The organism is Enterococcus sp. MMGLQ5-1 (assembly GCF_013155265.1).
GTDB lineage: Bacteria > Bacillota > Bacilli > Lactobacillales > Streptococcaceae > MMGLQ5-1.
The window spans coordinates 603,496-661,166 of sequence record NZ_JABJXU010000001.1; the positions used below are offsets into that span (position 1 = coordinate 603,496).

General features: G+C 36.2%; 54 protein-coding genes (2 of these 54 only partly in view). 50 read left to right on the forward strand and 4 right to left on the reverse strand.

The genetic code is table 11. From position 1 onward, the window contains the following. From HOY35_RS02635 to HOY35_RS02765, 28 genes are all read left to right on the forward strand, one after another. Window positions 1–686 carry the final stretch of an ABC transporter ATP-binding protein gene (locus tag HOY35_RS02635; protein ID WP_172210459.1) on the forward strand. Its footprint begins 1,468 nt before the window's first position, so 686 of the gene's 2,154 nt are visible here — the last part of the coding sequence; its start codon lies beyond the left edge, outside the window; it ends in the stop codon at window positions 684–686. A gap of 9 nt (window positions 687–695) precedes the next feature. Next, complete coding sequence (locus HOY35_RS02640; RefSeq protein WP_172210460.1) at window positions 696–2,573, forward strand: ABC transporter ATP-binding protein; 1,878 nt, start codon at window positions 696–698, stop codon at window positions 2,571–2,573. Window positions 2,574–3,073: 500 nt separating this feature from the next. After that, on the forward strand, window positions 3,074–3,202 hold the full coding sequence (locus HOY35_RS13580; protein WP_283770033.1) for a hypothetical protein: 129 nt from the start codon (window positions 3,074–3,076) through the stop codon (window positions 3,200–3,202). 67 nt (window positions 3,203–3,269) lie between these two features. After that, window positions 3,270–3,902, forward strand: a complete 633-nt coding sequence (locus tag HOY35_RS02645; RefSeq protein ID WP_172210461.1) for a uracil-DNA glycosylase — start codon at window positions 3,270–3,272, stop codon at window positions 3,900–3,902. Window positions 3,903–3,986: 84 nt separating this feature from the next. After that, window positions 3,987–4,967: a phosphate acetyltransferase gene (gene pta / locus HOY35_RS02650; RefSeq protein ID WP_172210462.1), complete on the forward strand. Its 981-nt coding sequence runs from the start codon at window positions 3,987–3,989 to the stop codon at window positions 4,965–4,967. A gap of 460 nt (window positions 4,968–5,427) precedes the next feature. Beyond that, a complete protein-coding gene (locus tag HOY35_RS02655; RefSeq protein ID WP_172210463.1) occupies window positions 5,428–5,898 on the forward strand; it encodes a hypothetical protein in 471 nt (156 codons plus the stop codon). 47 nt (window positions 5,899–5,945) lie between these two features. Further along, window positions 5,946–8,582, forward strand: a complete 2,637-nt coding sequence (locus HOY35_RS02660; protein WP_172210464.1) for a valine--tRNA ligase — start codon at window positions 5,946–5,948, stop codon at window positions 8,580–8,582. A gap of 110 nt (window positions 8,583–8,692) precedes the next feature. After that, window positions 8,693–9,238, forward strand: a complete 546-nt coding sequence (gene rsmD / locus HOY35_RS02665) for a 16S rRNA (guanine(966)-N(2))-methyltransferase RsmD (RefSeq protein WP_172210465.1) — start codon at window positions 8,693–8,695, stop codon at window positions 9,236–9,238. Between the two features lie 83 nt (window positions 9,239–9,321). Further along, window positions 9,322–9,810: a pantetheine-phosphate adenylyltransferase gene (gene coaD / locus HOY35_RS02670; RefSeq protein ID WP_216656310.1), complete on the forward strand. Its 489-nt coding sequence runs from the start codon at window positions 9,322–9,324 to the stop codon at window positions 9,808–9,810. After that, complete coding sequence (locus tag HOY35_RS02675) at window positions 9,797–10,831, forward strand: SepM family pheromone-processing serine protease (protein WP_249641450.1); 1,035 nt, start codon at window positions 9,797–9,799, stop codon at window positions 10,829–10,831. The genes coaD and HOY35_RS02675 overlap by 14 nt, the downstream gene beginning before the upstream one ends. Before the next feature lie 594 nt (window positions 10,832–11,425). After that, window positions 11,426–12,193, forward strand: a complete 768-nt coding sequence (locus tag HOY35_RS02680) for an amino acid ABC transporter permease (protein WP_172210466.1) — start codon at window positions 11,426–11,428, stop codon at window positions 12,191–12,193. Window positions 12,194–12,256: 63 nt separating this feature from the next. After that, complete coding sequence (locus HOY35_RS02685) at window positions 12,257–13,075, forward strand: transporter substrate-binding domain-containing protein (protein ID WP_172210467.1); 819 nt, start codon at window positions 12,257–12,259, stop codon at window positions 13,073–13,075. A gap of 37 nt (window positions 13,076–13,112) precedes the next feature. After that, complete coding sequence (locus HOY35_RS02690; protein ID WP_172210468.1) at window positions 13,113–13,823, forward strand: ABC transporter permease subunit; 711 nt, start codon at window positions 13,113–13,115, stop codon at window positions 13,821–13,823. Beyond that, window positions 13,820–14,560: an amino acid ABC transporter ATP-binding protein gene (locus HOY35_RS02695; RefSeq protein ID WP_172210469.1), complete on the forward strand. Its 741-nt coding sequence runs from the start codon at window positions 13,820–13,822 to the stop codon at window positions 14,558–14,560. The genes HOY35_RS02690 and HOY35_RS02695 overlap by 4 nt, the downstream gene beginning before the upstream one ends. A gap of 17 nt (window positions 14,561–14,577) precedes the next feature. Beyond that, entirely contained in the window at window positions 14,578–15,807 is a 1,230-nt protein-coding gene (locus HOY35_RS02700; RefSeq protein ID WP_172210470.1) for a PLP-dependent aminotransferase family protein, read from the forward strand. Window positions 15,808–15,862: 55 nt separating this feature from the next. Next, the gene (locus HOY35_RS02705) at window positions 15,863–16,849 is read left to right on the forward strand and encodes an NAD(P)-dependent oxidoreductase (RefSeq protein WP_172210471.1); all 987 of its coding nucleotides are present in this window, start codon (window positions 15,863–15,865) and stop codon (window positions 16,847–16,849) included. Window positions 16,850–16,926: 77 nt separating this feature from the next. Beyond that, window positions 16,927–17,676, forward strand: coding sequence for an amino acid ABC transporter ATP-binding protein (locus HOY35_RS02710; RefSeq protein WP_172210472.1), 750 nt, complete (start codon window positions 16,927–16,929; stop codon window positions 17,674–17,676). Window positions 17,677–17,691: 15 nt separating this feature from the next. Then, window positions 17,692–18,915 (forward strand): MFS transporter, encoded by a 1,224-nt coding sequence (locus tag HOY35_RS02715; protein ID WP_172210473.1) that lies wholly within the window; start codon window positions 17,692–17,694, stop codon window positions 18,913–18,915. 50 nt (window positions 18,916–18,965) lie between these two features. Continuing rightward, window positions 18,966–19,910, forward strand: a complete 945-nt coding sequence (locus HOY35_RS02720; protein WP_172210474.1) for a D-2-hydroxyacid dehydrogenase — start codon at window positions 18,966–18,968, stop codon at window positions 19,908–19,910. 659 nt (window positions 19,911–20,569) lie between these two features. Beyond that, the gene (locus HOY35_RS02725) at window positions 20,570–21,838 is read left to right on the forward strand and encodes an ABC transporter substrate-binding protein (protein ID WP_172210475.1); all 1,269 of its coding nucleotides are present in this window, start codon (window positions 20,570–20,572) and stop codon (window positions 21,836–21,838) included. A gap of 61 nt (window positions 21,839–21,899) precedes the next feature. Beyond that, window positions 21,900–22,802, forward strand: a complete 903-nt coding sequence (locus HOY35_RS02730; protein WP_172210476.1) for a carbohydrate ABC transporter permease — start codon at window positions 21,900–21,902, stop codon at window positions 22,800–22,802. Next, on the forward strand, window positions 22,803–23,627 hold the full coding sequence (locus HOY35_RS02735; protein WP_172210477.1) for a carbohydrate ABC transporter permease: 825 nt from the start codon (window positions 22,803–22,805) through the stop codon (window positions 23,625–23,627). Next, entirely contained in the window at window positions 23,611–25,383 is a 1,773-nt protein-coding gene (locus tag HOY35_RS02740) for a glycoside hydrolase family 36 protein (protein WP_172210478.1), read from the forward strand. The genes HOY35_RS02735 and HOY35_RS02740 overlap by 17 nt, the downstream gene beginning before the upstream one ends. Next, window positions 25,373–27,655, forward strand: a complete 2,283-nt coding sequence (locus HOY35_RS02745; protein WP_172210479.1) for a glycoside hydrolase family 65 protein — start codon at window positions 25,373–25,375, stop codon at window positions 27,653–27,655. The genes HOY35_RS02740 and HOY35_RS02745 overlap by 11 nt, the downstream gene beginning before the upstream one ends. A gap of 20 nt (window positions 27,656–27,675) precedes the next feature. Next, window positions 27,676–28,695: a LacI family DNA-binding transcriptional regulator gene (locus HOY35_RS02750; protein WP_172210480.1), complete on the forward strand. Its 1,020-nt coding sequence runs from the start codon at window positions 27,676–27,678 to the stop codon at window positions 28,693–28,695. Beyond that, window positions 28,688–29,401, forward strand: coding sequence for a DUF1189 family protein (locus HOY35_RS02755; protein WP_172210481.1), 714 nt, complete (start codon window positions 28,688–28,690; stop codon window positions 29,399–29,401). The genes HOY35_RS02750 and HOY35_RS02755 overlap by 8 nt, the downstream gene beginning before the upstream one ends. Before the next feature lie 25 nt (window positions 29,402–29,426). Continuing rightward, a complete protein-coding gene (pgmB, locus tag HOY35_RS02760; protein WP_172210482.1) occupies window positions 29,427–30,068 on the forward strand; it encodes a beta-phosphoglucomutase in 642 nt (213 codons plus the stop codon). Between the two features lie 154 nt (window positions 30,069–30,222). Next, window positions 30,223–31,173 (forward strand): rhodanese-related sulfurtransferase, encoded by a 951-nt coding sequence (locus HOY35_RS02765; protein ID WP_172210483.1) that lies wholly within the window; start codon window positions 30,223–30,225, stop codon window positions 31,171–31,173. A gap of 235 nt (window positions 31,174–31,408) precedes the next feature. Here HOY35_RS02765 and HOY35_RS02770 read toward each other — a convergent pair whose 3' ends face one another. After that, a complete protein-coding gene (locus HOY35_RS02770) occupies window positions 31,409–32,152 on the reverse strand; it encodes a MarR family winged helix-turn-helix transcriptional regulator (RefSeq protein ID WP_172210484.1) in 744 nt (247 codons plus the stop codon). A 321-nt stretch (window positions 32,153–32,473) separates the two neighbouring features. Between HOY35_RS02770 and HOY35_RS02775 the strand changes: the two genes are divergently transcribed. The 7 genes from HOY35_RS02775 (at window position 32,474) to HOY35_RS02800 (ending at window position 40,302) form a co-directional block, all read left to right on the forward strand. Beyond that, on the forward strand, window positions 32,474–32,815 hold the full coding sequence (locus tag HOY35_RS02775; protein WP_172210485.1) for an iron chaperone: 342 nt from the start codon (window positions 32,474–32,476) through the stop codon (window positions 32,813–32,815). 15 nt (window positions 32,816–32,830) lie between these two features. Continuing rightward, window positions 32,831–32,962, forward strand: a complete 132-nt coding sequence (locus HOY35_RS13585) for a hypothetical protein (protein WP_283770037.1) — start codon at window positions 32,831–32,833, stop codon at window positions 32,960–32,962. A 127-nt stretch (window positions 32,963–33,089) separates the two neighbouring features. After that, window positions 33,090–36,908, forward strand: a complete 3,819-nt coding sequence (essC, locus tag HOY35_RS02780) for a type VII secretion protein EssC (RefSeq protein WP_172210486.1) — start codon at window positions 33,090–33,092, stop codon at window positions 36,906–36,908. A gap of 257 nt (window positions 36,909–37,165) precedes the next feature. Further along, complete coding sequence (locus tag HOY35_RS02785; RefSeq protein WP_172210487.1) at window positions 37,166–37,414, forward strand: hypothetical protein; 249 nt, start codon at window positions 37,166–37,168, stop codon at window positions 37,412–37,414. 31 nt (window positions 37,415–37,445) lie between these two features. Next, on the forward strand, window positions 37,446–38,198 hold the full coding sequence (locus HOY35_RS02790) for a hypothetical protein (RefSeq protein WP_172210488.1): 753 nt from the start codon (window positions 37,446–37,448) through the stop codon (window positions 38,196–38,198). A 4-nt stretch (window positions 38,199–38,202) separates the two neighbouring features. Continuing rightward, a complete protein-coding gene (locus HOY35_RS02795; protein WP_172210489.1) occupies window positions 38,203–39,843 on the forward strand; it encodes a serine/threonine-protein kinase in 1,641 nt (546 codons plus the stop codon). Between the two features lie 15 nt (window positions 39,844–39,858). Continuing rightward, entirely contained in the window at window positions 39,859–40,302 is a 444-nt protein-coding gene (locus tag HOY35_RS02800; RefSeq protein ID WP_172210490.1) for a hypothetical protein, read from the forward strand. Window positions 40,303–40,445: 143 nt separating this feature from the next. On the opposite strand, the gene HOY35_RS02805 is transcribed toward HOY35_RS02800, so the two are convergent. Beyond that, window positions 40,446–41,243, reverse strand: a complete 798-nt coding sequence (locus tag HOY35_RS02805; RefSeq protein WP_172210491.1) for an alpha/beta fold hydrolase — start codon at window positions 41,241–41,243, stop codon at window positions 40,446–40,448. 184 nt (window positions 41,244–41,427) lie between these two features. On the opposite strand from HOY35_RS02805, the gene HOY35_RS02810 reads away from it, so the two are divergent. The 15 genes from HOY35_RS02810 (at window position 41,428) to HOY35_RS02880 (ending at window position 56,734) form a co-directional block, all read left to right on the forward strand. Then, window positions 41,428–42,411 (forward strand): lipoate--protein ligase, encoded by a 984-nt coding sequence (locus tag HOY35_RS02810; RefSeq protein ID WP_172210492.1) that lies wholly within the window; start codon window positions 41,428–41,430, stop codon window positions 42,409–42,411. Between the two features lie 121 nt (window positions 42,412–42,532). Next, on the forward strand, window positions 42,533–43,648 hold the full coding sequence (locus tag HOY35_RS02815) for a thiamine pyrophosphate-dependent dehydrogenase E1 component subunit alpha (protein WP_172210493.1): 1,116 nt from the start codon (window positions 42,533–42,535) through the stop codon (window positions 43,646–43,648). Beyond that, window positions 43,649–44,629, forward strand: coding sequence for an alpha-ketoacid dehydrogenase subunit beta (locus tag HOY35_RS02820; RefSeq protein ID WP_172210494.1), 981 nt, complete (start codon window positions 43,649–43,651; stop codon window positions 44,627–44,629). Window positions 44,630–44,641: 12 nt separating this feature from the next. Then, the gene (locus HOY35_RS02825; RefSeq protein ID WP_172210495.1) at window positions 44,642–45,961 is read left to right on the forward strand and encodes a dihydrolipoamide acetyltransferase family protein; all 1,320 of its coding nucleotides are present in this window, start codon (window positions 44,642–44,644) and stop codon (window positions 45,959–45,961) included. A gap of 4 nt (window positions 45,962–45,965) precedes the next feature. Next, complete coding sequence (lpdA, locus tag HOY35_RS02830) at window positions 45,966–47,378, forward strand: dihydrolipoyl dehydrogenase (RefSeq protein ID WP_172210496.1); 1,413 nt, start codon at window positions 45,966–45,968, stop codon at window positions 47,376–47,378. A gap of 1,209 nt (window positions 47,379–48,587) precedes the next feature. Beyond that, window positions 48,588–49,064 carry a DUF1456 family protein gene (locus HOY35_RS02835; RefSeq protein WP_172210497.1) on the forward strand — a complete coding sequence of 159 codons (477 nt, stop codon included), beginning with the start codon at window positions 48,588–48,590 and terminating at the stop codon, window positions 49,062–49,064. Between the two features lie 74 nt (window positions 49,065–49,138). Continuing rightward, window positions 49,139–49,783: a helix-hairpin-helix domain-containing protein gene (locus tag HOY35_RS02840; RefSeq protein WP_172210498.1), complete on the forward strand. Its 645-nt coding sequence runs from the start codon at window positions 49,139–49,141 to the stop codon at window positions 49,781–49,783. Window positions 49,784–49,861: 78 nt separating this feature from the next. Further along, window positions 49,862–50,338: a ComE operon protein 2 gene (locus tag HOY35_RS02845; protein WP_172210556.1), complete on the forward strand. Its 477-nt coding sequence runs from the start codon at window positions 49,862–49,864 to the stop codon at window positions 50,336–50,338. Beyond that, window positions 50,331–52,586: a DNA internalization-related competence protein ComEC/Rec2 gene (locus HOY35_RS02850; protein ID WP_172210499.1), complete on the forward strand. Its 2,256-nt coding sequence runs from the start codon at window positions 50,331–50,333 to the stop codon at window positions 52,584–52,586. The genes HOY35_RS02845 and HOY35_RS02850 overlap by 8 nt, the downstream gene beginning before the upstream one ends. Beyond that, the gene (gene holA, locus HOY35_RS02855) at window positions 52,583–53,620 is read left to right on the forward strand and encodes a DNA polymerase III subunit delta (protein ID WP_172210500.1); all 1,038 of its coding nucleotides are present in this window, start codon (window positions 52,583–52,585) and stop codon (window positions 53,618–53,620) included. The genes HOY35_RS02850 and holA overlap by 4 nt, the downstream gene beginning before the upstream one ends. A gap of 103 nt (window positions 53,621–53,723) precedes the next feature. After that, window positions 53,724–53,930 (forward strand): hypothetical protein, encoded by a 207-nt coding sequence (locus tag HOY35_RS02860; protein WP_249641451.1) that lies wholly within the window; start codon window positions 53,724–53,726, stop codon window positions 53,928–53,930. A gap of 167 nt (window positions 53,931–54,097) precedes the next feature. After that, window positions 54,098–54,487, forward strand: coding sequence for a VOC family protein (locus HOY35_RS02865; protein ID WP_172210501.1), 390 nt, complete (start codon window positions 54,098–54,100; stop codon window positions 54,485–54,487). Next, entirely contained in the window at window positions 54,480–55,226 is a 747-nt protein-coding gene (locus HOY35_RS02870) for an RNA methyltransferase (RefSeq protein ID WP_172210502.1), read from the forward strand. The genes HOY35_RS02865 and HOY35_RS02870 overlap by 8 nt, the downstream gene beginning before the upstream one ends. An 84-nt stretch (window positions 55,227–55,310) precedes the next feature. After that, on the forward strand, window positions 55,311–55,805 hold the full coding sequence (locus HOY35_RS02875) for an HD domain-containing protein (RefSeq protein WP_172210503.1): 495 nt from the start codon (window positions 55,311–55,313) through the stop codon (window positions 55,803–55,805). Window positions 55,806–56,428: 623 nt separating this feature from the next. Beyond that, window positions 56,429–56,734 (forward strand): hypothetical protein, encoded by a 306-nt coding sequence (locus tag HOY35_RS02880; RefSeq protein WP_172210504.1) that lies wholly within the window; start codon window positions 56,429–56,431, stop codon window positions 56,732–56,734. 108 nt (window positions 56,735–56,842) lie between these two features. Here HOY35_RS02880 and HOY35_RS02885 read toward each other — a convergent pair whose 3' ends face one another. Next, complete coding sequence (locus tag HOY35_RS02885; RefSeq protein WP_172210505.1) at window positions 56,843–57,310, reverse strand: GNAT family N-acetyltransferase; 468 nt, start codon at window positions 57,308–57,310, stop codon at window positions 56,843–56,845. A gap of 60 nt (window positions 57,311–57,370) precedes the next feature. After that, window positions 57,371–57,671: the 3' portion of a zinc-binding dehydrogenase gene (locus HOY35_RS02890; protein ID WP_172210506.1), read on the reverse strand. It continues 656 nt past the right edge of the window; 301 of the gene's 957 nt are visible here — the last part of the coding sequence; the start codon falls outside the window, past its right edge — the gene reads right to left on this strand; the stop codon is at window positions 57,371–57,373.

Sequence of the window (57,671 nt, forward strand, 5' to 3'; positions counted from 1 at the left end):
GCTTTACGGCTCGTCCAGGCGAAACAACAGCGATTATTGGCTCAACCGGTTCAGGTAAATCGACAATTGTCAATTTAATCCCACGCTTTTACGATGTGACCTCAGGTAAAATTAAGATTGACGATGTAGATATTCGCGAGATGACTTTGTTTGATTTACATAATCAGCTTGGATTTGTGCCACAAAAGGGAACATTATTCTCAGGTGATATCGAATCAAATATCAAATTTGGCGCAGGTGAAGTTAGTGATGAGGCGATGAAAAGAGCTGCCGATATTGCTCAGGCAAGCGAGTTTATTAGTCAAAATGAAGCTGGCTTTACACGACCAATTTCGCAAGGCGGGAATAATGTTTCTGGAGGACAAAAGCAACGTCTATCGATTGCAAGAGCGATTGCAAAACAGCCTCAAATTTTAATTTTTGACGATAGTTTCTCTGCATTAGATAACCAGACGGATATTGCCTTAAGAAAAGCCTTAGAAAAGGCAATGAATTCTGTTACAACAATCATTGTCGCTCAAAAAATTTCTACAATTATGCATGCTGAACAAATTGTCGTATTAAATGAAGGTAAGGTTTCAGCAATTGGCACACATGAAACATTAATGAAGACTTCGGAGATTTATCAGGAAATTGCCAAAAGCCAACTTAATAATCAAGAGCTTGGCATAGAAGAAGCAGACTAGGAGGACAAAATGGCAGAAAAGAATCAAGGAAAACAAAATGTGCCTAGTCCAAAAGGCTTTGGACCAAGAGGTGGTGGCCCTGTGGGTGCGCCAGTTGAAAAAGCGAAAGATTTTAAAGGCACGTTAAAACAGTTTTTTAATTATCTTGGTGGTTACAAAATTGCCTTAGCTATAGTATTAATTGCGGCTGTAGCCTCAACTATTTTTACCATTTGGGGTCCTAAGATTTTATCAAAGGCGATTACCGAATTATTTAATGGCTTAGTAGAAAAATATCAAGGAACTGGTTCAATCAACTTTGATAAAATTGGTAGCATTTTACTATTTATGTTGGGAATTTATGCGATTAGTTCAATCTTTTCATTTATTCAAGGTTGGATTATGTCAACAATTACTCAAAAAATTTCGTATAGAATGCGCCGAGATATTAGTGAAAAAATTGATCGAATGCCAATGAGCTATTTTGAGTCACGTCCGATTGGGGATGTGCTTTCAAGAATTACCAACGATGTTGATACATTAGGTCAAAGCTTAAATCAATCTGTTACACAGCTGATTACCTCAATTTGTACAATTGTTGGTGTTTTGATTATGATGTTGACGATCAGTCCATTGATGACATTAATTGCGATGGCAATTTTACCAATTTCAGCTGGCTTAATTGCGATAGTGGTCAAGCTCTCACAAAAATATTTCAGAACACAACAGGAATATCTCGGTGTTATTAATGGTCAAGTTGAAGAAACAATTTCAGGACATAATATTGTTCGTCTCTTTAATGATGAAGCTAATTCATCAAAGGTATTTAGAGAAAAAAATGAAATTTTATTTGATTCAGCTTGGAAATCACAATTTCTTTCTGGTTTAATGCAGCCATTGATGAATTTTGTGGGGAATTTGGGTTATGTTGGTGTGGCGATTAGCGGTGGTATATTGGCATTTAACGGTACCATTACAGTAGGTGATATTCAGGCCTTTATTCAATATGTCCGTTCGTTTACTCAGCCAATTTCACAATTGGCACAGGTATCAAATTTATTACAATCAATGGTCGCAGCAGCAGAGCGTGTCTTTGAGTTTTTAAATGAAAGCGAAGAAGCACAAAATGTTGAAAATGCAGTAAAGCTAGATCATGTAGAGGGTGTTGTAGACTTTGAACATGTTGCCTTTGGCTATAGTGAGGATAAAATTGTGATTCATGATTTTAATTCTCATGTAGAGGCAGGGCAAACTGTTGCAATTGTTGGTCCAACTGGAGCTGGAAAGACAACGATGGTCAAATTATTAATGCGTTTTTATGATGTTAATAATGGTGCAATCAAGGTTGACGGTCATGATATTAGAGAATTTAACCGTGCAGATTTACGTCAAAATATTGGTATGGTTTTACAGGATACCTGGTTATTTAAAGGTACCATTATGGAGAATATCCGATATGGCCGTTTAGAAGCAACTGACGAAGAGGTTTATGCAGCAGCTAAAGCAGCGCATGTTCACCACTTCATTCAAACCTTACCGGGTGGTTACCAAATGGCCTTGAATGAGGATTCAAGTAATATTTCGCAAGGACAAAAACAGCTTCTTACAATTGCTCGTGCTATTTTAGCGGATAAACCAATTCTGATTTTAGATGAAGCAACCTCAAGTGTTGATACAAGAACAGAAGGCTTGATTCAAGAAGCGATGAATAATTTGATGAAGGGTCGAACGAGCTTTGTGATTGCACACCGTCTATCAACGATTAAAGATGCGGATAAAATATTGGTGATGAACCATGGTGATATTATCGAGCAGGGTACTCATCAAGAATTACTTAAAAAAGCTGGCTTTTATGCTAATCTTTACAATAGCCAGTTTGAAGAAGTGGGCGACGATTCAGTTGCTTAGTCATGAATTTTCTAAGTAGCTAATCTAAAGAACTTTAACAATATTGATAAATGGGCATCAGCTCAAAGCAACAGTGTCACAGCTTGCTTTGGTTGATGTCATTTTTGTATTGTTATTATGAAATACAAGTATTAGATATCGGATCAATGTCAAATCGGACTGATTTTACTAAAATGATCAATGAGGCCGTTAAACAGTTATCTTCGGACGACTGTTTTTTGATGTTGCTCAAACGACATGGAATCCTTCTAAATTAAGCTTCATGGTGTGCATATTGCCTTATCTTTCTTGGAAATAAATCCAAATTCACGCCTTTAGAAAGTTCTCTCTTTTTATTATTTCAAGATAAATAAAAATTGAACTAAAATATTTATCAATTCAATTTATGATAGAGTCTAAATATCAAAGCTGCTATTTGTTAAACAATCCTTTAAAAAGTATTTAGCTGATTTTAAGAATGAATGGGCAAAATGTTGATAAATAATAAATGAGGTGATTGAATGTTAAAAAGAATAGCGAAGTATTTTTACCAATGGAAAACTAAAATCAGAGCTTTAATTAAAGATGTTGCTTGGGAATTAGTCGTGCTTTCAATTGCCCACACAATCGTTGTTTATTTAAGTCATTAGCTCGTTTTGCTTGACTTTATTTCTCGTGATAAAATATTCAATAATGGTTGAATTTAAGGAGAATATAATGAACAATTGGCAAAGCTTTTTTGAAATGGAAGCTAAGAAATCTTATTATCAAGCTTTAATGAAGCATGTAAAGCATGCATATCAAGTAAAAACTGTTTATCCCGCTTGTCAGGCTATATTTAGAGCATTTGAACTGACGCCCTTTGAAGAAGTCAAGGTTGTGATTTTTGGGCAAGATCCCTATCACAATGGTCAAGCTACAGGGCTAGCATTTTCAGTTAACGAATCAGAAAAATTACCAGCAAGCCTAAGGAATATTTTTCAGGAGCTTGAAGCTGACACGCAGCTTAAAAGAACAAATGGTGATTTGAGCGACTGGGCAGCGCAGGGTGTGCTCCTATTAAATACGGTTTTAACAGTAGAAGCACACCAAGCGAATAGTCATCAAGCTATTGGTTGGGACACCTTTATTCAAAATGTGATTCACTACTTAAATCAAAAGGATGACTTAATCTATGTTTTGTGGGGGAAACAGGCACAAAAGCTTAAACCGCTGATTAGCAATGGTCGTTTTATTGAATCAGCTCATCCTAGTCCATTATCAGCATATCGAGGTTTTTTAGGTAGTAAGCCCTTTTCTAAAATTAATCAGTTATTAGCTGAAAAAAATGAGCAAATCATAAATTGGTAAGCGTTTACTATTGTATGTTATCAGACTTTGGATTAAAATATAGATTGTGAACAAATTTTATGCTAATTCAATGAGGAGGATATTTTGGAATTATTTGATAGTTTGAGATTTAAGATTGTAAGACGAGGCATTCGGATTGTTTTCCCAGAAGCAACTGATCCGCGAGTATTGGGAGCTGCGGCAAGGCTTCGCGCAGAGGATTTGGTTATTCCTGTATTGATAGGTGATCATGATGAGGTCGTTGATTCGATTCGCAAACGTGGCTTACAATCATCAGCATTTGAAATTATCGATCCAAATAACTATGATGGTCTCGCTGAAATGATTGACAGCTTAGTCGAGCGTCGTAAAGGTAAGCTCAGTCGAGAGCAGGCTGCAGAGCTAGTAAAGGATGGCAATTATTTTGGTACAATGCTTGTTTATATGGATAAGGCAGATGGCTTAGTGAGCGGTGCGATTCATTCGACAGCAGAGACAGTGAGGCCAGCGCTCCAAATTATCAAAACTAAGCCGGGCATTTCAAGAACCTCAGGTGCCTTTTTAATGATACGTGGTCGTGACGAGGAGAAGTATCTATTTAGTGATTGTGCAATAAATGTTAAACCAGGTGCACAAGAGCTCGCTGAAATTGCGATTGCATCTGCGGAAACTGCACGCATTTTTGATATTGATCCAAAAGTGGCGATGCTAAGCTTTTCAACTAAAGGCTCAGGGACATCTGAGGATGTTGATAAAGTGGTTGAAGCAACAGAAATTGCCAAAAACTTGGCACCTGATTTAGCCTTAGATGGCGAGCTGCAATTTGATGCGGCATATGCCCAATCTGTTGCTGCAATTAAAGCACCTGAATCAGACGTGGCTGGTGCGGCGAATGTCTTTATTTTCCCTGATTTGCAAGCGGGGAATATTGGCTATAAAATTGCCCAACGCCTAGGTAATTTTGAAGCGATTGGTCCAATTTTACAAGGCTTAAATAAACCAGTTTCTGATTTATCACGTGGTGCAAGTGAAGAGGATGTTTATAAGCTTTCAATTATTACAGCAGCACAGACCTTGAATTGCTAATTATCATTAGTTTTGATAGATAATTAACATTGACAAATGATTGATTAATGATAAACTTAATTTCATTAAGAGGAGTATGCCACAAGGTTTTTAAGAGAGAAAACATTTGCTGAAAGTTTTCATTCCAACTGGCTGAAGGTAGCTTAGTGTTAGTTTAATAGGATTAATGAGATAGATATTATTATCTATAAATTTAGGTGGTACCGTGGAGAAATTCGCCCTAATCAACATTGGTTGATTAGGGCTTTTTGCCATGACGGCTTACTCTCCGAAAATTTCAGAATGAAATTTGAGGCAGTTAGTCGACAAGGTATGTCTTTGAACTAAGTTTTTACAAGTAACTTAAGGGCGCTTTAAAAACTTGGTTCAAAGGCTCAAATAACACTTATCTTACGAAAATTGAACTTTTGATAGGGCATGAATGTTTAAATGACGGAAATCAGTTTAAGGATGTGATGTTATGGATAAAGAAGAACTTTTAAAGATTATTGAAGAAATTGAAGCAATTGCCGATGATCAAATTTTAGTGAAATTAGAACGTCTGAAGACCTTGATTAATAAGGTACCTAAAGGTAAAGCAGTCCATCGTTTTAATAAGCGGTTTTCAGAAATGCCGTTATATATCGATTATCAAGGTGTTAAGGCAACTGTCTTCTGGGAAAAAAATCATCAAATACGCATTTTAAAAGGTGCAAATTTAAAAAAAGACTTTATATTGACTGCTAAAGGTGAAAAATCATTTTCTGATAAATTTGGCGAAACCCTGCGGATTGAGAATCAACAAGCGATTCAAGATTATATCTTGATTGAAGACGTCATCTTAAAGTCAGTCAATGAAGTTGGCTTATTCTTATATTTTGGTGGCGTTAATTCTTGGGAAGTATTGATGAATGAGCAGGGTGAGACATTAGATGAGTTGAGCAAGAAATAGATAGCAATTAACAATTAACAATTAATAATTAAGCATAAGGAGCTATAATGACAGAAAATTTATCAACCAAATACCAACCGAATGAGGTTGAAGCTGGCAAGTACCAATGGTGGTTAGAGCAGAACTTTTTTAAGCCAAGCGGTGATAAAAAAGCGAAGCCTTATTCAATCGTGATTCCACCACCGAATGTCACAGGGAAACTGCATTTAGGGCATGCTTGGGATACGACCTTACAGGATATTTTGATTCGTCAAAAGCGGATGCAAGGCTATGATACACTTTGGCTACCGGGGATGGATCATGCAGGTATTGCAACGCAGGCAAAGGTTGAGGCACGTTTAGCGGAAGCGGGTATTTCTCGTTATGATTTAGGTCGAGAAAAGTTCTTAGAAAAGGCGTGGGAATGGAAGGATGAATATGCCGGGACAATTAAGTCGCAGTGGGGCAAATTAGGGTTATCACTCGATTATTCTCGTGAACGTTTTACCTTGGATGAGGGCTTATCAGAAGCCGTTAAAACGGTCTTTGTCACACTCTATGAAAAAGGTTGGATTTATCGTGGTGAAAAGCTGATTAACTGGGATCCCAAGGCAAGAACAGCACTATCTGATATTGAGGTGATTCATAAGGATATTAATGGTGCTTTTTACCATATTAATTATGAGCTAACGGACGGTTCTGGCTATGTTGAGATTGCGACCACTCGTCCAGAAACCTATCTTGGGGATACGGCAGTCATTGTCAATCCAGAGGATGAACGCTATCAGCATTTAATCGGTAAATCGGTTAAGCTGCCGATTATTGACCGTGAAATTCCAATCCTAGCTGACGAACACGCCGATATGGAAAAAGGGACAGGGGTCGTTAAAATCACCCCAGCACATGATCCAAATGACTTTGAAGTTGCCCTGCGTCATGATTTACCAATGATTAACATGATGAACGATGATGGCACGATTAATCATGAGGGTGGCAAATACGAGGGATTGGACCGTTTTGAAGCACGTAAGCAAATTGTGGCAGACTTAAAAGCGCTTGGCTTATTGGTGGCGATTAAAGAAACGGTTCACCAGGTCGGACATTCAGAGCGTAGTGGGGCGATTGTTGAGCCTCGTCTTTCAACGCAATGGTTTGTTAAAATGGATGAATTGGCGAAACAAGCGATTGAAAATCAGTCTACAGAACAGGCGGTTGAATTTTTCCCACCACGCTTTAATCAAACCTTTACGCGTTGGATGGAAAATGTCCATGACTGGGTGATTTCTCGTCAATTATGGTGGGGACATCAAATTCCAGCTTGGTATCATAAAACGACTGGCGAAACGTATGTTGGCATGGAAGCACCAGCTGATATTGAAAATTGGGCGCAAGACCCAGATGTTTTGGATACTTGGTTTTCATCAGCACTCTGGCCTTTTTCAACGATGGGCTGGCCGAATACGAATGCAGAGGATTTCAAACGTTATTTTCCGACTTCAACTCTAGTCACTGGCTATGATATCATCTTTTTCTGGGTGAGTCGGATGATTTTCCAAAGCCTTGAGTTTACAGGGGAACGACCTTTTAAAAATGTGCTGATTCACGGTTTAATTCGTGATGAGGAAGGTCGTAAGATGAGTAAATCGCTCGGTAATGGGATTGACCCAATGGATGTGATTGAAAAATACGGTGCAGATTCGTTGCGCTGGTTCTTGATTAATGGCTCAGCTCCCGGGCAAGACATTCGCTTTAGCTATGAAAAGATGGATGCCTCATGGAACTTTATTAATAAAATCTGGAATGTATCACGTTATATTATGATGAATGTTGAGGACTTATCTTACGAAGATTTAGATATTTCTCAAAATCGTAATGCAACAGACGATTGGATTTTAACGCGTTTGAATGAAACGATTGAATCGGTTACGCACCTTTTTGATAAATTTGAATTTAGTGAAGCGGGTCGTGTCCTTTATAATTTCATTTGGGATGAATTTGCCGATTGGTATATTGAATTAACCAAAGAAGTCTTATATGGCGAAGATGAAGCAGCAAAATTAACCACTAAATCGGTTTTGGTTTACGTACTAGATAACGTCTTGCGCTTGTTGCATCCAATCATGCCGTTTGTAACCGAAGAGATTTGGCAAAAAATACCACATTCAGGTGAAAGTATTGTCATTGCTGAGTATCCAACGGTTAATGCGCAACTTAATCATCCAGAAGCGACCGTTGGTGTTGAAGCACTTAAAGAGCTGATACGAGCAGTTCGTAATATCCGTAGTGAAGTGAATACGCCACTTTCTAAGAAAATAAAATTATTAATACAAACAAAAGATAATCAATTAAAAGATTTCTTGATTAATAATAAAAATTATATTGCTCGCTTTACCAATCCAGAAGTATTGGAGATTAGTGATACAATCGAAGTACCTAAATTAGCGATGAGTGCAGTTTTGACAGGTGCTGAAATCTTCTTACCACTTGCTGATTTAATTAATGTTGAGGAAGAAATTGCGCGCTTGACTAAGGAGCTTGATAAATGGACAAAAGAGGTTGAACGGGTTAATCAAAAGCTTTCTAATGAAAAATTTGTCAATTCAGCACCTGAAATGGTGGTCCAAGGTGAGCGAGAAAAACAAGCTGATTATTTAGAAAAACAAGCAGCCGTTCAAATACGGATTGAGGAGCTGAAAGCACTTTAATCAATCTAGTTTGTTTATTATTCACAAATAATATCTAGCTTTGAGGAATAGACAGATTTGTCTGGGCTCATCTGTCTATTCCTCGTCGCTTTTATAAGGAGAGATGAATTTTGCGTATTATTTCAGGTGAATATGGCGGTCGAAGATTAAAAGCATTAGATGGCGATAATACTCGACCAACAACTGATAAGGTCAAAGAGAGTATGTTTAACATGATTGGTCCTTATTTTGATGGTGGTATTTGCTTAGATTTATTTGCCGGCAGTGGTGGTTTAGCGATTGAGGCAGTTTCTAGAGGTATGGATCAGGCAATTCTAATTGAAAAGCATCCTAAAGCGATTCAAGTCATTCAGCAAAATGTTGAAGTTACTAAAGCACCTGAAAAGTTTCAGATCATTCGCACGACGGCAAATCAATATATTGATTGTTTTGCTGAAAATTTTCAATTTGATTTAGTGTTTTTTGATCCACCCTATAAGCTACAGGAGATTGAAAAGCAAATTGCTAAATTAGCAAGTAAGTCAATGCTTTCGTCGAATTGTGAGATTATCTGTGAAACTGATGCTAAAATTGTTTTGGGTGATATTTCAGGGTTTACAATTAGAAAACGTCAGGTTTATGGCACGATTGCGGTTGTGATTTATACTAAACAGTAGCTTTCATTTTGAATCAATATAAAAGTGAAAAATGACCTTCAATAAATTGACTACCAATCAGTTGGCTAGTAAAAGGAGACATTATGAAAAAAGCACTCTATGCAGGCAGCTTTGATATTTTAACAAACGGGCATTTAGATATGATTCACCGTGGTGTTGCACTTTTCGATCAATTATATATCGGTATCTTTTATAATATTACAAAAACGGGTTTTTTTGAGATTGAAGAGCGCTATCAGATTCTCGAAAATCTAACCCAAGAGCTGCCTAATCTTAAAATTATCCAGAGCAGTGGTGAGTTGACGGTCGATGTCGCAAAAAGACTAGATACTCAGTATTTACTCAGAGGTATTCGTAATATGTCAGATTATCAATATGAAACAGAAATGGCACGATTTAATCATGAAATTAATCCTAAGATTGAAACGGTTTTTTTACAAAGTCGTCCAGAATTTGAGCATATTAGCTCTTCCAGAATGAAGGAATTAATTCACTTTGGTGGTGATATTAGTAATTATGTGCCACCACTCGTTGTACAAAAATTGGAGGAAAAAAGGATTGAAAAAGCATAGAGGTAAAATTATATATGGTTTCTTGACGATCGTTGTTATTTTAGGCTTTTTTCTACCGCTCCCTTATTACATTGAGGGACCGGGGACAACAGAGGATTTAAAGAATTTTGTAACTGTAGATGGTAAAAAAGACCAAGCTACAGGCTCATTCTCGCTGACCTCAGTTTCTGTCAGTCAAGCGAGGCCGTTTACCCTTTTACTTTCCAAGTTCAATGATTTTGAAGCAGTATTGACTAAAAAAGAGCTAATGGGCGATCAAACTGATTCTGAATATGAAAGTATTCAACGCTTCTATATGGAAACTTCACAGAACATGGCAAAGCTCAATGCGCTTGAGCTTGCTGGTAAAGCTTATGATTTTAAGTATCTTGGCGTTTATGTGATGGCAACAAGTAAAAATTCTACTTTTAAGGATATCCTACAGGTTGGAGATACTGTTAGTAAAATTGATGGTAGAGCCTTTAAAAATACTGAGGATTTGATGGCTTATGCACAGAGTAAAACGATTGGTGATAAAGTAACAATTACTTATCAACAAAATGGTGAAACTAAAGAAGCAGACGGCAAGGTAATAAAGCTTGAAAATGGTAAAGCTGGTATTGGTATTACTTTGATTGACCACACTGAAATTACAAGTGATCCAACGATTACAATTGATGCAGGCTCAATCGGTGGTCCATCCGCTGGTTTAATGTTCACACTAGAGACTTATCAAACTTTAACTGGTAAAGATTTAAGAAATGGCAAAAAAATTGCAGGTACTGGCACAATTGATTCAGAAGGTGTTGTTGGTCGAATTGGCGGTATAGACAAAAAAATTGCGACAGCGGTTAACAATAAGGTCGATATTTTCTTTGCGCCAGACGATGAAATTACAGCTGAAATGAAAGCAGCCGATCCAGATATTAAGACTAACTATCAAGAAGCGCTAGCTGCGAAAAAGAAATTAGGTGCAACTATTAAAATTGTACCTGTTAAAAAGCTAAGCGATGCTGTCGATTATTTGGAAAAGATGAATTAAAGCAGTAATAAGGTAAAAAATGCAAAGGCTATCTAAAAGCAAACTATTTCAGAAATCGAATATTTATCAATGAGTTCTATGTACTTGCAATTGTATATTTAATCAAAGCAACCGTTATTTGTTAAGCAAAAAGTGAATCTATTTTATTAAATAGAAACACTTTTTGCTTTTTTATGTCTAAAAATTTCCTACAAATCTAGGGATAGATAATTAATCAACCACTTGAATTTAAAATAATTTAGCAAAGTACAAAATATAGGCTATGAATTAATAATTACAAATTGGCCATTTTATTTTATCATTTCTTTTTTTAGTTAAAGATATATTTTCAAGTTTATCGAATAAAAAAATTATTTTTATTGTAATCTGAATTTTTTTTATTAAGTAAAATGAATAAAATTTGTATTTTAATTAGTTAAAAGTTTCATTTTCAGAATATTTCTAAGGTTTTCATGAAAATACATTGTAATTATCGTGAAAAACCTCTAATATCTAATTTATCTGAATTATCAGAAAATTCAGATTATTGATAACAATAATTTTTAGAAAGGAAAAAGGATAGGGGATAATTTTAAACTAAAGAAAGGATACTAAATGAATAAGCTATTTAATGTTGAATTAGCAGAAAAATACTTTCCAAAGATTTTAAGTGCCTTACCAGTTACATTGCAAATTGTTTTTGTCGCTACTGTGATCGGTTTGATTATCGGTGCCGTAATTGCGCTAATTAGAATTGAAAAAATTCCAATTTTAAATCAGTTTTCAATTGTTTTTGTTTCGTTTATCAGAGGGACACCAATATTGGTTCAGCTTTTCATCGTCTATTACGGTTTACCAGAATTATTAACTAACTTCGGTCTTGATGTCTCTCAATTGAATAAAATGTACTTTCTTTATGTGACTTACGGCTTAAATACGGCAGCCTTTCAGTCAGAAACAATTCGAGCTGCTATCTTGAGTGTACCTGAAACACAGATAGAGGCCGCCTTGGCTTGTGGATTAACAAAAAGACAAGCTTATTTGAAGGTTATTTTTCCACAGGCTGTAAGGATTGCAATACCAAGTTTTGGAACGGCAACAATTAGTCTATTACAGGAGACCTCGTTAGCATTTACTATTGGCGTATTAGATGTCGTCGGCAGGGCTAAGGCACTTGGCGCAGTATCCTTCCATTTATTTGAGGGCTATGTTGATGCCGCAATTATATTTATCATTTGTAGCTTACTTTTAGAACAATTATTTAAAATAATTGAAAGACGAATGACATTTGACAATAAGATATCACCTCTTGAAAAGAAAAGTGGGTACGGGCGTTTTTCGTTCATAAAGCAATTCTTTATTAAAACCAAAGAAGCTGCTTAAAAAATAATAATGACTTGATATGATTAAATTTTGATAATAATAACAATAAATGGAGGCGGATTTATGAAAAATTCAAAAAAATTAGGGGTATTTATTGCTGGGATTTCATTTTTGGGCTTGTTTGCATTATCAGGCTGCTCTGATAAGGAAGCTGCATCAGAAGATAACGGTGCTGAGAAAATCATTGTATCAACAGGTAATGATGGTACACCGTATGCCTATTTAAATGAGGATGATGAATTTGATGGCTATGATGTTCAGGTTGTTAAAGCAATTGATGAAAAACTGGATGACTATACCTTTGACTTTATTGGTAGTGATTTTCCAACAGCCTTATCAAACTTAGAGAGTGGTAAGTCTACGATGGGAGCTTATGAGTATGAGGAAAACGATGAGCGTAAGGAAAAATTTATCTATGGTGATGTCGGTTATATTATCTGGGATACCTATATTGTTACAGATGGTGATCAAGGTGCTGCAATTCAAAGCTTTGATGATTTAAAGGGAAAAAGTGTTTATGTGACGACGGGGACTAATCAGGCAGCAATGGCAGAAAATTATTTAAAAGATAATCCAGCTGCTTTTGAGCTAGTTTATGGCGAATATACCAATGAGCAAGTCGTTGAAGCAATTTTATCAGGCAAGGTCGATGCAACTTTAGCACCAAAATATCAGGTCGATCTTTATAATAAGAACTTTGGCGTAAACTTTATTGTTGGTGATGAGCCAGTACATCAGTCGGATGCCTATCTATTATTTAATAAAAAAGCAGATCAAGGATTTATTGATCAAGTCAATACCGCATTACAAGAGTTAAAGGATGAAGGTAAGCTTAAGGAACTATCTGAGGAATACTTGGGTGGCGATTATGTAACCAAATGAGCAATTTAGCTAAGATTTGTGATGAATGGAGGCGTCGATGAGTTTTAAATTAGAAGTGATGTTAAATAGTTTAAAGGTAGCAAGTCAGTATATCGGGACAACATTAGCAGTTTCCATTGCTTCACTATTAATCGGTAGTTTACTGGGTTTATTGATTGCTTTAGTTAGATTTTATAAAATTAAGGTTTTTTCGCAAATTTTTTCTGTTCTAATTACTGTGCTTAAGGGTGTGCCAATTGTACTGATTTTGTTAGCAATTTACTTAATTTTAGCTAAAAAAATGGACGGATTTGCTGAATCGCTTGGTTGGTCGTTACGCTTTAAAAATTTAAATTCAATTTATATTGCTATTGCTGCCTTATCGGTTATGGCAACAATTAATTCAAGTGAGATTTTTAGAGGGACCTTGAATTCGATTGGTAAAGGGCAACAGGATGCTGCTAAATCAATTGGTATGAGTAGCTTGCAAATTATTCGTCGAATTTTAATTCCTCAATCGGTACCTGTTGCATTGCCAATGATGAGCAATCTATTAATTGGCTTGATTAAGGCTTCGGCTCTTGTTTCTATGGTTGGGGCGGTGGATGTTTTTGCGGCTGCCAAAATATCGGTTCAACAAAATTATCGATTTTTAGAAGCCTATATAGCAGTTGCCATTATATACTGGGGCATCAACATTATTATTGAGCAATCTTCTAATTTAATTGAGAAAAATCTTAATCGAAGACTTCGGAGGGATGTAGCATGATATCAATAAAAAATGTGCATAAGCGCTTTGGTAAAAATGAAGTGCTAAAGGGTGTTGGACTAGAGATTAATGATGGTGAGGTTATCTGTATTTTGGGTCCAAGCGGCTCGGGAAAAACAACATTTTTGCGCTGTTTAAACTTTTTAGAGCTTGCTGATGAAGGTCAGCTCACCATTGGTAGTCAAACTGTTGATTTTAAGAAGGCGAGTAAAAGGGATATTTTAGCCATCCGACGTAAAACTGCAATGGTTTTTCAAAATTACGCCCTATTTTTAAATAAGACTGCCAAAGAAAATATCATGATTCCTTTAATGCTTGCCCAAGGGCTAGCCAAAAATCAGGCTGAACAGGTAGCAACTGAAATGCTAGAGCGTGTTTCCCTGCTAGAGCGTCAGGATTTTTACCCCTCGCAAATGTCTGGCGGTCAGCAGCAGCGTGTAGGAATTGCAAGAGCTTTGGCCATCAATCCCGAAGCTATTCTATTTGATGAGCCTACCTCTGCACTAGATCCAGAGCTTGTTGGGCAAACCTTAGAGGTTATGAAAAAAATTGCAGAGAGTGGTTCAACAATGGTGGTAGTCACACACGAAATGAAATTTGCTTACGAGGTTTCAGATAAGGTAGTTTTCATGGAGGGTGGCGTAGTAGTTGAAGCAGGGACTCCTGACCAGATTTTCAATCAGCCTCAAAATGAGCGAACGAAACAGTTTTTATCACGATATACAGCTAATGCTTAAAGAAAGTAGGATTATGAATGAATTATAAATTTGCAAATAGACTCTCATTTCTTCAGCCAAATCCGTTGAGAGAGAATGCTCGAAAAAATATGGTGCATCCTGAAGTAATCTCCTTTGCTTTTGGTTTTCCACCAGAGGCAGCCTTTCCAATTGACAAAATGGCAAAAATATCAAAGGAATTGTATGAGCTTGACGATCATGAAATATTTTTGCAGTATGGGGATACAAAAGGTCATCCGATGCTTTTGGAGCCGCTTGCGAACCGTTTGAAAACTGTTTATGATGTCTATGATGATGAGACTGATGATTTAATGATCGTCTCAGGCTCTACGCAGGGGATGGATTTAACAGTAAAAGCTTTTTGTAATGAGGGAGATATTGTTCTAATGGAGGCCCAGACATTTTCAGGGGCGGTCAATGCAGTTTTGAGTTATGGTGCTATCGCCAAACCAATCGAAATGAAGGGTGAAACGATTGATTTAGAGCAGGTTGAAATGGCCTTGGCAAATGATTCAGAAGGTAAAATTAAATTGATTTATTTAATTCCAACTTTTCAAAATCCACTAGGAACCTCAATGCCGCTAGAGGCTCGATATGCACTCTATGAAATTGCTAAAAAATATGGCGTTGTCATTTATGAGGATGATCCATATGGTGATTTACTTTATGAAGGTGAACCGATTCCAAGGATTAAATCCTTTGATACAGAGGGTTTGGTAATTTATTCAGGCTCATTTTCAAAAATTTTAGCACCAAGCACCAGGCTAGGTTTTATTACTGCGCCTAAGCCAATCATTGACAAATTGATTTTAGGTAAGCAAAGTGTTGATTCACATACAAATCAGTACTGGCAATTAGTTGCTGCTAAGCTAATGACTGATTATGACTTTGAAGCGCATATTGAATCGTTAAGAGATTTATATCGAGAAAAATTTAATTTAATGCTTGAAGGGCTAGAGAAAATAGATTCTTCTTTATTAACATATATTCGGCCGACAGGTGGCTATTTTTTATGTGCCAAGCTGGGAGAAGGGGTTTGCCCTGTTAAGTTTAATGATTATTTAATCGAGCATCATGTGGCTATTATTCCAGGTAATGTCATGAGTGTTGAAAAAACAGGCTTTGAACAATTTTTTAGGTTAAACTTTACGAAACCAACGCTTGAGGAGATTGAAAAGGGAATGGCTATTATTAATGAGGCACTTAGGTTTGCAGCTGAATCATCGAAGACGACTAAAGCGAGCTAGGCTGATATTTTAAGAACTCACAAAATGAATTAACCTTTAGGAAGAGTGATATTGATTGAAATTATTATTTATTGGCGTAAACGAGCTTGAACAAGGCTATATAAAAAGATGGTCAATTGAAAATCAGATTGATGTTGATGTGATTCAAGAAAACATTAATGAAGATAACATCAATCGAATTAAAGGTTACTCGGCTATTTGCCTGTATCCTTCAAAGGAAATGCGTGACAATGAAAATATTTATCGAAAATTACATGAAAATGGCGTGAAAATGCTATCAATCAAATCGACAGGTGTAGATGGTGTAAATTTTGATTATGCTAGAAAATATGATTTAAGCGTCACAAATGTACCTGCTTATAGTCCAACCTCAGTAGGACATTATACAATTATGCTGATTTTAATGTTGCTGAGAAATCTCCCGTCCTATTTGGCCTTAGAAGCTGTTGGCGGAAAAGAACGAAAAAGCTTAATCGGAAGAGAATTAGCAGATGTGACGGTCGGTATTCTAGGGACAGGTCGCATTGGTGCCTTAGTTGCAGAAAATTTGTTGGCAATGGGCGCCACGGTGATTGCAACAAGTAATAGTCAAAATAGTAGGCTCTTGGGAAAAGTAAAATATGTTTCTTTTAATGAGCTAATCAAAAAATCGGATGTCTTATCTATTCATATTCCAGCGAAAGAAAATACTTATCACCTATTTTCTGAAGCGGTTATCAAGCAAATGAAACAGGAGGCTATTATTATCAATTGTGCTAGAGGGCAGATTATTGATACAGAAGCGCTCATTCAATCTATGTCAGCTGGAAAATTTGCTGGACTTGGACTTGATACATTGGAAAATGAAGAGCAGTATTTTGAGATTGGTTGGGAAAAGAATCCTTATTATCAAAGACTTTCAAAATTTGCTAATGTTGTGATGACACCTCATATTGCCTTTTTCACCGATATTGCAGTAAAGGAAATTACAGAAACTGCTTTAAGTAACGCACTGGATTTTATTTTATCAGGCGCTTCCTCAAATTTGGTGACAGCATCATAAATGCCTAGAATTAATTGAGACGAATTTTAGCTATGATTTACGATAATTATGGTTATTTAGAAAGGTGGCGACAATTTATGACAGCAATCGAAATTACAGATGTTCATAAGAGCTTTGGTAATCATGAAATTCTTAAGGGTGTTAATTTGATTATTGAAGAAGGTGAAGTAGTTGTAATATTAGGTGCAAGTGGTTCTGGGAAAACAACTTTTTTACGTTGCATTAATTTTCTTGAACGGGCAAGCAACGGTCGGATTTTGCTTGGTGATACAATGGTTCGTTTTTCACTAGCAACTAAAAAGCATATTAGAAGTATTAGAATGCAGACAGCAATGGTCTTTCAGGGCTACGAACTATTTAAGCATATGACAATTTTACAAAATGTAATTGAAGGTTTAGTGACTCCTAGAAGGATGGGCAAAAAGGAAGCCGAGGTAATTGGCATGGCACAGCTAGAGAAGGTTGGCTTGGCCGATAAGGCACGCTCTTATCCAAGTCAGCTTTCTGGTGGTCAGCAGCAGCGCGTTGGTATTGCAAGAGCGATGGCCTTAGAGCCCAAGCTGATGTTATTTGATGAGCCTACCTCAGCATTGGATCCAGAGCTTGTCGGTGAGGTATTAGATATTATGAAGCAATTGGCACGTGAAGGTCGTACAATGATTGTCGTCACCCATGAGATGCAATTTGCTTATGAGGTAGCTGACAGGGTTGTCTTTATGGACGGTGGAGTGGTTGTTGAGACTGGTACCCCCGATGAGATTTTTAATCATCCTAAGGCGGAACGAACCAAGGAATTTTTATCTAGTCTGTCTTTTAATAAAGCTTAGAAAGAATATATAATTATGATTAATGAAGGACAAGAAATTGTCGAGTGCACTTCTTTGCAGACAGAAAAAAATGAAGTGAAAATATTTTCAAAGGATTTATTACTTGTGATGCTAGTTGGCTTTTTAGCGGGAACTGCAATCACTACTCAAATGGGAACCCTGCCTTTATATATTGATTATTTAGGAGGCTCAAAGGGTCAGTCAGGAATGGTTGTTGGTATTTTAGGTATTTCGTCATTATTTTGTCGAATTCCTGTCGGCCGTTTGCTTGATAGATATGGTCGTAAGCTGATTCTTTGCATGGGCTTAATAATATTAGTAATTGATTTTATGTTTTTGAATTTATTTCATGAAATCATGTTACTTTTTATTTTAAGATTTATTCAAGGCTTAGGTATGGGAATTGAATCAACTGCAACAAGTACCTTGGCAAGTGATTTAATTCCTAAATCACGTCTTACTGTGGGATTAGGTTATTTTAGCATTGCCCTAACGCTACCAAGTGCGATTGGCCCACTGATTGGGCTATTTCTAGTTCAAAACTATGGCTTTAATGCGCTATTTTTTGCTGGATTACTCTTGACTATTTTAGCGGCAATAGCAAGCCTTTTTATTTCTGATCAGTATAAAAAACAGCTCAAATCAACCTCAGAAAAAGTATCAGCTGCTAAAAATTTTCAATCTAAATCATTGCTATTGAAGATTGAAGTGATTATTCCGAGCTTAATTATGTTTTTGGTTTGCCTGACCAATTCGGCGGTTACCGCCTTTATTTCTCAGTTTGCGATTGAAAAGTCAGTGAACAATATTGGTTATTATTTTACCGTTAATGCGATTACGACTGTTGTGGTTCGGATTATTTATCCCAGAATATTTAGAAATATTAAGAATGGCATTCTAGTATCAGGTAGTATTATTGTCATGATTGCTTCGTTTTGGTTGATTTCTGTAAGCCAAACATTGTTTCATTTTTTGCTGGCCGCAATTTTATTTGGTATTGGCTTTGCGTCAATTTTGCCAATTATGAATGCGATCGTGTTAAATAATGTCTCGAAATTTCAACGTGGCAATGCGACCGCTATTTTTTCTGCCGCGATGGATGTGGCGTATGGTGGTGGCGCAATGATTTGGGGATTTATCGCTATGCTTAGTGGCTTCTCCTTGATGTATCAGCTATGTGGAGCTTTAGTAGCTTTAACGCTTCTAATCGCCTTTAAGTTTAAAAAATTTCTATTTTAGCGCAGATAACAATATAAAATAATAATGAATTATTGAGTAGGAGTTAGAGAATGATTGGTACAATGAATAAAATTCCTGAAAAATTAATGAGTAAATATAGTGAAATCTTAAAAGAAGAAATTGTGGCAATTGATGCTATTCAAGCCTCAAATCAGGTTTTTTCAGATATTGATATTTTAATCGGTGGTTTTGAATTAACAGAGAAAGCGATTAAAAATTTCCCCAATTTAAAATTAATCTTTACCTTTAGCTCCGGTGTAAATTTTTTACCCTTCGATTATCTAAAGCAAAGAAAAATAAAAGTTGTCAATTCAAGAGGTCTTCATGCAGAGCAAATGTCTGAGCATGCTATCGGCTTAATGCTGAGCCTAACTCGAGGATTGAAGCAAGCAGCAATTGCTCAAGGTCAAAAGAAGTGGCTTTCTGAAGCTAGCTATCCGTTTTCGAGTGTAAACGGCAAAGAGATTTGCATTGTAGGCGCAGGTACAATTGGGCAGGCTGTAGCTAGAAAAGCTAAGGCCTTTGATATGCGGGTCACTGGGGTAAAGCGAAAGCTTGAGAGACTTGAGAATTTTGACAATGTCTATCCAATTTCAGAGTTGACTGCAGCAGTTGCTTCGGCAGATTTTATTATTCTATTAACACCTCTTACTGAAGCCACACGGCATTTATTTAATCAAGCCATTTTTGGAAATATGAAGGCTAGTAGCTACTTTATTAATCTTTCACGAGGTGGAACGGTCGATGAGTCTGCGTTACATAAGGCATTGATACAGGGTCAAATTGCTGGAGCCGCCCTGGATGTCTTTGAACAGGAACCACTTAACTCGGATTCACCCTTTTGGGAATTGGATAATGTCATCATTACACCACATACAGCAGGTGTGATTTCAAATTATGCAGAACGTGCATTGTCTATTTTTTCAGATAATTTGCAGCTATATAGAGCAGAAAAGAAGATGACTAATCAAGTAAATTTAGATTTGCAATACTAAATCTGTTACGGCCAGCAGCTGCTTAGCAGCATAGAAAATGGTGCTAAATTACCCTGTAATTATAAACGCTAAGTGTGATTGCTTACCAAGCTTTAATTTTATCTAAAAGAAATAGAAAGCTGCACATAGGTATATTATGTGCTCAGACCTTAAGTGCCTGAGTAACTTTACGGATAGTATTTCTTATGCTTCACTTTCTACTCAAATTCTTTTAGAGCTATGATGAATGGTAAACAATAAATTTAAGATATATGAAACCTAACGCTTTAGCGCTTTAGTTGAAGTGTTAAAAAATTTTTATTGTTTCGGTAGCGCTTCGATCAATAAGGTGCTTTTTATCTCTGATTAAAACTGTGAAAAATAGATGAGTCCTCCGGTCAGACGTTCTCTGTCTGACCGGAGGACTCATCTATTTGAACAATTTTGGGAGAGAAAGCCCCTAATTTACCAATATAACGAAAGGAGTTTTTTTTCTAACTCCTTTTTTAATTAATAAAAAAAAGATATAAAAAATAGTTGACATCCGAAACGTTTCGGGTAATAATGATTACAGAAAGCGTTTTCAAAAAAACTACAAAGGAGAAAGCAATTATTTTTTTATTTTGAATCCGAAACGTTTCGGATGAAGGCATTTAATCGATTCTTGGGAGGAATTATTGATGAAAAAAATGTTTAAAAATTTCAGTATTTTATTATTTAGTTTTATTGTTGTAGTTGGTTTGGTGGGCTGTGGCAGCAAAAACAGTGATTCAGATAGTAGTGATAAAAAAACACTCACGGTTGGTTTCTGGAAGGGTGATTCAACAACCGAGGATACAGCAAGAAAAAATGCTTTTGCCGCATTTACAAAGAAAACAGGGATTAAGATTAAAGAGAAGGTTTACAACGATTACGACACCCAGTTAATGACAGACTTCGTTGGTGGTACTGCACCTGATGTATTTTATGTCGATTCATCAAGTATCCCGACCTTTTATGAGCAGGGCGTGTTAGAGCCATTAGACAGCTATATCGAAAAACAGAAAGACTTTAACGCATCAGATTTTTATGAACCGATTTATAATGCTTTCAAGGGTAGTGATGGCAAGATGTACGGTGTGCCAAAGGACTATTCAACTTTGGGATTATATTACAATGAGGATTTATTGGCTAAGGCAGGGATGACTGCTGCTGATCTACCAAAGGACTATAGTGAAATGGAGGCCTTTCTGACTAAATTGAAAGAGAAGCTACCAGATGTACAGCCAATGGTCTTTTCAGCATTATTAGCAAGACAAGTATACATTGCTCAGTCAGAGGGCGGCAGTATTGTTGATAGTAAAGGTAATGCAACCCTTGATGATGCAAAGGTTGTTAGTGCACTTCAGGTATTAGTTGATCTATATCAAAAAGGCTTGATTAGAACGGCCTCTGACTTAGGAGATGGCTGGGCTGGTGACACCTTTGGTCGTGGTGGTGCAGTAATCAGCGATGAAGGTACTTGGATGGTTTCTCATTTAAATAATAATTTTTCAGATTTAAAATGGGGTGTTACAGAATTGCCAACAGTAAATAATCAACAAGGTAATATGGCATACGCTGTTAGCTATTCTATGAATTCTGCTTCAAAAAATAAGGATGAAGCTTGGGATTTAATCAATTATTTAACGCATGATGCAATGGCCGATTATGCCAAAGCGGCTTCAGTTTTACCTTCAAGGAAATCAGTTGCTGAGGCGATTGATATTAATGCCAATGAAACAATGAGTCCATTTATTAAAGCAGCTGATTATGCGACAGCATGGCAGGATGGACCATATCTAAGCTTAATTTCTTCAAGATATGACAATATGATTACCTCGGCACTTAAAGGAGAGATGACCTTAGAGGCAGCATTGAAGGAAGCAACCGTTTCTGCTAATCAGGATATCGAAAATCAAATTAAATAGCTAAGTGAGTGAGCAATATGATTAATTGCATATTGCTCACTCCGATTATGAGGTGTAAAGAATGAACAAAAGAATTAGAGGGCAGCTACAAGGTTTCCTTTTTTCACTGCCGGCAATGCTTATACTAGCCATATTTGTTTTATTACCTGTGATTTACTCTTTCTATTTATCATTTAATAAGGTTTCACTTGTGGGTGATATTACCTATGATTTTGTAGGTTTAAAAAATTATTTTAATGCTTTTAAGGATCCTCGTGTGATTATCGCACTAAAAAACACTGTTAAATATGTATTGATTGTTGTACCAGCTCAGACCTTGTTGGCCTTGCTGCTTGCCTCGGTTTTGAATTCAGGTGTCAAATTTCAAAACAGCTTTAGAACCTTGCTTTTTTTACCAACCTTAACGTCAAGTTCAGCCTTAACAATGATTTTTATGTTTCTATTTAGTGTCAACGGTCCAATTAATAAATTATTTATCCAGCTAGGCTTTATTGATGCACCTGTTAGCTTTTTGAATGACAGCTCTACTGTCTTATATGCCATTATTATTATGAATGTTTGGTCAACAGTACCGATGTTTATGACAATCTATCTGGCAGGCTTACAGGATATACCAAAAACGATGTATGAGGCGGCTGAAATTGATGGTGCCAATGCTTTTCAAAGGCTGATTAAAATTACAATTCCTCAGCTTGTGCCTGTTACTAATTATATTGTGATGGTTGGTTTAGCATCAACTTTTCAGCTATTTGATCAAACCTACATTGTTTCAAGCGGATCAGGCGGACCAAATAATTCTACGCTGACCTTATCATTAATTATTTATCAGTATGCATTTAAAACCTTTGGCACGATGGGCTATGCGTCAGCAATTGCAGTATTATTGACTATATTTATTTTCATTATTTCAATGATATTGAGAAGGTTTACAAATGAAGATGTTACTGGGGAAGGGTTGGTTTAGATGAAAAAAATTAAGGCTTCTCGCATTATTTTATATGCAATTTTACTAGGCTATACAGCAATTACGGTTTATCCATTTTTATGGGCAGTTTTTGCATCTATCAAGCCTTATAGTGAAATTGTTAGTGGTGGCTTAAAGCTTTTACCCTCAAGTCCCACTCTAGAAAATTTTAAATATATTTTTACTGAGGATCCCTTATTTCCAAAGTGGGTTCAAAATTCAATTATCATTTCGCTATTAGGTACAGTTATCAATGTTATCTTGAATAGTATGTGCGGCTATGCTTTAGCACGGCTAAATTTTCCGGGGAAAAAAGCACTTTTTCTAACAATCGTTGCTTGTATTATGATTCCAGCACAAATTTTATTAATACCAAATTATTTAATTATTAAGAATCTTGGTTTATTAGATACCTATTCTGCCTTAATTATTCCTTCTGCGATTAATTTTGCTTATATTTTTATGATGCGTCAGTTTTTCTTATCATTTCCAACTGAAATTGAAGAAGCAGCGCAGCTGGATGGTTTAAGTCGACCAAAAATTTTCTTTAAAATTGTGATGCCAATGGCGAGGGCCTCGGTCGGAACGCAAGCAATTTTTGTATTTCTTGGCTTTTGGAATGATTTCATGAAGCCATTGCTTTTCATAACTTCTCCAGAGAAGTATACCTTGACTTTAGGCTTACAGTCATTCCAATCACAGCATGCAACCCAATGGAATTATATTATGGCTGCAGCCGTCGTAACGATTTCACCAATTATCGTATTATATATTTTGCTTAATAAATACTTTATGAAGGGGATGAAAATTGGCGGGGATAAATAAGGATAAGGCTGCGAAAATTCTAGTTGAAAATGCAGAGTATATCAATGTGCCAATGAATCATTTTCAGTCTGGCGAAAGCTTCATTTGGCTACTAGATTTTAAAAATTATCAGGATCAAGTATCCACAAAATATACTGTCACCTTGGCTTTTCCGATTCAGAAAATTGCTTATTTTTGGCATCCAACCAAGCAATTAAATTTAAATTTACCAATGCTTTGGGAAGAGGTAATCGTTACAAAATCGAATTATTCAATACCAGTTTATTCATTTTTAAGTCAATCGGGAAAAAACAGGCTGACAATCGCAATATCGGAAATTAGCTCACCAGTTACGGTAATGGCTGGCGTGCAGGAGGAAAGTGCATCAATTATTTTCCAAATCAGTATCGATAAATCACGGTTAAAGAACGCCGAATTAAAGCTCTATCTATCTAGTGAGGAGCAATTGTTTTCAAAAGCGATAATGCAGGCACGAGATTGGTTGTATCAGGTTAATGAAATTCAGCCTAGCAATCGGCTAGCTAAAAGCTTTGAAATGGTTTTTTCAAGCTGGTATGCCTTTCATCAAGCTATTAATGCAGAAAAATTAGAAAGAGAGCTTGCTTATTTTAAGCAATACCATTTAAATACATTAATTTTAGACGATGGCTGGCAAACGAACGATTCAAATAGAGGCTATCAATTTGCAGGTGACTGGCAATTTGCTATTGAAAAATTTCCAAATATCAAAAATCATGTCAAAAAGTTTCAGGCTCAGGACTGTCATTATTTACTATGGCTTAGCTTGCCATTTATTGGCAAGAAATCGAATCATTGGGCAGAATTTAAAAATAGCTTTCTCTATATTGATGATGCGCAGGGGGCTGGTATCTTAGATCCAAGATTTGCTAAGACGCGTCAATATATGATTGATCAAGCGATAAATTTAGTTAAGCTGACTGGTGTTGATGGCCTTAAATTAGATTTTTTAGATGTTTTTTATACCAAAGACGATGAAAGCTTTTCGGATGAATGGGACGTACTAGAGCTTGAGAGCGCGATTGAATTATTGCTTTATGAGCTGCACCAACAGCTAGAGGCCATCCAGCCAAATTTAATGATTGAATTTCGGGAGAATTATTTTGGACCAATCATGAATCAGACCGCAAACATTTTTAGAGTAAAGGACTGTCCTAATGATTTTATCATGAACCGCACAAGTATTGCTAAGCTTAGATTGCTGTGTCCTACTACAGCAATTCACTCGGATATGCTCATGTGGCACGCTGATGATACTGTCGAATATGCGGCATTACAAATTGAAAACTGTATTTTTGGCATACCTCAGATATCAGTTCAGCTTTCTAAATTAACTGAGGAGCATCAACTGATGCTGGCATTTTGGACGAGCTATTTAACTGATAATTCAAATTTATTAAATAATGGCGAATATTTTGCGCTAAATCCCCAGCATCAATTTAATCTGCAATTAATTACCAATAGGTATCATACGATTATTGCTTGTTATGAGGAAAACTTGGTGATTGATCTTAGTGAAATTAAGACATCAACAATAGATATTATTAATGCAACTGAAAATAATCATATTTATATATATAGTTCAAAAAAACAATCCATTCAGCTTCAATCTCTAAATTGTATGGGTGTCACTCAGTATTGCTCTGATCAAGTTATTATCAATGCTTTGAGAATTGATGTTTTGGCGGCAGGGATGATAAAAATAACAAAGAAAGAGGAAAAAATAAATGGTGAGTAATCTGAGATATATTAGTTCAAGCCAGATTGAGGAAATATTTTTTAATGAAGCGGTATTACCAAAGTTTGAATCTTTAATGGCTCAAGGTAATGGCTATTTAGAGGTGAGAAATAGTCTTGAAGAAAGCTATCGTACAGGATCTAGGGGGATGTTTGTAGCTGGTGTTTTTAACCAATACTCGAATCAGGAAGTAATCGAGCTTGCTAATTTTCCAGATTTATTAGCAACTAGTATTAAGGTCAATGGTCAGATTGTTGATTTAAAATTGAATGTGGCTCAAGGATACTCACGAAAAATAGATTACAAAACTGGCGAGACGATTCGACATTTTTATTGGTCAGATGGTAAAGGACTTGATTTAGAAATAACCTTTAAGCGTTTTGTATCAATGGCAAATCAACATTTAATCGTTAATCAAATTAGCCTTCAAGCTAATCAGGCTTGTCAGCTTGAAATTGAATCTGGGATCAATGGTCAAATTACTAATAGTGGTTCACAGCATTTTGAAGAAGGTGAGAAGCGCTATCATCAGGACCAATATCTTCAATTAGTAACTGAAACCTCTAATACTAGAATTCCAATTAGCTTAAACTGTGTCCATCGGCTGAATCAAAAGTCAACTAAAAGAATTACAATGAATCGTCGTCAACTAAAAGAAATGCATTCGGTTAATTTAAGCGCCAATCAGTGCTTGGATTATACAAAGTATTGCTTAGTTTTTACAGGACGGGATATTGATTATACTGAAAATTCAGCAGAATCATATTTAAGGGAAATGCCACTTGAAATGCTTTCTGAAGTGAGTCAAAAATCTTATGAGGCACTATTTCAAGCGAGTAAAGAGAAGTGGTCAGCTATTTGGCAGAATGCACCAATTAAAATTACAGCAGCGGATTTTAAAGATGAATTAATGCTTAATTTTGCACGTTACCATCTGCACGCCATGTCCCCGGTTCATGACAGTCGAATGAACATCGGTGCTAAGGGAATGACAGGTGAGGGCTATAAGGGACATACCTTTTGGGATACAGAAATTTTTATTTTACCATATTTCACTTATAATTATCCTCAGTCAGCAAAGCATTTAATTGAATATCGAATTCAATCATTGGCAGCTGCTCAAAAAAATGCCCAAGCAAATGGTTTCCAAGGTGCGCAGTATCCTTGGGAATCTGCGTGGTTGACAGATGGTGAGGTCACACCAAAATTTGGTGGTATTGACATTGTTTCAGGGAAGCCAACACCAGTGCTAACAGGAGATTTAGAGCATCATGTGACAGGTGATGTTGTATTTGGCGCAGCCGAGTATATTTCGATTACAGGCGATGCTTCATTTAAAGCCGAAATCTTGCCAATGGTTATTCAATGTGCTATTTTTTGGTCAACGCGTGCTGCTTGGAATGAAACGAAGCAGCGTTATGAAATTAATGAGGTCATTGGACCGGACGAGTATACTGAGCATGTTAATAATAATGCCTATACCAATTACATGGCAAAATATACCATCGATTTAGCCTTGGAGTACATTCATGCGGATTCAGATATGGCTGAAATGATGATTTCAAAGTCAGCCTACCAGCGACTAATGGCTGTTAGCAGTCAGTTATATTTACCGATTCCTAATGAGACGCAGGTGATTCCACAGGACGATACGTTTCTTAGTAAACCAATTATTGATTTAAGAAAGTACTTAGAAACAGAAGAGGTATTAACTATTTTAGGTGATTATAATATGTCACAAATCAATAATCTACAGGTCTTAAAGCAGGCAGATGTTGTTTTATTATTGCTTCTATTTCCAGAAAAATTCTCTAAAGAAGTGAAGCTAGCTAACTGGAATTATTATTATCCTAAAACCTTGCATGACTCGTCGCTTTCAAAAAGTAGCCATTGTAATCTAGCCTTAATGCTAGATGAGGTTGAAACGGCCTATGAGCTGTTTAGAAGTAATTTTGTAATTGACTTGAGTGATCGAAATATGAATTCATCAAATGATGGTGTTCATGCAGCCTCTCTGGGTGGTATTTGGCAGAATGTTATTTTGGGCTTTGGTGGGCTAAGGATTCATGAAAACCAGCTTTCTCTTACGCCAAAATTGCCGAAAAATTGGGATAAGCTTGAATATATGGTAAAATTTAAGCAGCAAAAAATAAATGTTGTAATAACACATAATCAAGTTGCGTTATCTTGTGATGATAACAATTCTGAAATTGAGCTTGTATTTATGAATCAAAAGGTTAAATTTCAAGATACAATCACGCTCTACTATTAGAATTAATCGAGGGATGTATGATGGTGAACATAAAGGATATTTCAAAATTGACTGGTTTTTCTGTAACAACGGTTTCTAGAGCACTGAATAATCATGATGATGTCAGTCAGGAAACTAAAAAGAAAATTCAAAGCATGGCTAAAAAAGTAGGTTATTCTCCAAATGTACTCGCAAAAAGCTTAGTTAATCGAAATTCAAATACATTTGGTTTTATTACGTCAAACTTTTCATCGACTAGTGTTTTGGATAGCTTTTCTTTTAAGCTTTTTATGCTTTGTGTCAATATTGCCAATGAAAGTGGCTATGAAATTGTCTTAATTCACTCAAATACCCATATGCATCGCTCTAAAAATTTTTCACAAATTATTTCAGAAAGAAATTTAAGTGGCGCCATTATCCAAGGATTTAATACAGATGATCCCATTTGTAGTGAAGCCAGAGAATCTGATGTGCCAGTAGTTTTTATCGATATTGAGGAAGAAAGTGAGACCACAACTTACGTTAGCTCTGATATCAATCAGGCGGTTGAGCTTGGCTTTACTTATTTATTTGATAAGGGGCATAAAAGGATTGCCTTTATTGAAGGGGCAAATCAGTCACGGATTACCAAACGATGGCAGCGTGAAATTGATAATTATTATAGTCAGCACGCTAATCAATTTGAGGAATTTGTAGTTTTAGAGGGTGGTTATAAGCTCGATCTTACTAAAAAGGTGATTCATAATTATTATGAACAAAATAGAACAAATTATCCAACAGCACTTTTTGCAGCGAGTGATGTTATGGCGATTGGTGCCATGGAGGGCTTACGAGATTGTCAAATTAAAATTCCAAATGACGTTTCAGTACTGGGCTATGATGGTATTAATTTTTCAGCCCATTTAAATCCCGCCTTGACTACCATTGGTCAGGATTATCAAAAAATCGCTTCAAGTGCAATCAGTGCGCTATTGGACTTAACGCGTTCAAACAAAGTCAAACCGATTATTTTAGATGTTAATTTAATTGAACGAGAAACTGTAGGTAGTAAATATGATTGATAGATTAATGACTGCTGTCAAATTAGACTTTTCAGCGATGATTAAAAAACCTGCTGAAAAAATTAAGCAAACAATGAGTACTTTAATTGTGTCAATATTATTAGTTGGCTCAATCAATGCACTGGTTAATATTTCGCAGCTTGATATAAAGCTTGGCATCAGTCAGTTGAGCCAGCAGACATATACAATCACTGAAGGAGAGGTCAATATTGATTCAAATGATTTAGAGCAGCTAAATGAAAAACTACAAAATAGTGGTATTTCAATTCAAGCTACTAAAATTTCATTTGGAAAGCAGGATTCACTTTCCTTTGAGCAGATTCAGCTATTATTTGGAAAATCTCAGATTTCAAGTGATGAAATAAATGAGCTACTAAAGAATTATAATAACTTTATTGTTAATTTTATTTTCTTTTATTTCTATTTTAAAGAGCTTTTATTTGCTGTTTGGATGATTATTTTAGTCATTGTTTTGTCTAGAACGACACAAAAATACTTGAGAAATCGTGTTGAAGTTAAGTTTGAGCAGGTGTTTGACTGGATTTCTAGTTTAGCAACGCTTCCATTATTTCTTTACTTAATTTTGAATAGTATCGGTTTACGCTGGTCGATGAGAGTATTTATCATAACATTATTATATACCTTGCTTGTATTTATTTTTACAAGATTTAGTTTCAGTCATTTAAAAATAGAAGAAGAAAACTAATTTTATAAATAATGGAGATAAATCATTGAATAAAAAAGCAGCGTTATTTGATTTAGATGGTGTGTTAGTTGATACTGCTAAATTCCATTTTCTTGCATGGAAGCAATTAGCAGATCGATTAGGTATTCATTTTTCAGAGCAGGATAATGAAAAATTAAAGGGTGTGTCAAGAGAAGAATCCCTTGATATTCTCCTAGGGCTAGGTGAAAGGAAATATTCTGAGGCAGAAAAGTTAGCGATGGCCGAAGAAAAGAATAAAAGCTATGTGAAATACATTCAAAAGATGGATGCCTCTGAAATTTTACCTGGTGTATTGCAAACCTTGACAAGCTTAAAAAGTCGAAAAATAAAAATCGGGCTTGGCTCTGCTAGTAAAAATACAGCAATCATCTTAAAAAATACTGGATTAAGCCAATATTTTGATGTGATTATTGATGGTAATATTGTATGTAATGCTAAGCCTGATCCAGAGGTTTTTATAAAAGGAGCAGAGGGCTTGGCAATTTCCAGTCAAGACTGTGTTGTCTTTGAAGATTCTGAAGCTGGATGTCAGGCTGCTAGAAGCGCTGGTATGTATGCCGTTGGTGTCGGCAAAAAAGAAAATTTACCAAGTGCCAATGAAATAATTGCCAACTTTAAAGAATTTAAAGTCGAAGCATTATTTTAAAATCGAGTCAACAGATATTCAATGTATCTGTTGGCTTTTTTGCTTATTGATGATTAAATTTGTGTATTAAAACACAAGCATAAAAATCGCTTTTTTATTTTACAGACTTATATAATTAGAGAGAATGATTATCACTGATAAAGGAGTCGTATAAATGAATTATCGCGTATTATTATATTATAAATATACAACAATTGAAGATCCAACAGCGTTCGCTGCAGCCCATTTGACCTATTGCAAATCTCTAAATTTAAAGGGTAGAATTCTAGTGGCAAATGAGGGCATTAATGGCACAATCTGTGGTACAGTTGCACAAACAGATGCTTATATGGAAACGCTACTGTCAGATGAACGTTTTAAAGATACCTATTTTAAAATTGATGCTGCTGAAACAAACGCCTTTCGTAAAATGTTTGTTAGACCGCGTCAAGAATTGGTTGCTTTAAATTTAGAAGATGACATTAATCCGCTTGAAACAACTGGTAAATACATTGAACCAGTTGAATTTAGAGAAGCGTTACTAGATGAGGATACGGTCGTTATAGATGCCAGAAATGACTATGAATACGATTTAGGTCATTTTAGAGGTTCAGTTCGTCCAGCTATTCGTAATTTTAGGGAATTACCTGAATGGATTCGGGCAAATAAAGAAAAATTTATGGATAAAAAAATCGTGACTTACTGTACAGGTGGTATTCGCTGCGAAAAATTTTCTGGCTGGTTGTTAAAAGAGGGCTTTGCAGATGTTTCACAGCTTCATGGTGGCATTGCGGTTTATGGTAAGGATCCGCAAACAAAGGGTGAGCTTTGGGACGGAAAAATGTATGTCTTTGATGATCGCATCAGCGTTGAAATTAATCACGTCGATAAAAAAATTGTTGGTAAGGATTGGTTTGATGGTACCCCATGTGAACGCTATATTAATTGTGCGAATCCATTTTGCAATAAACAAATTTTAGCCTCAGAAGTCAACGAGGCAAAATATCTAGGTAGCTGTTCTGATGAATGTCGTCATCATCCTTCTAATCTTTATACTAAGAGACATCAAATTTCTCAAGATGAATTTGATGCTCGTCTTCTAGCGATTAGCAGTTCAATAAAATAAATCATTGGTGGGTGTGGCAAAAAGTCACTCCCTTTTTATCTTAAAGTTCGTGATTTTTGGATGATAGTGGTAAGAGAGGTAAGAAGTCAGATGAATTTTCGAACATTTACAAGTAAATATCATCGATTTCCTAATTTTCTACGTTGTTAAATGCCTTATGTCTTGCCTTCTCTTTATGCTTAATCGGCTTTGAAGCTTTAAAAAACGGACTGCATTAACAACCCGTTTTTTTAATTTAATATTCGTTTTCAGTTGCCTCGTTTTTAGGAGAATGATTGTGTGTTTTAAAGTGCTCATGTGAAGTAAAATCAGAATTGAAGCGAGCATCAAAGAAATTCTCTCTACCAAAATGTCCACGGTCATGATGATGCTCATGATGAGGACGTCCAAAATTTTGATGCATTGCTTTGTGGCAGGCTCTTAATTTTTCGCGCTTCAGCATTTCTTGTTCATGACGTGGTAAAGCTTGGAATGCTTCACTAGAGAATTCCTCAAATAATTCAGTTTTAATGCTTGCCAGCTTTTCAAAAGGATTAGTTGCCTTATCAAAACGAGTTTTTAAATTTTCTGGGAAGCCTGCGATCATTTTTGTTAACAACTGCTGTAGTGCTTCTTGTTCAGCGACTGTTAAACCCTTAAATAACGCCTCTGAGTAATCTAGCTGTTTACCGGTTGAAGCTTTTAATTTACCAGCTTCAGTTAAAAAAACCTGCTTGATACGCTTATCATCCTTGTCTTCACGGCGGTTGATTACCCCTTTTTGTTCAAGCTTTTTCAAGGTTTCAGCAAGGCTACTTGGCTTAATATCAAGTAGCTCTGCTAATAAGCCTTGAGTCAAGCCATCCTCCTCACTTAATAGGTCAATGATACGTTGCTGTGCAGGTGCTGTTTGCTTCATTTCTGCATTAAAGGCTAGTTTTTGGCTTAATCTGCCAACGCTTGCCAATGAGCGAAGTAAATCATGAGTTAATTTGGACATTTTCAATCCACCTTTCTAAAATATTAAATAAACTCCGGTATCGGAATAGAGTAAAAATAAACAGTCCACTAAATATAAGCATAGTTTCAAAAATGAGTTGATTCATATTGCCTCCTTATTTTCTTAAACAAATATTTTGGTACCTAACTATCGATATCATTAATATAATACGGTACCTAATTATTGTCAAGTATTTTATTTTGGTACCGAAATATTTTTGTGGATCAAAATAATTTATAGCCAGGTCAATGATTCAACGGGACGCCTGTGTTATAATGAGTTATCCTATGATTAATTGATTAGAGAAGGGATGACGATAGAATGACAGTTATTGAACAATATATTGCTGAGGCTGCAGAAAATCAACAGCCACATTTAAAAGCATGCTATCAGGTCATTAAAATGCGACTACCAAAAGCAACCGAACAAATAAAATACGGTCTGCCCACCTTTTACCAAAATGGTAGCATCGTCCATTTTGGCGCTATGAAAAATCATTTAGGTTTTTATCCGACTCCAGAGGTAATTAATTATTTTTCAAAGGCCTTAAAATCTTATCAGACGAGTAAAGGTGCTGTTCGATTTTCATATCAAGAAGCCCTACCACTTGATTTAATCGAAGGGATGATTGATTATCGCAAGAGTATTTTAAATATAGCTTAAAGCGAGGTGAACTGAGTGACTGAAAAAGAAAAAATGGCTGCATTAATCAAAGCCAAGCAAGCTGGCGGTGGCAAAGCCAAGCAAATGGCTACACCGAAAAACGATCGTAAAAATATGCGTAAAGGCCCCAAAATATTTAATAAATAACAGCATTAGTGAGTACCGCTTGGTATTGACTGGTGCTTTTTTTTATAATTGATACTTTTTTGGTAAAAAATACGAAATATAAAGCAGATGCCATTTTACTAATTGAAGTTTTGATGAGGAATGATTTATGCAGGTTACATTGATTACTATTGACAGCTTGAAGCAAATGATTTTACCTAGACAGAAGACGGGAAAATATCCTTTATTAAATGATGAGTGTAGTGAAGAGGAAGCCTTAATAATTGAGGGCGACGGTGAATTTTGGTGTTTAAAGCACCAACCATGCTTAAGATTTATTAATAGGAAAATGCATATAGAAAATAGCATTCGTCTCGATGAGCTACGCTTGTTTGAAATGGTTGATAGTCAACAGCAAATGATTCATTTACTGGTTGAGCCTTTGACGATAGATCGAATGAGCTTTAAAAAATATCAGGTAAAGCTGGCATCCTCAATTCAAATTGGACGTGGGCTGGGTAATCAAATTAGGATTGATTATTCGTTTATTTCAAACAAGCATGCAATATTACATTTAACAAAATCTGGCTGGTTTTTTGAGGATTGCTCAAGCCTGAACGGGAGCTATATTAATGGTAAACGGGTGGCTGGGGGGATTCGATATTCATTAGTGCTCGGGGATATTATTTTTATTATGGGATTTAAATTGATTATCGGATCTGATTTTATTAGTTTTAATAGTGCAGATCAATCAGTATCATTAGACGCTGACTATTTATTGGATTATGAAATGACAGGTGAAACAGCTGACTATCAAAATTTTCCGTTGCAAGCTGTTCCGAGCTATGTATACCCAAAGCGAAGGCTATATCAGCTAAGCCCTTCACTTGTATTGACAATAGATCCGCCGACTGCTTTACCTACAGCAGATGAACAGCCTTTTATTTTTTTAATCGGTCCAGCCTTGACGATGGTGATAGCTTCAATCAGTACTGGTACGATTGCGGCAAGTCAATCGATCCAAAGCGGGAATTTCAAAGCAACTTTGCCAATGATGATTATGGCGATTAGTATGCTTTTAGGCAGTGTCCTATGGCCGCTATTGCTTCAAAAATATCGTCTTCGGCTTTTAAAAAAGCAGCTGGCATTAAGAGAAGCCAAGTATCGTGCTTATTTATCACAAGTCGAAGCGCAGATTATGTCAGCTCGCCAGCAGCAGCATAAAGTGCTGCTGCAAAATTATCAATCCTTCATACAATTACGCCAAAATTGGTTAGAGTGTCCAACTGATATTTGGGGTAAGCAGCTCCAACAAGCAGATTTTTTAACGGTTAGAGTTGGCCTTGGAGCTTTACCATTAGCGCTTGATTTGCAGTATCCAAAACGTGTCTTTAGTTTAGAAGAGGATTTATTGTTAGATGCAATGTATCAATTTGTCGAAGCAGACTATCAAATAAAGAACGCACCAATCACCCTATCGCTGACTGATTTTTCTTTGACGGGTGTTATTGCTGATCAAAGATATCGAAGAGAATTTGCAGCTGATTTAATTTTTAAACTAGCTTTTGAATATCGTTATGATGAATTAAAAATGATTTTTGTTTATCAATCACCAGATTATGATTTCGTTCGCTGGTTACCACACGTTTGGTCAGGCAAAGCTAATTTTCGTTTTTTGGCAGCTGATGAAATATCTTTAAAGTGGCTGATTCATCAGCTTGAACAAATCATATGGCAATTAACGGAAGAAAAAAAGGGACAGCTTGAGCAGCAAAAAACACCTCACTATTTAATCTTTCTTTTAAGTGACCGCTTGACCTTGTCTACCAGTCTAATCAGTCAATTGACCAGCGAACCGATTGCTCAGTATTTTAGTATCATACAATTTGTTAGCAATGAAAATAGGCTAGTACCACATTGCAATCAAATATTACAAATTAGTCCTGAAAATAGTCAGGTCAGAAAAATAACCGATGCTTGTCATTTTACTCGACATTTCAAAGCAGACCTTTTACCAGAGGAGGCTGATGATTTTCGACAGCTCGCTGTTTCTTTATTTAATACCCGTTTGAAAATTGACCAAACTAAAAATAAGCTGCCAGAAATGTTAACCTTTTTACAATTATTTAAGGTTAGTCAGGTTGAGCACCTCAATATATTGGAGAGGTGGCAAAGTTATCCCTTAGAGCACTCACTAGAAACACCAATTGGTATTAATGCACAAGGTGAATTATTAATGCTGGATTTACATGATAAAGCCGATGGACCACATGGCTTAATTGCTGGTATGACAGGATCAGGAAAATCTGAATTAATTATTACCTATATTTTGTCGTTAGCCGTAAACTATCATCCAAATCAAGTTGCCTTTCTGCTAATTGATTATAAGGGTGGGGGACTAGCCAAGGCTTTTCAGAATTTACCTCACACAGCAGGCATTATCACCAATTTAGATGGGGGTATGGTCTATCGAGCGATGATTGCTATTGAAAGTGAGCTTAGACGACGACAAGCCATATTCAATGAAGTAAGTCAGGCTATGGGGATCAGTAATTTAGATATTGATCACTATCAAATGCTGTACCGAAATCACAAAGTTAGTCAGCCTTTGCCACACCTATTGATTATTTCAGATGAATTTGCTGAATTAAAGGCACAGCAGCCTGACTTCATGTCTAATTTAATTAGTACAGCTCGGATTGGTCGTAGCTTAGGCGTTCATTTAATTTTAGCAACTCAAAAGCCTAGCGGTGTGGTTGATGAGCAGATTTGGTCTAATAGTCGTTTTCGGATTGCCTTAAAGGTGCAGGAGCGTGCCGATAGTCTAGAGATGCTGAAGAGGACAGAGGCAGCTGAATTAAAAGTGCGCGGGCGCTTTTATTTACAAATTGGTTATAATGAAAAATTTGAGCTAGCACAATCGGCATGGGCTGGCGCAAATTATTTAAAAACAGGCTTTAACGATACCTTGACTGGTAAAAAAATAATAGCAATCAACTTAAATGGTCAAGCAATAGGGGAATGGACTTTGACTAATCAGGAGCATTCTACGGACGTTAGGAGTATTAAACAATTAGATGCCGTTAGAGCACATATTCAACGACTAGCTAAGGAAGCGCAAATTTATCAGCAGCCACTTTGGTTACCTGAATTAAAAGCTGTATTAATATATGATGATTTACGCGTAGGCATTTTAAAGGAGGTATTGACTTATCCACTACAAATCTTGATTGGTATGTATGATGCTCCAAAATCTCAAGCTCAGCTGCCATTATTTTTAACCATTGATTCATCTGGACACATTGCAATTTTAGGGTCGGTAGGGAGTGGGAAAGCAATGCTAATTCAAACAATGATTTATGACTTAATCATAAATCATTCACCGCTTAAGCTTCAATTATATATTTTTGATTACTTAGAAGAAATATTGCCCGATTTTAAAGCAGCGCCTCAGGTTAGGGCTATTATTTATCCGAATGAAGTGACTAAAATGTCTCAAATCTTCAAGTCACTTTTGAATGAATTGAAGGTACGGAAACAAAAAATAGTTAAAACAGGCCTTAATTACCGGATTTTTCAGCAAAATGAAGCGTTGCCTCCACCTAATATCGTATTAATTATTCATCACTTTGCCCAATTTTGTGAGCAGTCATATATTGACGATAGCGAATTACTTTATTTGCTGCGTGAGGGGGCAAAATATGGTATTCATCTGATAATCAGTGGTCTTTGTTTAATGGATATTCGCTATTCTTGGCAGCAATATTTTCCGCATTTTATTGTTTTACAGATGAATGAAATGAGTGAGTATTCAGTAATTTTTGGAAAGACGGAAGGCTTAAGCCCCGCCAATTTTATTGGGCGTGGCTTAATAAAGCTTGATGAAATCTATGAATTTCAAGCTGCCAGTATTGCTCAAACAACGAATCAAGCAACAATTCAAATTAGAGAAATGATTCGCTCACAAAAAATAAAGTGGTCGACCTAATCGGTTGTGGACTAATTGAAATAGTTTATTAATCTATTCTTAATTCAATATTTTTTTATAATAAGCTGCTAGACCTCTAGCTTATGGTTTTCCATTTTCACATCTCTTGAATAATTTGAAACGTTAAGGCACATCACAATATTAGCATCAGTTAGCTCTTTGGTATGTAATGCATTTGTGAGCTAGCTTTGTATTATCAGCAATTCTATTTAATTTGGCTCAATCATTAAGAGCTTATTTTATGAAAGAGATAAAATATGAACCCTTCGAGCGTACTGGTTGAAATTTCGATACCTGCGATTAATCAATCCTTTGATTTTCAGCTACCAGTTGGTTGTCGTCTGGCAGAAGTGTTTCCACTATTATTAACGATAATTATTGATCTATCTTCAGGGAATTTTGCTCTTAATTCCCCGTCAATCTATCATTTAGTAGAAGAGCTAGCGCTTAGCATGATGACTATTATTGATTATCAGCTGAACGGCGCTAAATTATTTATTATTTAAAATGTTAAATTAAAGCATATGAGGAGTAGCTATGGCATTATTAGCAAGCGTTAAATCATCGAGAAATAGTATTCATCATCAGGTAAATCAATTAAGCTATTGTTTGAAAATTGCTGAAGCCTCAACTGGAAGGGTGGTAATGGCGGTGATGACTGAAGCATTGACTGAACAACAAAAGGGGGCAATCGCTAGTGCTTTTCTTGTTGAACAATTCAATCATTGGTTCGAGAGCTGCTTGCCAAAAATCAGCCACGAGCTTAGCTCAGAGCTAATACAATCACAGTGGCAGAAGCTATTGAGACAAGCGAATCAACAATTATTGCTTTATGGACGCAGTGCAAGAACACCGCTTGCCACAACGATTTCTATTTTACTGGTTTTTGAGTCAAGGGTTGCTTATCAAATGCATATTGGATGTAGTCCAGTAATTAAAATAACTAGCGATACTTATCAAGCCAATGCTGAAGTCAAAAATAACGATTTTCTAAGAAAAGCTACTCAGTTTTCTGACCTAAGGCAGACTAAAGGTAGTGCAATGCTTGGTATTTCCAATACCTTTCAAGCAAGCTATGCTTCATTTTGTCTAGATGAACCGACAAGCTTGATGCTTGTTTCAAAAAATTTTTATCCGCAGGTTTCTAATCAAGAAATAGCAAGTTTTTTTCACCCAAAGGCAATTAAAAGTAGAGGCAAAATCAGTAAAAATTTGGATCACTTAGTATGTCTTGCTCAAAAATATGGTGTAAGGTCTGATTTAGCAGCGATAGCTATTTTGTATCAGTAAGGAGGTGAGATCAGCGAAGCTAATTAATAATCGCTATCAGCTAATCAAGGCAATTGGTCAAGGCGGCATGTCAAGGGTATATTTGGCACTAGATTGCCATTTAAATAAAAAATGGGCCATTAAGGTTATTGATAATCAATTGATTATTAATCAGGCCTTACAAGAAACAGAATTAATGAAAAAAATTGATCATCATCTCTTACCTAGAATTGTTGACGTTATTAATGATGAAAATAAGCTATATATTGTGATGGATTATATTGAAGGAATGCCATTAAACCGCGTGATCGAACGGTATGGGCCACAAACTGAAATTCAGGTAATTAATTGGACACGACAAATTTGTCAGGTTTTAAATTATTTACATCAGCTTAATCCATCAGTGATTTACTGTGATTTGAAGCCAGAAAATATTATTTTAAAGCGAGATGGTACGATTCGATTAATTGATTTGGGGATTGCCTGTGAAATTGATTCTGCTAATCAGAATTCAAATCAATTATGGGGTACTAAGCGCTTTTCAGCGCCAGAGCAATTGACTGCTTCTGGGGCAGTTGATATTCGCACGGACATTTATTGTTTGGGAATGACTATGTCCTGTTTATTATCTGGTAAGGAAATGTATCATCCAGAACAGGTAAGCAAGTCGCCTTTGACATTCGGTTTGAAGTCAAGTAACGGGTTGACTTGGATTATCAAAAAGGCAACCCAAAGGAATCCAAATATGCGCTATTCAACGATTTTAGACCTGGCAAGAGATTTAAAGCAATATCAGAGCTATCATTACCGTAAAATGGCACAGCTGCGTGGTCAATTCATGCAATTTTTGATACTTATTTGTCTTGGCTTTTTTAGCTTAGCTATCGGTCTCATTTGTATTAAATATCGAATGGATATACTTGATGAGCAATATTATAAATTCTTAAAGCAAGCTAAGCGAGCTGAAAAACAGAATCAGCAATTGACTTTATATCAAGGAGCGATTGAGTTGCAGCCACAAAAAAAGCAGGCATATATAATGCTAATTAATAATTATCGTCAAGATGGGGTTTTAACAGCGCCAGAGCTTATTCATTTTAAAAAAGTTTTAGATGCTGACAGACGTCGGTTAGAAATTGTTACGAACCATGGCGATCTCGCTTATCAATTTGCTTTATTTTGCTGGTATGCTTATGAAAGGCCGAAGGAACGAATTGAAAAGGCCAATTTCTTTCTATTGATATCAAAGCGCTATCATGCTCAAAACAGTAGCCTTTATTATATAATCAGTTATTATCAAAAATTAGCAAGAATATTAAGTGAGATTGAAAAGGTGCCGGTAAATGCTAATAGCAAAACGCTTTTTATTAGCTATTGGCAAGTATTGGCACAGCTAGACGATGCAGTTTTTTCAGATAAATCCAGTGAACCTTGGCATTTACTTAAATTAGAAGAGCAAATGATTACTAGCCTAGAGTCAAGCTTAAGTGATTTTAGAGCGAGTGGTGTCAAGGCTAGTGAATTAGTAGATCGAATTGAAAAAATCATCGTTCATTTGGATAGTTTAGCGAGCTATTCTAGCGAAATTAATTATACAAGTAAATATTTAAAGGCACGCTTAAAAGCGCTAGAGGAAAAAATTATTTATACTATATCAAACGGATGAATAAAGGAGAAAATTTTGTTAAATCATTTAGCGCTGCTGATTACCTTTACTTTAAGTTTAGCAGCTATCTGCTTGGCATTTGCAATTTTTTTATTTTTTAAGTACCGTATTATCTACTTATCCAAGCACTTGGGCTACTTAGATAAATTTCAGCAAATAATTGAGCTGCTCCAGAGAATTTTTCGAGTGACTCAATTATTTTTCAGAAAAAAAGATGAAAATGCTTTATCGACTCATCAAGCTAAGCATTCAGCTATCAATGCAAGCTTGGCAATGAACCATTCGGTGTTGTCACCTCTAGCTGAGATAGAAATTAGTGATGATAAAATGGAGTCTATCAACGATATTTACAATGCATCTACTAATCAGACGACTCAATTGACGCAAGACTATTTTATTATCACTCAAAATATGATTTCGCTCGCCTCAAAAGAAAAAATGGAAATCATTAAACATTAAAGAGTAGGGGAAATGACATAGCGGCTAGACTTAGGACGTTTGCTTAAAGTTTGACAGAAATAGAAGACTTGAGCATTTTTAGATAATCAAAAAATACAAGAGAAATTACAGAAAGCTAAGGCGATTAAAAAGAGGTGGAGCGTTTAAATCTCCATCTCTTTTTCAGCTTGTCGAATAAATGTTAGGATAGCTGGATTGACTAATTCAGGATGCTCCGATTGCGGAATATGACCACAATCTTGAGCGATTAAAGCATATCCATTAATCGCTTGTTGAGCCAAAAATTCTGCTTGTTCTTTTTTAAAGAGAGGCGAGTATTCACCGCTGACAAATAACTGAGGTAGCTCGGTTTGAAAAGCAATATCACGATAATCTCGTGTTAAAAAATCTAATAATAATGGCTTAGTTTGGTTTAAGTCAAAAGCGACTGCCGATTGATTCATTGCTTTAAGCAGTCTGGTGTCAATTTTATGATGAACGAGCTTGGTTTCAGGAATCTGCTTCGCTGCTTCTAAAATTTTCTGCCATGTTAAATCCTTTAAGCCAAATTGCCATTCTGGTGTATTAATAGGCTTTGGGCTGTCATCTAGCAAGGTTAATGAATAGATTGCTTGGCTACCAAAAAGGCTTAGATATTCCCAAGTAATCGCACAGCCCATTGAGTGCGCGACTAAGTGAAATTTTCCTAATTTCAGCTTTTTAACCAGCTCGTGAATATCAGTCGCCAGCCTACTCATTCTAAGGCCAGAATTGATTGTACGATTTTCACCATGCCCACGTTTGTCCAGATGAATTACTTGATAAGAATTTGCCAAAAAAAATTCATTTTGAGCAGACCAGTGCTTTGCATTACCTGAATAGCCAGCTACGAAAATAATTGGTATTCCTTGCCCGGTGATTGAATAATTTAATGTTTCTTGGTCACTTGTGATAAATTTCAAAATAATGCCTCCTAATTACCATTTATTTTAACAAATTGTTAAAAAAATTTCTCATTTGATGTTTTTAAAAGCGAATGTTTTTTAATAAGCAAAATGTTTGAATAATTACTAAATTAAGCTGATAATAAATGAGTGGAAAGCGATTCCATAGTTTAAAATTAGCAATAAGATAGGAGTAGTACCAATGAGATATTTTGTAAATAAGAATTTGACTGCACCGTTTAACATTGCAATGGATGAATGGTTACTAACCCATTTAAAACCTGAAGCACCAGTCTTTACGCTTTGGCAAAACAAAAATGCAGTGATTGTAGGTAAGCACCAAAATACCTATGAAGAGGTGAATGAATCAGTCGTTAAGGAAAAAGAGATTGAGGTTGTTCGCCGTGTAACAGGAGGCGGTGCGGTTTACCACGATTCTGGAAATTTGAATTTTACATTTATCATACCTGTTGCTAAACCCGAAGATGTGGATTGGAAGGTATTTGTTCAACCGATAGTTACTGCACTTCACAAATTGAACATTCCAGTTGAAATTACAGGTCGCAATGATTTGGTTTTAGATGGTAAAAAAATTAGTGGCAATGCGCAACGCTATCAGGATGGTTACCTAATGCATCATGGAACCTTAATGTTTGATGTTAACGTTGAAACGATGGTCAGAGTTTTAAATGTCAGTGATGAAAAATTTATTTCAAAGGCAGTTAAAAGCGTTAGAAGTCGTGTTGGTAGTATTAAGCAATACGCGCCGCAGCTAACAATCGAGGCATTTCAGGCAGCATTGACTGATGAATTAAGCAATCATGGTCAGGATAAGCCAATTCAATTGACTGAAAAGCAGTTGAAGGAAATTAAAGCCTTAGAGAAAGAAAAATTTTCGACATGGGCATGGAATTATGGTGAAAGTCCTGCATTTAACTATCATGCGCATGAAAAATTTGCGGGCGGTATTTTAGACATCAAGGCAGAAATTGAACAGGGCTTAATCAAAGAGATTTATTTTGGTGGGGATTTTCTTGGCGTTGAAGATGTAGAAAGGTTAGTCCCACAATTTATTGGCATTCCCTTTGATGAGGCAAATGTCCGTAAATTACTTGAAGAAAATCAAGATAGAAAATACTTTGGTACAATTTCGGATGAAGAGGTTTTATCATTAATTGCGAAATAAACTTGTGGTGCGAAGCAATCTTTAAGATTTGTTGAATAATAATAAATTTTTCTTATTTAGAAGGCTTCTTTAAATTTTTCCAGCAGTTACAAACTTTTAAGTTAATAATTAGAGGAGGCAAATGACGATGAGTCAAGCTTTGGAAATTTTAGATTTTGAGAAACAGTTAAAATTACAAGACGAAAGTTTTCCAGAATTAAAGGTATTAGATAAGGATGGTAAAATAGTCGATGAAGCAGGTTTAAAGGCTGCTGATTTAAATGATGAACAGCTAGTTGAATTAATGAAGCGTATGATCAAACAATTAGTGTTGAATGAAAGAAGCGTTAAGCTTGCCAAACAAGGTCGGCTTGGTTTTGTGGCGCCTACACGGGGTCAAGAGGCAAGTCAGTCAGCAACAAGCTTTGCTTTTAATGATGACGACTATTTAATGCCTGGCTACCGTGATATTCCACAAATGATTCATAAGGGCTTTCCAATCTATAAAGCGTTCTTATGGAGTCGTGGTCATTATGAAGGTAACCTAATGGAAGGCATCAATACATGGTTCCCACAAATTATTATTGGTGCGCAGTTTGTTGAAGCTGCTGGTATTGGTCTTGGCATGAAGAAACGTCAAAAGGCGGCTTGTGCTTATACATACACTGGTGACGGTGGTTCGTCACAAGGGGATACTTATGAAGGTATGAACTTTGCAGGTGCCTATAAGGCGAATGCTGTCTTCATTATTCAAAATAATGGGTATGCCATTTCGACACCACGTAAAGTACAAACCGTTGCACCACATTTAGCTTCAAAAGGCTGGGGTGCTGGTATTCCGAGTATTGTAGTCGATGGTATGGACCCAATTGCTTGTTACCTTGCCGCTAAAAAAGCACGTGAATGGACTGTTTCTGGTAATGGCCCTGTCTTAATTGAAACATTAACCGACCGTTTGGAGCCACATTCAATGAGTGGGGACGATCCATTGCGCTATCGGACTAAAGAGTCAATTGAGGAATGGCAAAAGGTTGAACCATTGATTCGGATGCGCATTTTCTTAGAAGAAAAGCAGCTTTGGAGCGAAGCGATTGAGGAAGCGTATAAAGCGGAAATAAATGAAGAAATTGATGCAGCTGTTAAAAAGGCAGATAATGTACAAAAACAAAAGGTTTCAGAATTTATCGAAACGACTTTCGAACAACCTGGGTTTGTTCAACAAGAACAGATTGAAAAATTCAGAAAGGCAGGCAAGTAAATGGCAGTCAAGACATATATCGCAGCAATTACTGAAGCGTTAGATTTAGCGCTAGAAAAAGACGAGAACGTCCTACTTTTTGGTGAAGATGTGGGTAAAAATGGTGGTGTATTTAGAGCAACAGAGGGTCTAAATCAAAAATATGGGGATGAACGTGTATTTGATACCCCTCTAGCTGAGAGTGCCATTGGTGGTGCTGCTATTGGTTTAACGACACAAGGCTTCCGTCCAATTATGGAAATTCAGTTCTTCGGTTTTCTCTTTGAAGTAATGGACTCTATTTCTGGACAAATGGCTCGCAATCGCTTCCGTTTCCATGGTACTCGTGAATTTCCAATTGTGGTACGTGCACCTTATGGTGGTGGTACGCATACACCAGAAATGCATGCAGATAACTTAGAAGGTCTAATGGCACAAACGCCCGGTTTGCGAGTGGTTATGCCAAGTAATCCTGCCGATGCCAAAGGTTTATTACTTTCAGCAATTGAATCTAATGATCCGGTCATTTTTATGGAAAACTTAAAACTATATCGCTCAGTTAGAGGTGAAGTACCAGAAGGTTACTATACAACGCCTTTAGATAAAGCAGCAGTAGCTAAAGAAGGTGACGATGTCACGATTATTACTTATGGTGGTCTTGTGCCAACCTGCTTGAAAGCAGCAGAAGCACTTGAAAAAGAAGGCATTAATGCCGAGGTCATTGATTTGCGTACAGTAAGTCCAATTGACATTGAAACCATTGGTCAATCAGTTGAAAAGACCGGTCGGGTTGTTGTCGCACAAGAAGCACAAAGACAAGCAGGTGTTGGAAGTGCTGTCATGGCTGAAATTTCCGAACGCTTTATTTTAAGCTTAGAAGCACCAATTGGGCGTGTTTCAGCACCAGACAGTGTTTATCCATTTGGCGCTGCTGAAAATGATTGGTTGCCACAGGTAGACGATGTTGTGACTGCGGTAAAAAATGTAGTTGAATTTGAGTAGAGGTGGATTGAAATGACAGAAATTTTTAAAATGCCCGATGTCGGCGAAGGTATGGCGGAAGGTGAAATTGCTTCATGGTTAGTGAAAGTTGGCGATACCATTAAGGCAGATGATCCGATTGCTGAAATTCAAAATGATAAATTATTACAAGAAATTTTATCACCATATAGTGGTAAAATCACAAAATTATTTGTTGAGGCTGGCACAGTCGTAGAGGTTGGCGCACCTCTTGTTGAATTTGATGGTGATGGCTCTGGCGCTTCAGCAGGCGATGAACCAGCACCAGCTGAAGCAACGGCCGCCCCTACCAATGGTAATGAAGCAACACCTGTTGTCTCACCCGAAAATGCTGTTAATCAAGCTGCAACGGCAACTCCTGAAAAGGTTGGTGCTCCAGTTGTCGGCGGTCAAGTTCGTGCAATGCCAAGCGTCCGTCGTTATGCACGCCGTAATGGCATTGATTTAACGAAAGTCGTGGCAACTGGTCGTCACGGTAATATTACACTTGAAGATGTTAAAAATACCGGTAACGTGGTAGCCGACGCCTCAGCTCCAGCTGAAGCTGAGGTTTCTGCTGAAGCTGAACAAGCTACAGTTGCGCCAGCACCAAAGGCTGCACCGGTTGAAGAAAAGGTTGGTCGTGTACCAATGTCGCCTATTCGTAAGGCAATTGCGCGTAATATGACCAGTCAAAAGCAAAATGTACCTCATGTGACTTTATTTGAACAGGTTGAGGTTTCTAAATTAATGGCACATCGGGCAACCTTTAAGGAGATTGCACTTAAACAAGATACTAAATTAACCTATCTTGCCTATGTTGCGAAGGCTTTAGCCGCTATGGTTAAGCGTTTCCCAGATTTGAATGCCCACGTTGATGCTGCTAAAAATGAAATTGTTTATCCTGAAGCGATTAATGTTGGGATTGCTGTGGATACACCAAATGGCTTATTTGTGCCCGTTGTTCGTAACGCGGATCAAAAATCAATCTTAGCAATTGCCAAGGAAATTGCCGAATTGGCTGAACGTGCGCGTGAGGGTAAATTGACCCCAGATGTTGCGAGTGGTTCAACAATTACGATTTCTAATATTGGTAGTGCACGTGGCAATTGGTTTACACCGGTTATCAATGTTAATGAAGCGGCAATCCTTGGCTTGGGGACAATTGCCAAGGAACCAATTGTCAATGATGAAGGCGAAATTGTGGTCGGCAATATGATGAAACTTTCTTTATCATTTGACCATCGTTTAATTGATGGTATGCTTGCACAAAGCGCCATTAATGACTTGAAAAAAATGTTAAATGATCCAGCTTATATGCTGATGGAGGTGTAATTTAATGGTTGTAGGTAGTCAAGCAAAAAGTGTACAAACAGTTGTGATTGGTAGCGGACCCGGCGGTTATGTTGCTGCCATTCGTGCGGCTGAACTTGGGCAAAAAGTAACCATTATAGAACGTGATTTCATCGGTGGTGTCTGCTTAAACGTCGGCTGTATCCCTTCTAAAGCTTTGATTAATGCTGGTCATAACTATTACTCGCAAATTCATTCAACGAATAGTATTATGGGTGTTCATTCCAAGGGGGCAACATTAAACTGGGATGAAACACAAAAATGGAAGAATGAACAGGTTGTTAAAACATTAACTGGCGGCATTGGGATGCTTTTGAAGAAGCATAAAATTGACATTTTACGTGGCGAAGCTCGTTTTAATGATAATCAAGTGATTAATGTTATTTCAGAGGATGAAAGTCATTTGCTAGAATTTGAAAAATGTATCATCGCCACAGGTAGTCGTCCAATTGAGATTCCCGGCTTTGCCTTTAAAGACCGTGTGGTTAACTCAACTGGTGCACTGAGTTTACCAGAAGTGCCAAAGCATTTAGTTGTTATTGGTGGTGGTGTTATCGGTAGTGAATTAGCAGGTGCATATGCAAACTTAGGTAGTAAGGTAACGATTATTGAAGGCTTACCTCACATTTTAAATGGCTTTGATAAAGAAATGTATAGCTTTGTTGTCGATGATTTCAAAGAAAAAGGTGTAGAAATCGTAACAAATGCCAAAGCGAAGGAAGCAATTCAAGACGATGACTCAGTTAAGGTTGTTTACGAAGTAGATGGCGTTGAGCACCAAGTAGAAGCGGATTACTGTTTAGTTTCAGTAGGTCGCCGACCAAATACAGATGAAATCGGTATTAATAATACAGACGTTAAGCTCACTGATCGTGGTCAAATTGTGGTCAATGATCGTCAGCAAACAAGCGTCAGTCATATTTATGCAATTGGTGATATTGTTGAGGGTCCAATGCTAGCCCATAAGGCCAGCTATGAAGCTAAAATTGCAGCAGGCAATGTGGCAGGCGAAGACATCCAAAACTGTGCCATTTCAATTCCAGCCGTAGCTTATTGCGATCCTGAGTTAGCAACAATGGGTGAAACGGTTGAATCTGCTAAAGAAAAAAATCTTGACTTTATGATTAGTAAGTTTCCATTTGCGGCAAATGGACGTGCAATCACGATGAATGCGACAAAGGGCTTTATTCGGATGTTAAGTGATAAGGCAACTGGTGTGATTATTGGTGCGCAAATCGCAGGTCCAGGTGCAAGTGACTTGATTAGTGAATTTGCCTTAGCCATTGAAAATGGTTTGACAACTGAGGATATTTCAATGACGGTTCACCCACATCCAACACTTGGGGAAGCGATTATGGATACTAGTGAGCTGGCAGACGGTATGCCAATTCATATCTAAGGTGGCAATGCTAAAACTCAACAACGCTAAAGCGTTTCTTGAGCTAACGTCATTTGTGATAACAAATGCCCAAGCATTGCACTAACTTCTCAATTTGGTTATTTTCAAACCAAATTGAGCATTGTCGCTGACCACGCTTGTTTAGGAAGGTCGAACGGTAGGCAAACCATTTTGAGATAAAGGCAACTTGGTGCTTTAGGACCGTAGTTGACTTATCGTAAAAAATGGCTTCCCTCGCCAGATCCTTTCCTAGCGAGTGAAGCCTGTCTGAATGATTAGCAGTTAACAAATAACAATTAATGCTGCATTTTTCCGTACGGAAAAATAAAATGTCGTAGCGGTAGCAAAAAAATGTCGTAGCATCTCTACCTCAAGTGATAAGCGTCTCTTGAACAGGAGGCGCTACGGCTTTTCATTTTTGTAGTTCTGAGCTTAGCAATTATCGATGAACGAGTAAGAAGCTACAACGATACAATATAGACAAAGTATACTTTTAGAGTGTGCTTTGTCTTTTTGGCTTTACTATAAATTGGACTGATAAATATTTTGACCCATTCTTTATTGCTCTGATTTGGACTTGTTTTTCGGAAACAATCCCGTTTTCGTAAAAAACCGACATCTAAACAGTGAGCTTGAACTTATTTCCCAGCAACAATCCTGTTTTCACAAAAAAAGATAATATTCAAAGCAGTCTTAGGGTTGGGGCTTTGAAATAAGTTTTTAAACACCCTTCGTTTGCTTGTATTGAAATGCCTCACAAAAATGAAAGATTTTACGGTTTTAGCAAAATCCCATTTTTGTGAGAAGAGGTGGAAGAACGTAGTGAACAAAGAATTTGAAGGCATTAATTATTGCAGCACTAACAATTTTCAGTCATACTGTACAAAGAGTAGATAAGCATATCTAGCTTCGAATTCTAGTGAGCGAGGTTGCTTTCGACGATGGCGCTAGCTGACTCCATTTTTTGAAAATCACAAAATATAGACGAATAATCGATTATATTGCAGGCATTTTCCCCAGTAAATTACGAACTTTATGAAAGAGGTTAGAGCTTCTTTTGATGTGCCTCCAAAAGCTAGACCTGAGAATCTAACTTTTAGGGGTCACTACATTTTGTCACACCTCTTTTTAATTTTACGGAAAATCTTGATATCTGTCAGATACTTTGCGATACTTATTTAACAATACTAGAAATTAATGGAGCTTATAATGAATAATAATGATTACTTAATTCGTTTGCGCTATGCACTTGATTTAAAGGATAGCGAGTTAATTCAAATTTTTGCACTTGGTGGTGAAGCAGTATCTAATGATAAATTAGCGTTACTGATGACAAAAAAAGAAGCTGTTGATTTACCTGATGAGCCTTTAAGTAAAAAGCAGCTAGAAAGCTTCTTAAATGGGCTGATCATTTACAAGCGTGGTGCGAAGCCTGATGTTAAACCAACCTTTATTATGACTGATAGTGACAGTATTAATAATGTATTTATTAAAAAAATAAAAATTGCACTTGCTTTAACTAGTGATGATATTTTAGATATTTTTCGGCTGGCACAGTTTAATGTATCTGCTGCTGAATTAACGGCTATCTTAAGAAAAGCTGGTCAACGAAACTATCAACCAGCTGGCAACCAGTTCACTCGTAATTTTATTAAGGGTTTAACTGTAAAATATCGAAATTTATAAAATCAGAGAACATAAAATTTAAAAGTTTTATGTTTTTTTTATTTTTTTCTCGTAATAATAGATGAGGAGGAAATATGGCATCAATAGATTATCTAAAAAAGTATTGGCAATATTTTACGGCTGGTATAGTAATCCTATCAATTGTTTTTGTATGGCTATTCAGTCAAAGCAATAAGCAATCAGATTTTAATTCGGTTGACTTAACAGAAATTAAGTCAACACAAGCAAGCAGTGACAAAAGTGATGTAGAAAATGTTCAAAGTGAGAAAATTGAGACGATTCAAATTTATATAGATATTAAAGGAGCAGTTGCTAAGCCAGGGATTTATCAAGTTTCAAATTCATCAAGGGTTGCCGATGTTGTTAAGTTGGCTGGTGGTATGCTGGAAAATGCAGAAATGAAAGGCGTAAATTTAGCACAAAAATTGACCGATGAAATGATTATTTATGTACCATTCATTGGTGAAGCGATGGAGAATTTAGTATCGCCGCAAATAGATTCAAATCTTGCGGATACGGATAATAAAAAAATTAATTTAAACACAGCAACGGAAGCGGAGCTGCAAACAATTAGTGGGATTGGCGAAAAAAAGTCAAAGGATATTATTAATTATCGTGATGCAAATGGGAGCTTTCAAGCAATAGATGATCTAAAGAATATTAGTGGTATTGGAGCTGCAACGATTGAAAAAATTAAGGATTACGTTACAATTGAATAGTAACTATATCATGGATTTAAAATCCGATAAATTTATAAATATAATCATTGTTTAATCTGTATCAAAAATTAGTGAGGTATTAAAATGGAAAGAATTCCTTGGGATCAATATTTTATGGCACAAGCTGTGTTATTAGCACTTAGAAGTACCTGTCCGCGTTTGTCAGTTGGTGCAACGGTTGTTCGTGATAAACGCATTATTGCAGGTGGTTATAATGGTTCTGTTTCAGGCGAGGTGCATTGTGTGGATGAAGGCTGTAAAATTGTTGATGGGCATTGTATCCGCACAATTCATGCTGAAATGAATGCCATCTTGCAATGTGCAAAATTTGGTGTGTCAACGGATGGCGCAGAAATTTACGTGACACATATGCCGTGTGTTCATTGTACAAAACAAATTTTACAAGCAGGTATCCGAAAAATCCATTATTTGAATGATTATCACAACGATCCATACGCATTGGAGCTAATTAATAAACTTGGCGTAGAGGTCAATCAGGTTGATTTAAATCCGCATTTCTTTAAACAATTAAACTTTGGAGATGTATTTGACTAGATTTTTAAGTCAATTTCCACTAATTTATCTTGCATTAGTCATTGCAGTTGTTTATTTTAATATTTATGGTAGTCATTTTTTATGGCTATTCTTATTGTTATTCTTAGTTTATCGCTTGAAATGTTATCCTAAAAGAATTAAAATGATAGTTTTTGTTATTTTAATTGCCTTCGCTGTTTTATTTTTAGGCAGAAACAATTCAATCCAGAAATTAATTGATACTTCACCTTCTACACCAGATCGTTTATTGGTTCAAATGGACTCAATTCAAGTCAATGGCAATCAGCTTTCCTTGTTCGGCAAGCATGATAAGCGGATTTATCAGTGCTTTTATCAATTGCCAACTGAGTCTGCTAAAAATTTTTGGCAGAATTATGATGGTCAGCTGCTTCAAATTGAGATTAAAGGCACGGTGGAACGGGCAGAAGGTCAGCGCAATTTAAACGGTTTTGATTACCGAAATTATTTAAAAAGTAAAGGGATTAGCCAATTACTAGCTATTAACCAAATTTCTAAAATAAAGACGATTAAAAGTAATCATCTCTTGCAGCAGGCTGCTAATTTTAGACGGAAAGTAATTGTTTACATTCAAAATCATTTTGATAGTTCGCTTTCCTCCTATATGCAGGGGCTTTTGCTCGGTTATTTGCCGAAAGCATTTAGTGAATCACTGAGTCTTTATTCAATGCTCGGCATTATTCATCTTTTTGCGATTTCTGGGATGCAGGTTGCTTTTTTTATTAATAAATTACACTATATTTTGCAACGGCTAGGTGTGATTCAAGAACATTTAATCTATGCCGATATCCTTTTTAGTTTATTTTATATGGTCATCACAGGTTTTCAGGTTTCGATTATGCGAGCATTATTTGCTAATTTATTGAGCTATCGAAATATTTCGAGCTATGATAATTTTGCGATAACCTTTATCATTATTATCTTATTAAATCCGCTGGTATTAATTGGTCAATCCGCACAGTTATCCTTTTTACTTGCCTTTATTTTATTGCAGCTAAAGCCAATTATCCAAAAGACAAGTGGCTTGCTATCGACTATTAAAATAGGTATTTATGTGAGCTTAGGTATTCTGCCATTGCTATTATTTTATTTCTATGAATGGCAGCCCTTATCGATCGTGCTAACGATTCTTTTTTCTTTCTTATTTGATTATTTTATTCTTCCACTTCTCGTTATTTTATTGTTACTTTCACCGTTACCTTTGAATTTCGATTTTAACTTTATATTTCTAAAATTGGAAGAACTGGTCATTTTTTGTTCAAATTTTGCACTGAAACCAGTGATTATTGGTAAACCAGAGCCATTAATTTTTGCAAGCATGCTATTTATTGTTTATTTTATTTTTGATGCAATTTATCTGAAAAGGCCAATCAAAAAACTATCATTTTGTTTCTTAATACTTGTAATATTTACAAAATGGTCACCCTTCGGCATCTTTGCGGTCGTAGACGTTGGTCAAGGTGATTGTATTGTGATTCAAGCGCCCTTCAATTTACAGACAATTGTCGTAGATGTTGGCGGTAAGCTAGCCTTAAAAAAGGCGGCTTGGCAGGAGGCGATTACGACAACGAATGCCGAAAAAACCTTGCTTCCATTTCTAAAGTCCAGAGGGATTAGTCACATTGATTATTTAGTGGCTACTCATGCAGATGCCGATCATATTGGGGATTTAGCAGTAGTAGCTGAGACGATTAGAATAAAAAATATTGCTTTAACCAGTGGTAGCCTTACTCAAGGCGCTTTTAAAGCACAGTTATCGACAATAAAGCCAGCCCCAAAATTTTGTGTGGTAAAAAGTGGCGATGCATTATTTTTTGGCAGGCAAAGATTGAATATTCTTTATCCCAGTTCTTCTACAGATGGTGGAAATAATGATTCGATTGTTTTGTATGGCAAGCTGTGGGGGATAAGCTATCTCCTGACAGGTGATTTAGAAAGTCAAGGCGAGCTAGAACTAATTACAAAGTATCCAAATTTGACCGCAGATGTCTTGAAGGTCGGTCATCATGGTAGTCAAACGTCTTCTAGTGAAGCCTTTATTCAGCAATTGCAGCCTAAAATCGCAATTATTTCTTGTGGTGCTAATAATCGATACAATCATCCGCATTTGAAAACGTTGCAAACATTAATTAAAAATCATGTTACAATAAAAAGAACGGATAAAGAGGGAATGATCTACCTTAAAATTTTTCCATTAATAAACAATAAAGGATTAAAGACAATCAAATGAAAGCAATTGACACGTTTAACCAAGCATTAAAAAATAATAATTATAATTTTTGTTTTTATGGCGAGGATATTTTTTATCTCGATTTGGTCTTCGAAAATTTCAAGCATCAGCTTAGCGATATAATTGATGAGACAGAAGTAATACGCTTAAATGCTGAAAAGGTAAGCTTTCAACTCATTTATGATGAATTAAATACCTTACCTTTTTTTGGCGATAAAAAGTTAGTAATTGTTGAAAATTTATTGGATTTAACTGCGAAAAATAAGAGCTTTTTCACTGAGCAAGAAAAAAAAGCTTTTATTAATTATTTAATGAATCCAAATCAAACAACAATTTTAGCATTATTAATTAACGGTAACATTGATAAACGAAAAAAATTTACTAAAGAGTTGCTAAAGAATGTTAATGAAATTAAAGCTGAAATTCTTGATGCTAAAGAAATAAATGACTATTTGCAAGAGCTGAATCAGCCTTCTCAAATATTAACGGCGAAGCAAATTGAATTGATTGTGGCATTGAGCAACGAGCAGCTTGAGCTGGCAGTCAACCATTTTAAAAAAATAAGAGCACTCTCTGAAACGGAGTCAATTACTGATGATTTGATTTATAAAACTCAAATCAAGGATCTCGCTCAAAATTTATTTGACCTATCAAAATACTTAATTGCCGAACAGACAGAATCAGCTTTTTCGTTGTTTTATGACCTGATGAAAGTGGCCAAGCCTGGAGAACTAATTAAGATTAACGGTATTCTGATTTCGCAATTTCGTTTTTTCCTCAGTCTTAAAATTTTAATTGGTCAGGGGAAATCAAATGAACAGATTGCTAACGAGTTAAAGGGAAATAATTCTAAGCCTATTAATCCTAATCGAATCCGGTTTGCCAGTCGTGAAATAAAACGGGTCAGTGAGTTATTTTTAGTAAATGTTCAGCGTTTGCTAGTTGAGGCCGATTTTCAGATGAAAAGTGGCAGTCAGGATAATCAGCTTCTATTTGAAACGCTGCTGTTAAAAATTATTAATTTAGAAAAATAATAATTATCTTTTGAATAAGTCATTATAATTAACAATTAAATAATTGCTTGGTAAACTGAAATCAGTTGTTGAATGTAATTCTTATTTGGAAAGAGGGTATAAAATGGCTAATTTGGACGCAGGTAAAATTTTTGAAGAAATCAAAGAGGTAGTTGCCAAGGGTGATTTTGATCAGGCGAAAGCATTACTGGAATCGCATAAGGATGACCTAGGTCCCTTGTTTGACCAAGGTAAAGCGCTATTAAGCAACCAAGCAGATAATGCTGAGGGCTTATTGAATAAGGTAAAGGGCTTTTTTGATAAAAAATAGATGATTTGTCATGAGCTAGTGGCAATTTATTTGTTTTCTGATTTAGTTGGTTAGCTATGGCTAATTTCATCTTAGCTTAAAACATTACTAAATTTATAGTATACTGTTAAGTAAGTAACGGTTGGGTTACTTGCTTTTTATTTTCTAGTAAGAAGGAGCGACAAAAGATGTTCAGTAATCATTTAAGTATTATGCTATATGTAAAAAATGTTGCCGAATCGATTGAGTTTTGGCGAGAATTGGGATTTTATATCCAAAGTGAGACAGAGATTGATGGTACCTTAACGGCTGAAATTAAACCGAGTGAACGGGCTGAGCTAACTTTAGTGCTTTATGATTTAGAATTTATTATGGCAAATTCACCAGAGGTGGCAGGCAATACACCGAGTATTTTATTTCAAACCTCTGATATCACGACGTTATATCAAAAAGTGGCTGCACTAGGCTTCCCAGTGGGCGAAGTGATTCATCTACCAGACGGTGGCTGCGTTTTTAATTTTTCAGATCCCGATGGTAATTATTTTGCTGTTGCTGAAAGTGAGCCAGCCATTGGATAAGATTACTTCAAAAACCAATCATCGAATTAAGGCATTTAAAAAATTAACGCAAAAAAAATATCGAACCAATCAGTATTTAATCGAAGGCTTTCATTTATTGGATGAGGCTATAAAAAGCAGCGCTCAATTGGTTGTAGTTATTACGATTGAAAGCCAGCTAGACAAAGTTAAAGCCTTGATTTCCAATCAGATTGAATTGCTAGTGGTGACTGATGACATTTTGAATGATTTAACAGATGCGAAAACACCGCAAGGTGTTATTGCCGTTGTTCAAAAAGAAAAAGCAATAGTCGAAGCTTTTTCAGGTCACTGGCTAGTCTTGGATGATGTTCAGGATCCGGGAAACGTTGGCACGATGATTCGAACTGCAGATGCTGCTGGACTAAATGGTGTTATTTTATCTAAAAATTCAGCTGATCTTTATAATCCGAAGGTTTTACGATCAATGCAAGGGAGTCACTTTCACCTACCGATAATCGAGGCTGATTTACCGCCGTTATTACAAAAAATTAAAGGTCAGCTGCCAATTTATGCAAGCACTTTGAGTAAACATTCGGTTGATTATCGAACAATTGATACTGGCTCGGACTGGTTATTAGTGATGGGAAATGAGGGAGCTGGTATTTCTAAAGCGACTCAATTATTTGCGGATCAGCTCGTACATATTCCAATGGCTGGACGGGCAGAATCACTAAATGTTGCAAGCGCTACAGGTATTTTACTTTTTCGCTGGATATAATACTTAAATTTCGTTAAGATTCAGTCTGTTAACGCTTTCTTTTTTGTATAATGAAGCCATTCTATGAATATTTCGAGGTAAATAATGAAAGTAAATTATTGGCAAAATGATGAAGAATATCTGACTTATGTCTCAGCATTGTTAGAAACTGAAGAAGTTAAGCGATTAGATCAATTTGTGCAACATCATTATTCTACTCGTTTAGAGCATTCGATTCATGTTTCGTATACTAGCTATAAATTAGCAAAATTACTTAGGGGTAATGCACGTGCAACAGCAAGAGCTGGTCTTTTGCATGATATGTTTTACTATGATTGGCGTGACACCAAATTTGAATCGGGCAGTCATGCATATATGCATCCACGGATTGCCTTAAAGAATGCTGAAAAAATTACAACAATTTCTTTGCTTGAAGCGGATATTATCGTTAAACATATGTGGGGTGCAACGATTGCACCACCAAAATATAAGGAAAGTTTTATTGTTACCTTTGTTGATAAATATTGGGCCATTAAAGAAGCGATTACCCCGATTCGTCAGCGCGTAAGTACGGCTTTTCGCTATAGCTTTAATAATTAAGAATTAAGAAGGGTAGTCAATCACTGTTGGCTGCTCTTTTTGCCATGCCGACTTACTTTCCGAGAATTTCAGAATGAAATTTGGGGTGATTATTAAAAAGCTGAGAGTGCTTAGCTTGATATGCTCGGCGTACTTTTTCCTAAGTTTGCTAGGTGTTGGTCATTGAAGCTAGATTAATTAAAAAGCCGATATAACTCGCTCACAAAGTTGAGCATAAGCTTAAATAAAATTTTAATGGCGTTTTTTGCCATGATTTTTATTTGCTTATGTCGAAACTTTGTAGTTATTGAAGCTAGATTAATTAAAAAGCCGATATAACTCGCTCACAAAGTTGAGCATAAGCTTAAATAAAATTTTAATGGCGTTTTTTGCCATGATTTTTATTTGCTTATGTCGAAACTTTGTAGTTATTGAAGCTAGATTAGTGGTGAAGGTGCTTTTCTTGAAAAGCTTGGATGATTGTCGATAAGCAGTAGCTTAGCTGCGATTTGTCTTATTTTGGAAATAGTAACTATCTAACTGATGAGCGCTGGGAACAATATTCAGACTTGGATGAATACTTTTTATATTTTATCTATTCCTGTTATAATTAATAATAAAGTGATTTAGGATTGGAGGTTCTGATGGCCACTAAAGATTATGTTAATATTTTGATTATTATTATTTTTATTGCAATTGGTAGTCAGTTATTTCGCCAAAAATGGGTAAAGGTGATAGAAAATTATCGGCAAGATAATAATAGGCATAAGACAGGTCTCAGCAAGATTAAGCTAGCACATTGGTTAGGTCTTTTTATGTTTTGGCTAGCCTTTTTATTATTATTGATTCAATTTAATATTATTCATGAGGTATTATTTGGTTTGGGGGTTATCGTACCCACTGCAGTCATCTTAGTTATAGCCAAAATATCAAGATATAAGGATAAATAGTTTTTATCTGTTACCAAAAAAAAGGATTGTCAGCGCCTATAGCATACTCATTTCTTGAGTTTTCAAGGCAGCCTTCAATCCTTTTTTATTGTAATTTTTTGAGATTTGCTATTTGTTTTTTTCAAAGTAAACAAGAGACATCGAGTCATTCATTTTTTCGATTTTTCCAGTTAATTGATAGCCCAATTTTTGATAAAGCTTAACCAAATGAGGCTCCTCTTGAATCGTTTCTAGCTGCCATTTGGTGATTTTAGGATAAAGTCTTTCAGTTTCTAGCATTGCATTATAAGCCAGTCCTTTGCCTTGAAAATCAGGTAAAATACAAATTGGGGCAATTCGTGCAGCATGCTTTCCAACAATTACGCGAACCATTCCAACTGTTTCGTTTTTATAGATAATAAAATAGAATTTGTTATCTTCCATATTAAATTTATTAATGATACTTTCCAATTTTTCGTTAGCAGGATTGGTCTCAAAATCCTGATATTTATCTAAAAGTGTCTGGAAACAGGCTTGATAAAGTGCTTGAACCTGAGAAAGCGCCTCTGTTTGCTGGATGGTTGTTAAATGTAGCAATATTTTCTCCTTTTGATCAAATTTTCTAGACATTTGCTAGTAGAGGTGTGATAAAGTTCACTAAACCTTCATCAATACTTTGCCAGTACTTTTTCCACTTTCTAAAAAGTTGTGTGCTGCTTGACCTTCTGATAAGTGGAAGATGGTTGGCTCAGAAATATTAATTTTCCCAGTTGATACCAGCTTAAATAAGCGTTGACTGCGATTTTGTCGCTCTTTAAATGAAGATAGGTAGTCCCATAGATCGCCAGTTAGGATACTCTTTGAATGTGTGAGTAAGTCAATTAGGTCGATATTTTCGGGATTACCACCAGCCATGCCAAAGAAAATCACCTTTCCCTTATTTTTTAACAATTCAATA

What these genes read in the sequence shown, in the direction of transcription:
- essC (WP_172210486.1), top strand. Translation starts at nt 33,090, where the DNA reads ATGCAGGTTACATTGATTACTATTGACAGCTTGAAGCAAATGATTTTA.
- HOY35_RS02690 (WP_172210468.1), top strand. Translation starts at nt 13,113, where the DNA reads ATGAGTTTTAAATTAGAAGTGATGTTAAATAGTTTAAAGGTAGCAAGT.
- HOY35_RS02820 (WP_172210494.1), top strand. Translation starts at nt 43,649, where the DNA reads ATGGCAGTCAAGACATATATCGCAGCAATTACTGAAGCGTTAGATTTA.
- HOY35_RS02785 (WP_172210487.1), top strand. Translation starts at nt 37,166, where the DNA reads ATGAACCCTTCGAGCGTACTGGTTGAAATTTCGATACCTGCGATTAAT.
- HOY35_RS02840 (WP_172210498.1), top strand. Translation starts at nt 49,139, where the DNA reads ATGGCATCAATAGATTATCTAAAAAAGTATTGGCAATATTTTACGGCT.
- HOY35_RS02720 (WP_172210474.1), top strand. Translation starts at nt 18,966, where the DNA reads ATGATTGGTACAATGAATAAAATTCCTGAAAAATTAATGAGTAAATAT.
- HOY35_RS02655 (WP_172210463.1), top strand. Translation starts at nt 5,428, where the DNA reads ATGGATAAAGAAGAACTTTTAAAGATTATTGAAGAAATTGAAGCAATT.
- HOY35_RS02725 (WP_172210475.1), top strand. Translation starts at nt 20,570, where the DNA reads ATGAAAAAAATGTTTAAAAATTTCAGTATTTTATTATTTAGTTTTATT.
- HOY35_RS02745 (WP_172210479.1), top strand. Translation starts at nt 25,373, where the DNA reads ATGGTGAGTAATCTGAGATATATTAGTTCAAGCCAGATTGAGGAAATA.
- HOY35_RS02710 (WP_172210472.1), top strand. Translation starts at nt 16,927, where the DNA reads ATGACAGCAATCGAAATTACAGATGTTCATAAGAGCTTTGGTAATCAT.
- HOY35_RS02755 (WP_172210481.1), top strand. Translation starts at nt 28,688, where the DNA reads ATGATTGATAGATTAATGACTGCTGTCAAATTAGACTTTTCAGCGATG.
- HOY35_RS02810 (WP_172210492.1), top strand. Translation starts at nt 41,428, where the DNA reads ATGAGATATTTTGTAAATAAGAATTTGACTGCACCGTTTAACATTGCA.
- HOY35_RS02730 (WP_172210476.1), top strand. Translation starts at nt 21,900, where the DNA reads ATGAACAAAAGAATTAGAGGGCAGCTACAAGGTTTCCTTTTTTCACTG.
- HOY35_RS02880 (WP_172210504.1), top strand. Translation starts at nt 56,429, where the DNA reads ATGGCCACTAAAGATTATGTTAATATTTTGATTATTATTATTTTTATT.
- HOY35_RS02685 (WP_172210467.1), top strand. Translation starts at nt 12,257, where the DNA reads ATGAAAAATTCAAAAAAATTAGGGGTATTTATTGCTGGGATTTCATTT.
- HOY35_RS02715 (WP_172210473.1), top strand. Translation starts at nt 17,692, where the DNA reads ATGATTAATGAAGGACAAGAAATTGTCGAGTGCACTTCTTTGCAGACA.
- HOY35_RS02750 (WP_172210480.1), top strand. Translation starts at nt 27,676, where the DNA reads ATGGTGAACATAAAGGATATTTCAAAATTGACTGGTTTTTCTGTAACA.
- holA (WP_172210500.1), top strand. Translation starts at nt 52,583, where the DNA reads ATGAAAGCAATTGACACGTTTAACCAAGCATTAAAAAATAATAATTAT.
- HOY35_RS02680 (WP_172210466.1), top strand. Translation starts at nt 11,426, where the DNA reads ATGAATAAGCTATTTAATGTTGAATTAGCAGAAAAATACTTTCCAAAG.
- HOY35_RS02640 (WP_172210460.1), top strand. Translation starts at nt 696, where the DNA reads ATGGCAGAAAAGAATCAAGGAAAACAAAATGTGCCTAGTCCAAAAGGC.
- HOY35_RS02775 (WP_172210485.1), top strand. Translation starts at nt 32,474, where the DNA reads ATGACAGTTATTGAACAATATATTGCTGAGGCTGCAGAAAATCAACAG.
- HOY35_RS02875 (WP_172210503.1), top strand. Translation starts at nt 55,311, where the DNA reads ATGAAAGTAAATTATTGGCAAAATGATGAAGAATATCTGACTTATGTC.
- HOY35_RS02770 (WP_172210484.1), bottom strand. Translation starts at nt 32,152, where the DNA reads ATGTCCAAATTAACTCATGATTTACTTCGCTCATTGGCAAGCGTTGGC.
- coaD (WP_216656310.1), top strand. Translation starts at nt 9,322, where the DNA reads ATGAAAAAAGCACTCTATGCAGGCAGCTTTGATATTTTAACAAACGGG.
- HOY35_RS02735 (WP_172210477.1), top strand. Translation starts at nt 22,803, where the DNA reads ATGAAAAAAATTAAGGCTTCTCGCATTATTTTATATGCAATTTTACTA.
- HOY35_RS02765 (WP_172210483.1), top strand. Translation starts at nt 30,223, where the DNA reads ATGAATTATCGCGTATTATTATATTATAAATATACAACAATTGAAGAT.
- HOY35_RS02790 (WP_172210488.1), top strand. Translation starts at nt 37,446, where the DNA reads ATGGCATTATTAGCAAGCGTTAAATCATCGAGAAATAGTATTCATCAT.
- HOY35_RS13580 (WP_283770033.1), top strand. Translation starts at nt 3,074, where the DNA reads ATGTTAAAAAGAATAGCGAAGTATTTTTACCAATGGAAAACTAAAATC.
- HOY35_RS02700 (WP_172210470.1), top strand. Translation starts at nt 14,578, where the DNA reads ATGAATTATAAATTTGCAAATAGACTCTCATTTCTTCAGCCAAATCCG.
- lpdA (WP_172210496.1), top strand. Translation starts at nt 45,966, where the DNA reads ATGGTTGTAGGTAGTCAAGCAAAAAGTGTACAAACAGTTGTGATTGGT.
- HOY35_RS02660 (WP_172210464.1), top strand. Translation starts at nt 5,946, where the DNA reads ATGACAGAAAATTTATCAACCAAATACCAACCGAATGAGGTTGAAGCT.
- HOY35_RS02835 (WP_172210497.1), top strand. Translation starts at nt 48,588, where the DNA reads ATGAATAATAATGATTACTTAATTCGTTTGCGCTATGCACTTGATTTA.
- HOY35_RS02695 (WP_172210469.1), top strand. Translation starts at nt 13,820, where the DNA reads ATGATATCAATAAAAAATGTGCATAAGCGCTTTGGTAAAAATGAAGTG.
- HOY35_RS02645 (WP_172210461.1), top strand. Translation starts at nt 3,270, where the DNA reads ATGAACAATTGGCAAAGCTTTTTTGAAATGGAAGCTAAGAAATCTTAT.
- HOY35_RS02815 (WP_172210493.1), top strand. Translation starts at nt 42,533, where the DNA reads ATGACGATGAGTCAAGCTTTGGAAATTTTAGATTTTGAGAAACAGTTA.
- HOY35_RS02825 (WP_172210495.1), top strand. Translation starts at nt 44,642, where the DNA reads ATGACAGAAATTTTTAAAATGCCCGATGTCGGCGAAGGTATGGCGGAA.
- HOY35_RS02865 (WP_172210501.1), top strand. Translation starts at nt 54,098, where the DNA reads ATGTTCAGTAATCATTTAAGTATTATGCTATATGTAAAAAATGTTGCC.
- HOY35_RS02860 (WP_249641451.1), top strand. Translation starts at nt 53,724, where the DNA reads ATGGCTAATTTGGACGCAGGTAAAATTTTTGAAGAAATCAAAGAGGTA.